General features: G+C 72.6%; 42 protein-coding genes, 1 tRNA gene, 1 rRNA gene, 1 pseudogene and 1 riboswitch. Of the genes and pseudogenes, 18 read left to right on the plus strand and 27 right to left on the minus strand.

The window, feature by feature from the left end; genetic code table 11:
* The 9 genes and pseudogenes from ABT403_RS34965 to ABT403_RS35005 all read right to left on the minus strand — a co-directional run.
* Positions 1-366, minus strand: a pseudogene (locus ABT403_RS34965) (SAM-dependent methyltransferase); the annotation flags it as partial.
* Between the two features lie 241 nt (positions 367-607).
* Entirely contained in the window at positions 608-1,993 is a 1,386-nt protein-coding gene (locus ABT403_RS34970; protein WP_344168600.1) for an NAD(P)/FAD-dependent oxidoreductase, read from the minus strand.
* 558 nt (positions 1,994-2,551) lie between these two features.
* On the minus strand, positions 2,552-3,493 hold the full coding sequence (locus ABT403_RS34975) for a Ppx/GppA phosphatase family protein (protein WP_344168597.1): 942 nt from the start codon (positions 3,491-3,493) through the stop codon (positions 2,552-2,554).
* Positions 3,490-4,035, minus strand: coding sequence for a DUF501 domain-containing protein (locus ABT403_RS34980; protein ID WP_344168594.1), 546 nt, complete (start codon positions 4,033-4,035; stop codon positions 3,490-3,492). Before ABT403_RS34980 ends, ABT403_RS34975 begins: the two co-directional genes overlap by 4 nt.
* 69 nt (positions 4,036-4,104) lie before the next feature.
* The gene (locus tag ABT403_RS34985) at positions 4,105-4,593 is read right to left on the minus strand and encodes an FtsB family cell division protein (protein ID WP_344168591.1); all 489 of its coding nucleotides are present in this window, start codon (positions 4,591-4,593) and stop codon (positions 4,105-4,107) included.
* A 90-nt stretch (positions 4,594-4,683) separates the two neighbouring features.
* On the minus strand, positions 4,684-5,970 hold the full coding sequence (eno, locus tag ABT403_RS34990; protein ID WP_045947571.1) for a phosphopyruvate hydratase: 1,287 nt from the start codon (positions 5,968-5,970) through the stop codon (positions 4,684-4,686).
* 292 nt (positions 5,971-6,262) lie between these two features.
* Positions 6,263-6,997 carry a transglycosylase family protein gene (locus ABT403_RS34995; protein WP_344168585.1) on the minus strand — a complete coding sequence of 245 codons (735 nt, stop codon included), beginning with the start codon at positions 6,995-6,997 and terminating at the stop codon, positions 6,263-6,265.
* Between the two features lie 2 nt (positions 6,998-6,999).
* A riboswitch (cyclic di-AMP (ydaO/yuaA leader) is annotated at positions 7,000-7,168 on the minus strand.
* A 274-nt stretch (positions 7,169-7,442) separates the two neighbouring features.
* On the minus strand, positions 7,443-8,549 hold the full coding sequence (locus tag ABT403_RS35000) for a transglycosylase family protein (protein ID WP_344168582.1): 1,107 nt from the start codon (positions 8,547-8,549) through the stop codon (positions 7,443-7,445).
* 128 nt (positions 8,550-8,677) lie between these two features.
* Positions 8,678-9,970, minus strand: a complete 1,293-nt coding sequence (locus ABT403_RS35005) for a cytochrome P450 family protein (protein ID WP_344168579.1) — start codon at positions 9,968-9,970, stop codon at positions 8,678-8,680.
* A 121-nt stretch (positions 9,971-10,091) separates the two neighbouring features.
* On the opposite strand from ABT403_RS35005, the gene ABT403_RS35010 reads away from it, so the two are divergent.
* Positions 10,092-11,294, plus strand: a complete 1,203-nt coding sequence (locus ABT403_RS35010; protein ID WP_344168576.1) for a globin domain-containing protein — start codon at positions 10,092-10,094, stop codon at positions 11,292-11,294.
* Positions 11,295-11,417: 123 nt separating this feature from the next.
* Here ABT403_RS35010 and ABT403_RS35015 read toward each other — a convergent pair whose 3' ends face one another.
* Together ABT403_RS35015 and ABT403_RS35020 are read right to left on the minus strand one after the other, a co-directional pair.
* Entirely contained in the window at positions 11,418-12,425 is a 1,008-nt protein-coding gene (locus tag ABT403_RS35015) for a nucleoside triphosphate pyrophosphohydrolase (protein WP_344168791.1), read from the minus strand.
* Between the two features lie 58 nt (positions 12,426-12,483).
* Positions 12,484-13,110: a SurA N-terminal domain-containing protein gene (locus tag ABT403_RS35020; protein ID WP_344168573.1), complete on the minus strand. Its 627-nt coding sequence runs from the start codon at positions 13,108-13,110 to the stop codon at positions 12,484-12,486.
* Between the two features lie 176 nt (positions 13,111-13,286).
* On the opposite strand from ABT403_RS35020, the gene ABT403_RS35025 reads away from it, so the two are divergent.
* Complete coding sequence (locus ABT403_RS35025) at positions 13,287-15,713, plus strand: YfhO family protein (protein WP_344168570.1); 2,427 nt, start codon at positions 13,287-13,289, stop codon at positions 15,711-15,713.
* A gap of 69 nt (positions 15,714-15,782) precedes the next feature.
* On the opposite strand, the gene ABT403_RS35030 is transcribed toward ABT403_RS35025, so the two are convergent.
* Both ABT403_RS35030 and ABT403_RS35035 read right to left on the minus strand, forming a co-directional pair.
* Positions 15,783-17,297: a protein kinase domain-containing protein gene (locus tag ABT403_RS35030; RefSeq protein ID WP_344168566.1), complete on the minus strand. Its 1,515-nt coding sequence runs from the start codon at positions 17,295-17,297 to the stop codon at positions 15,783-15,785.
* Positions 17,294-17,968, minus strand: a complete 675-nt coding sequence (locus ABT403_RS35035; RefSeq protein WP_344168563.1) for a hypothetical protein — start codon at positions 17,966-17,968, stop codon at positions 17,294-17,296. The genes ABT403_RS35030 and ABT403_RS35035 overlap by 4 nt, the downstream gene beginning before the upstream one ends.
* A gap of 281 nt (positions 17,969-18,249) precedes the next feature.
* On the opposite strand from ABT403_RS35035, the gene ABT403_RS35040 reads away from it, so the two are divergent.
* Positions 18,250-18,951 carry a hypothetical protein gene (locus ABT403_RS35040; protein ID WP_344168560.1) on the plus strand — a complete coding sequence of 234 codons (702 nt, stop codon included), beginning with the start codon at positions 18,250-18,252 and terminating at the stop codon, positions 18,949-18,951.
* 68 nt (positions 18,952-19,019) lie between these two features.
* Here the strand turns inward: ABT403_RS35040 and mfd are convergent, their stop codons facing one another.
* Entirely contained in the window at positions 19,020-22,565 is a 3,546-nt protein-coding gene (gene mfd / locus ABT403_RS35045; protein WP_344168557.1) for a transcription-repair coupling factor, read from the minus strand.
* Positions 22,566-22,754: 189 nt separating this feature from the next.
* On the opposite strand from mfd, the gene ABT403_RS35050 reads away from it, so the two are divergent.
* Positions 22,755-24,296 (plus strand): DUF2079 domain-containing protein, encoded by a 1,542-nt coding sequence (locus ABT403_RS35050; RefSeq protein WP_344168554.1) that lies wholly within the window; start codon positions 22,755-22,757, stop codon positions 24,294-24,296.
* A 165-nt stretch (positions 24,297-24,461) separates the two neighbouring features.
* On the opposite strand, the gene ABT403_RS35055 is transcribed toward ABT403_RS35050, so the two are convergent.
* Positions 24,462-27,035 carry an ABC transporter permease gene (locus ABT403_RS35055; protein WP_344168551.1) on the minus strand — a complete coding sequence of 858 codons (2,574 nt, stop codon included), beginning with the start codon at positions 27,033-27,035 and terminating at the stop codon, positions 24,462-24,464.
* On the minus strand, positions 27,032-27,808 hold the full coding sequence (locus ABT403_RS35060; RefSeq protein ID WP_425580333.1) for an ABC transporter ATP-binding protein: 777 nt from the start codon (positions 27,806-27,808) through the stop codon (positions 27,032-27,034). The genes ABT403_RS35055 and ABT403_RS35060 overlap by 4 nt, the downstream gene beginning before the upstream one ends.
* Positions 27,809-28,181: 373 nt before the next feature.
* On the opposite strand from ABT403_RS35060, the gene ABT403_RS35065 reads away from it, so the two are divergent.
* Together ABT403_RS35065 and ABT403_RS35070 are read left to right on the plus strand one after the other, a co-directional pair.
* The gene (locus ABT403_RS35065) at positions 28,182-29,771 is read left to right on the plus strand and encodes an MDR family MFS transporter (protein ID WP_344168545.1); all 1,590 of its coding nucleotides are present in this window, start codon (positions 28,182-28,184) and stop codon (positions 29,769-29,771) included.
* A gap of 79 nt (positions 29,772-29,850) precedes the next feature.
* Positions 29,851-30,690, plus strand: coding sequence for a hypothetical protein (locus ABT403_RS35070; protein ID WP_344168542.1), 840 nt, complete (start codon positions 29,851-29,853; stop codon positions 30,688-30,690).
* Here ABT403_RS35070 and ABT403_RS35075 read toward each other — a convergent pair.
* Both ABT403_RS35075 and ABT403_RS35080 read right to left on the minus strand, forming a co-directional pair.
* Positions 30,687-31,025: a hypothetical protein gene (locus ABT403_RS35075; RefSeq protein ID WP_344168539.1), complete on the minus strand. Its 339-nt coding sequence runs from the start codon at positions 31,023-31,025 to the stop codon at positions 30,687-30,689. The genes ABT403_RS35070 and ABT403_RS35075 overlap by 4 nt on opposite strands.
* Entirely contained in the window at positions 31,025-31,582 is a 558-nt protein-coding gene (locus ABT403_RS35080; protein WP_344168536.1) for a CGNR zinc finger domain-containing protein, read from the minus strand. Before ABT403_RS35080 ends, ABT403_RS35075 begins: the two co-directional genes overlap by 1 nt.
* Before the next feature lie 84 nt (positions 31,583-31,666).
* On the opposite strand from ABT403_RS35080, the gene ABT403_RS35085 reads away from it, so the two are divergent.
* Complete coding sequence (locus ABT403_RS35085; protein ID WP_344168533.1) at positions 31,667-32,515, plus strand: alpha/beta fold hydrolase; 849 nt, start codon at positions 31,667-31,669, stop codon at positions 32,513-32,515.
* Between the two features lie 315 nt (positions 32,516-32,830).
* On the opposite strand, the gene ABT403_RS35090 is transcribed toward ABT403_RS35085, so the two are convergent.
* The 3 genes from ABT403_RS35090 to ABT403_RS35100 all read right to left on the minus strand — a co-directional run bounded on the left by ABT403_RS35090 (position 32,831) and on the right by ABT403_RS35100 (position 37,691).
* Positions 32,831-33,718, minus strand: a complete 888-nt coding sequence (locus ABT403_RS35090; protein ID WP_344168530.1) for a cellulose-binding protein — start codon at positions 33,716-33,718, stop codon at positions 32,831-32,833.
* 144 nt (positions 33,719-33,862) lie between these two features.
* Complete coding sequence (locus tag ABT403_RS35095; protein ID WP_344168527.1) at positions 33,863-36,670, minus strand: SUKH-4 family immunity protein; 2,808 nt, start codon at positions 36,668-36,670, stop codon at positions 33,863-33,865.
* Positions 36,671-36,677: 7 nt separating this feature from the next.
* Positions 36,678-37,691: an SMI1/KNR4 family protein gene (locus tag ABT403_RS35100; protein WP_344168524.1), complete on the minus strand. Its 1,014-nt coding sequence runs from the start codon at positions 37,689-37,691 to the stop codon at positions 36,678-36,680.
* A gap of 229 nt (positions 37,692-37,920) precedes the next feature.
* Between ABT403_RS35100 and ABT403_RS35105 the strand changes: the two genes are divergently transcribed.
* Both ABT403_RS35105 and ABT403_RS35110 read left to right on the plus strand, forming a co-directional pair.
* Complete coding sequence (locus ABT403_RS35105; RefSeq protein WP_344168521.1) at positions 37,921-38,469, plus strand: YwqJ-related putative deaminase; 549 nt, start codon at positions 37,921-37,923, stop codon at positions 38,467-38,469.
* 5 nt (positions 38,470-38,474) lie between these two features.
* On the plus strand, positions 38,475-39,029 hold the full coding sequence (locus ABT403_RS35110; protein ID WP_344168518.1) for an SUKH-3 domain-containing protein: 555 nt from the start codon (positions 38,475-38,477) through the stop codon (positions 39,027-39,029).
* A gap of 85 nt (positions 39,030-39,114) precedes the next feature.
* On the opposite strand, the gene ABT403_RS35115 is transcribed toward ABT403_RS35110, so the two are convergent.
* A complete protein-coding gene (locus tag ABT403_RS35115) occupies positions 39,115-40,365 on the minus strand; it encodes a sensor histidine kinase (protein ID WP_344168788.1) in 1,251 nt (416 codons plus the stop codon).
* Positions 40,366-40,496: 131 nt separating this feature from the next.
* Between ABT403_RS35115 and ABT403_RS35120 the strand changes: the two genes are divergently transcribed.
* From ABT403_RS35120 to pth, 6 genes are all read left to right on the plus strand, one after another.
* On the plus strand, positions 40,497-41,201 hold the full coding sequence (locus tag ABT403_RS35120; RefSeq protein WP_344168515.1) for a hypothetical protein: 705 nt from the start codon (positions 40,497-40,499) through the stop codon (positions 41,199-41,201).
* A 9-nt stretch (positions 41,202-41,210) separates the two neighbouring features.
* A tRNA-Gln gene (locus tag ABT403_RS35125) sits at positions 41,211-41,283 on the plus strand.
* A 108-nt stretch (positions 41,284-41,391) separates the two neighbouring features.
* The gene (gene glmU / locus ABT403_RS35130) at positions 41,392-42,840 is read left to right on the plus strand and encodes a bifunctional UDP-N-acetylglucosamine diphosphorylase/glucosamine-1-phosphate N-acetyltransferase GlmU (RefSeq protein WP_344168512.1); all 1,449 of its coding nucleotides are present in this window, start codon (positions 41,392-41,394) and stop codon (positions 42,838-42,840) included.
* A 134-nt stretch (positions 42,841-42,974) separates the two neighbouring features.
* Positions 42,975-43,952 (plus strand): ribose-phosphate diphosphokinase, encoded by a 978-nt coding sequence (locus ABT403_RS35135; protein WP_344168509.1) that lies wholly within the window; start codon positions 42,975-42,977, stop codon positions 43,950-43,952.
* A 188-nt stretch (positions 43,953-44,140) separates the two neighbouring features.
* The gene (locus ABT403_RS35140; RefSeq protein ID WP_344168506.1) at positions 44,141-44,722 is read left to right on the plus strand and encodes a 50S ribosomal protein L25/general stress protein Ctc; all 582 of its coding nucleotides are present in this window, start codon (positions 44,141-44,143) and stop codon (positions 44,720-44,722) included.
* 114 nt (positions 44,723-44,836) lie between these two features.
* Positions 44,837-45,427 carry an aminoacyl-tRNA hydrolase gene (pth, locus tag ABT403_RS35145; RefSeq protein WP_344168503.1) on the plus strand — a complete coding sequence of 197 codons (591 nt, stop codon included), beginning with the start codon at positions 44,837-44,839 and terminating at the stop codon, positions 45,425-45,427.
* A gap of 66 nt (positions 45,428-45,493) precedes the next feature.
* Here the strand turns inward: pth and ppc are convergent, their stop codons facing one another.
* Entirely contained in the window at positions 45,494-48,280 is a 2,787-nt protein-coding gene (gene ppc / locus ABT403_RS35150) for a phosphoenolpyruvate carboxylase (RefSeq protein WP_425580332.1), read from the minus strand.
* Positions 48,281-48,627: 347 nt separating this feature from the next.
* Between ppc and ABT403_RS35155 the strand changes: the two genes are divergently transcribed.
* Positions 48,628-49,611 (plus strand): acyl-CoA desaturase, encoded by a 984-nt coding sequence (locus ABT403_RS35155; protein ID WP_344168500.1) that lies wholly within the window; start codon positions 48,628-48,630, stop codon positions 49,609-49,611.
* Positions 49,608-50,282: a TetR family transcriptional regulator gene (locus tag ABT403_RS35160; RefSeq protein ID WP_344168497.1), complete on the plus strand. Its 675-nt coding sequence runs from the start codon at positions 49,608-49,610 to the stop codon at positions 50,280-50,282. The genes ABT403_RS35155 and ABT403_RS35160 overlap by 4 nt, the downstream gene beginning before the upstream one ends.
* A 96-nt stretch (positions 50,283-50,378) precedes the next feature.
* On the opposite strand, the gene ABT403_RS35165 is transcribed toward ABT403_RS35160, so the two are convergent.
* Complete coding sequence (locus ABT403_RS35165; protein WP_344168782.1) at positions 50,379-50,747, minus strand: VOC family protein; 369 nt, start codon at positions 50,745-50,747, stop codon at positions 50,379-50,381.
* Between the two features lie 2 nt (positions 50,748-50,749).
* Entirely contained in the window at positions 50,750-51,616 is an 867-nt protein-coding gene (locus ABT403_RS35170; protein ID WP_344168494.1) for a trans-aconitate 2-methyltransferase, read from the minus strand.
* A gap of 146 nt (positions 51,617-51,762) precedes the next feature.
* Between ABT403_RS35170 and ABT403_RS35175 the strand changes: the two genes are divergently transcribed.
* Positions 51,763-52,260: a MarR family winged helix-turn-helix transcriptional regulator gene (locus tag ABT403_RS35175; protein ID WP_344168491.1), complete on the plus strand. Its 498-nt coding sequence runs from the start codon at positions 51,763-51,765 to the stop codon at positions 52,258-52,260.
* On the opposite strand, the gene ABT403_RS35180 is transcribed toward ABT403_RS35175, so the two are convergent.
* Together ABT403_RS35180 and ABT403_RS35185 are read right to left on the minus strand one after the other, a co-directional pair.
* Entirely contained in the window at positions 52,219-53,043 is an 825-nt protein-coding gene (locus ABT403_RS35180; protein ID WP_344168488.1) for a LuxR C-terminal-related transcriptional regulator, read from the minus strand. The two genes, ABT403_RS35175 and ABT403_RS35180, sit on opposite strands and share 42 nt — an antisense overlap.
* 380 nt (positions 53,044-53,423) lie before the next feature.
* Positions 53,424-53,534, minus strand: a 16S ribosomal RNA gene (locus ABT403_RS35185); the annotation flags it as partial.

The raw sequence follows: 53,534 nt of genomic DNA on the forward strand, positions 1-53,534 counted from the left end.
GGCGCCGGAGGCGCGCGCGGGCAGGTGCGGGCGCAGGGCGGCGAGTTTGGCGAGGCCGCTGCGGGGGCGGCGGACGGGGACGGGCGCGGCGGCGTGTTCGCGCTCCCAGACCAGGCCGGCCACCTTGTCCAGCAGGTCGAACAGGTCGCCGTCGACGGCCAGGTCCCCGGCCACCCAGGCGCGGGCGAGCCCCAGCTCACCCGGCTTCCACAGCATGTGGCGCAGGGCCCGGCGGTTGTTCAGCACCAGGACGGGGCCGGCGGCGGGGCCGGACTCACTGCCGTCCCAGGCCCGTATGCGGACGGGCAGGGGGCCGCCCAGCAGGGTTTCGGCAAGGGCTGCCAGCCGCGGCGCGGCGTCGGTCATCGAGGCACCTCCAAGGTGTTCCGACAACCGGCTACCCACAACCGTTCGGGGGCATTCTCCGGCGGATCACACCTGGACCGCACCTTGAGCGCACCTTGACCCGGGCGTGCGCCGGGGCCCGTACGCCGGTGCCCGGCGGGCTCCCGGGGCGGTCCCGGGTACGCCGAAGGGGCCGCCCGCACCACGGATGGCGGGCGGCCCCTTCGGGGTCGTGCTCAGTGAACCGGCGCGGAGCTCCGGGTCAGGAGGCCTTGGCCTTCTCGGCCGGGGCAGCGGCGGCGGCGGGGGCCGGCGCCGGCTTGGCGGCCTCGTAGAACTCCTCGCGCGGGGTCTCCAGGGCGCCGAGGGCGACGACCTCACGCTTGAGGAACATGCCGAGGGTCCAGTCCGCGAAGACGCGGATCTTGCGGTTCCAGGTCGGCATGGCCATGCCGTGGTAGCCACGGTGCATGTACCAGGCGAGACGGCCCTTGAGCTTGATCTTCATCTTGCCCATGACGATCATCGCCACGCCCTTGTGGAGGCCGAGGCCGGCCACGGCACCCTTGTTGGAGTGCGCGTACTCCTTCTGCGGGAAGCCCCGCATGCCGGAGACCACGTTGTCGCCGAGGACCTTGGCCTGGCGCAGCGCGTGCTGGGCGTTCGGCGGGCACCAGGCGTTCTCGACGCCGGCCTTGCGGGCGGCGACGTCCGGGACCTGGGCGTTGTCGCCGGCGGCCCAGATGTAGTCGCTGCCCTGGACCTGGAGGGTCGGGGCGGTGTCCACGTGGCCGCGCGGGCCGAGCGGCAGGCCGTAGCGGGCCAGCGCCGGGTTCGGCTTGACGCCCGCGGTCCACACGATGGTGTTGGAGTCGACCTCGAGGCCGTTCTTCAGCACCACGTGGCCGTCCACGCAGGAGTCCATGGAGGTGCTGAGGTAGATCTCGATGCCGCGCGACTCGAGGTGCTCCTTGCCCCAGGTGCCGAGCTTGGGCCCGACCTCGGGAAGGATCTTGTCGGCCGCGTCGACCAGGATGAAGCGCATGTCCTCGCGCTTGATCGTGGAGTAGTACTTCGCGGCGTCGCGGGCCATGTCCTCGACCTCGCCGATCGTCTCGGCACCGGCGAAGCCGCCGCCGACGAAGACGAAGGTGAGGGCCTTGCGGCGGACGTTCTCGTCCGTCGTGGACTCGGCCTTGTCGAGCTGCTCGAGGACGTGGTTGCGCAGGCCGATGCCCTCTTCGACGCCCTTCATACCGATGCCCTGTTCGGCCAGGCCGGGGATCGGGAAGGTGCGCGAGACGGCGCCGAGCGCGATCACCAGGTAGTCGAAGGGCAGCTCGTACGCCTCGCCGACCAGCGGCGTGACGACGGCGACCTTGCGGTCCTGGTCGATGGTGGTGACCCGGCCGGTGAGAACCTCAGCCTTGGGCAGCACGCGTCGCAGCGGGACGACGACGTGCCGAGGCGAGATGCTGCCTGCGGCCACTTCGGGGAGGAAGGGCTGGTAGGTCATGTACGAGCGCGGGTCGACGACCGTGACGGTCGCCTCGCCGTAGCGCATCTTCTTCATGATGCGCTTGGCTGCGTACAGGCCTACGTACCCACCTCCTACAACGAGGATCCTGGGACGCTCCGTGGTGCTCATGAGATGAGTATCCAGCACCCCAAGGGGTGATGCTCGTGAGCCCCTTCACAAGGAGCTGGGAGACCTCTGCTACACTGCGCGCCCCGCGTGACCCAGATCATGGCACGCAACGGGAACCACGGTGTAACGGGATTCGTTGTTCACCCGCCCTGAACTGGCCTCCAAGGCTTCAACCGGACTGGACCACTGGCTTTCGTCCTTACCTCTGATACGAAACCCGAAGCGTCCGCGCATCGCACAAACACGTGCTGAAACGGCCCTGCGACCCCCGAGAACCCCTCGAAGGACCCTCTTGTTGACCCGGAGGGCCCTTTTTCCTTGTGAAGAACTTCACGAACCTGATCCGCAGGAGGGCCTTTTCGGCCTCCCGGGAGCCCCGCACTGCCCTCGCACTGCCCCCGCCCCGGGCGTGCTCCCCCGCCCCACCAGCCACTCATCGGGTGGAACGCGATATTCGGCCACAGCCCCGCACGACGGCCGCCGCAGGAACGCCCTCGAACGGCTCGAGGGGACGTCCGGCCCCGGACGCCCCCTCGTGCACGCGCGCCCGCGGGCCGGTCAGGCCACGGACCAGGCGATGCCGTCCAGGATGTCGTGCTCCGAGACCACGACCTCGGCGGCGCCGGTGCGCTCCATGATCGCGAGGAGGACGAGGGCGCCGGCGCCGATGACGTCGACCCGGCCCGGGTGCATCACCGGGATCGCCGAGCGCTCGGCGTGGGTGGCGGTCAGCATGCGCTCGCTGATCTCGCGGACCTGCTCGTAGGAGACGCGGGAGTGGTGGATGCGCTCGGACTCGTACGCCTCCAGGCCCAGGGCGATCGCGGCGACCGTGGTCACCGAGCCGGCCAGGCCCACCAGGGTGCGGGCCTCGCCCAGCGGGACCGCCCCGGCGGCCAGGTCCAGGGCCGCCTCGATGTCGGCCCGCATGGCGGCGATCTGACCGGCGGTCGGCGGGTCGGTGACCTCGCCGTCCACCACCAGGTGACGCTCGGTCATCCGGACGCAGCCCACGTCCACCGAGCGGGCCGCGCGCACGTGCCGCTCGCCGACGACGAACTCGGTCGAGCCGCCGCCGATGTCCACGACCAGGAAGGGCCGCTCCAGGTCCGTGCGGCCGGTCAGCTCCTTGGTGGCGCCGGTGAAGGAGAACTCGGCCTCCTGCTCCCCGGAGATCACCTCGGGCTCCACGCCCAGGATGTCCAGGACGCCCCGGACGAAGTCCGCCCGGTTCTCGGCGTCCCGCGAGGCCGAGGTGGCCACGAAGCGGACCCGCTCGGCGCCCAGCTCCTTGATCACGGCGGCGTACTCGCGGCAGGCCGCGAAGGTGCGCTCCAGGGCCTCCGGGGCCAGCCGGCCGGTCTTGTCCACGCCCTGGCCGAGCCGGACGATCGTCATCCGGCGGTCGAGCTCGACCAGCTCGCCGGTGTCCGGGTCGCAGTCGGCGACCAGGAGGCGGATGGAGTTCGTACCGCAGTCGATGCCCGCGACCCGGGTCATGCGGACTCCTCTTCCTTCGCCCCGCCGGAGCAGGGGGTCACGCAGGCGCCCTTGGCCCACCACTCGGGCAGCATCGCGAGGGCCTCGTCGCCGAACGGGTTCACCCCGGGGCCGGCGGCCAGCGAGTGCCCGACGAGCACGTGCAGGCACTTCACCCGGTCCGGCATGCCGCCGGCGCTCGGGAAGCCCTGGAGCACCTCGATGGCGTCGCGGCGCTCGATGTAGTCCTCGTGCGCCTTGCGGTACGCGGCCGCGAGCTCCGGGTCCTCGGCGAGGCGGGCCTGCATCTCCTTCATCACGCCGTTGGCCTCCAGCGTGCCGATCGCGGAGGCCGCGCGCGGGCAGGTGAGGTAGTACAGCGTGGGGAAGGGGGTGCCGTCGGGAAGGCGCGGGGCCGTCTCGACGACGTCCGGCTGGCCGCAGGGGCAGCGGTGCGCGATGGCGCGCAGCCCGCGCGGCGGGCGGCCGAGCTGCTGCTGGAACGCCTCGATGTCGGCGTCGGTCGGCTCGGTCCGGTCGGTCTGGGGCGGGGGCGTCTGCATGCCTGGAGGAAGTCTCTTCGTTCGGTCGTACGTGACGGCGTGACGGTCGTGTCGGTCGTGTCGGGTGGTTCAGTCGCCGGGGCGGTCGGCCTTGTCGACCCCGTCCCAGACGTTGGAGTACCAGGGGCGGTCGGACCCGCTCTGACCGCCGCGGCGGTGCTCCGCGGCCGCGGCCCCGGGGTCGGTCATGATGTAGCCGATCTCCCCCGGGCGCAGGAAGTGCAGGTGCCGGCGCGCCTGCTGCTCCGCGTAGGCGGGGTCCTGCCAGCGCGCCTTCTCGTCGCGGAGCTGCTCCAGGCGCTTGCGCGCGGTGGCGGCGGCCCGCTGCTGGTCCGCGATCTCCGAGCGCTGGGACACGTACTGGCGCATCGGATACGCGAGGGCGACGACCAGCGTACAGAGGACGAGCACCAGCAGTGCCGCCCGGCCGGTGAGCCGGCTGCGGCGCACCTGCCGGCGCGACTGCGAGCGGTAGACGTGGGCCGCGGTCCGCTCACCGAGCTGCCGGAGCCTGGTCGCCGTGGAGAAGGTGGAGAACCGATCCCGGTTCCCGGCCATGGGTCCGCCTCCCCTGGTGCGCGCTACGCAATACGTCCCCGCACACGGTACGGGACCGAGTGCGGGGACGTAGGGAGGCTAGGCGAGGACTCAGCCCTTGAAGCGCGGGAAGGCGCTGCGCCCGGCGTACACCGCGGCGTCGTCGAGGATCTCCTCGATGCGCAGCAGCTGGTTGTACTTGGCGACGCGGTCCGAGCGGGCCGGGGCGCCGGTCTTGATCTGACCGCAGTTCACGGCGACGGCGAGGTCGGCGATGGTGACGTCCTCGGTCTCGCCGGAGCGGTGGGACATCATGCACTTGAAGCCGTTGCGCTGGGCCATCTCGACGGCGTCGAGGGTCTCGGTCAGCGAACCGATCTGGTTCACCTTGACGAGCAGGGCGTTCGCGGAGCCCTCCTCGATACCGCGGGCCAGGCGCTCCGGGTTGGTGACGAAGAGGTCGTCGCCGACGATCTGGACCTTGGAGCCCAGGCGGTCGGTGATGGTCTTCCAGCCGGCCCAGTCGTCCTCGAACAGCGGGTCCTCGATGGAGACGAGCGGGTACGCCTCGACGAGCTCGGCGTAGTAGTCGGTCATCTCGGCGGCCGAGCGGGACTGGCCCTCGAACTCGTACTTGCCGTCCTTGTAGAACTCGGACGCGGCGACGTCGAGCGCGAGCGCGATGTCCTTGCCCGGGGTGTAGCCGGCCTGCTTGATGGCCTCGATGATGAGGTCGAGCGCGGCGCGGTTGGACTCCAGGTTCGGGGCGAAGCCGCCCTCGTCGCCCAGGCCGGTGGACAGGCCCTTGGTGTGCAGGACCTTCTTGAGGGTGTGGTAGACCTCGGCACCCCAGCGCAGCGCCTCGGAGAAGGACTCCGCGCCGATCGGGGCGATCATGAACTCCTGGATGTCCACGTTGGAGTCGGCGTGCGACCCGCCGTTGAGGATGTTCATCATCGGAACGGGCAGCAGGTGCGCGTTCGGTCCGCCCAGGTAGCGGAAGAGCGGGAGGTCCGAGGCCTCCGACGCGGCGTGCGCGACGGCGAGGGAGACGCCGAGGATGGCGTTGGCGCCGAGGGAGCCCTTGTTGTCGGTGGCGTCGAGGTCGAACATGGCCTGGTCGATCAGGCGCTGCTCGGTGGCGTCGTAACCGACGAGCTCCGGGCCGATCTGCTCGATGACCGCGAGGACGGCCTTCTCGACGCCCTTGCCCATGTAACGGTTGGGGTCACCGTCACGGAGCTCGATGGCCTCGAAGGCACCGGTGGAGGCGCCGGACGGAACGGCAGCACGGCCGGTGCTGCCGTCGTCGAGGCCCACCTCGACCTCGACCGTGGGGTTGCCTCGGGAGTCCAGGATTTCCCGGGCTACGACGACGTCGATGGACGGCACGAGCATCTCCTTCTGGGATGTGACGCTGGGTGTGCGGTGGCGTGGGGCCTGGGACGGCCTCGCCGACTAGAGCCTAACCGGCTCCGGGCGGTCGGCTGGCCGACCGCCCGGGTCCTGGGACGAAAAAGGGGCCGAATACCCGTCTTCCGGGACATAGGACCCTGGAAATGCGGGGCCCGGTCGCGGAAAACAGGCGGCCCGGCCCCGGACATGACGACGCCCGGCGCGCGGGGGGATGCGCGCCGGGCGTCGATGCCGCGGGCCGTACCGGGGTACTGCTCGGGTGTTACGCGGGAATTCAGCTGAGCTTCAGCTTCTGCCCCGGGAAGATCAGGTCAGCGTCCTTGACGATGTCCTTGTTCAGGTCGAAGAGCTTCTCCCAGCCGCCCTTGACGCCGTTGGCGTCGGCGATGGTGCCGAGGGTGTCACCCTCCTTGACCGTGTACGAGCCGTTGCCGGTGGCCGGGGTCTCGGCCTTCGGGGTCGACGGCTTCGACGGGGCCGGCTTCGAGGGGGTCCAGCCGGAGCCGGAGCCGGTGCTCTTGGTCTCGGTGTCGGCCTTCGGGGTGGAGGGCTTCGCCGGGGCGGGCTTGGCCGGGGCCGGCTTGGTCTCCGGCTTCGGCTTGGCCGGGGTGGTGGTCGAGCCGCCGCCGTTGTAGGCGGAGTTGGACAGGCCGACGCCGCAGGACGGCCAGGCGCCCTTGCCCTGGCCCTTGAGGACCTTCTCGGCGATGGCTATCTGCTGCGACTTGCTGGCCTGGTTGGCCTGCGCGGCGTACGCCTTGCCGCCGTACGCGGCCCACGTGGAGGCGGAGAACTGGAGGCCGCCGTAGTAACCGTTGCCGGTGTTGATGGACCAGTTACCGCCGGACTCGCACGCGGCGACCTTGTCCCACTCCGAGACGGTGGCGGCGCTGGCGGAGCCGGCGGCCATCAGCGGGGCGGCGACGGCCACGCCGGCGACACCGGCGAGCGTGACGATGCGGACGGCCTTGGAGCCGCGACGGTGCTTGCCCTTGCCGGAAAGCAGCATGGAGTTCTCCTCACCGACGCCTTCGAGGTGAGCTGTCGGGTTCGGGCGGATGAGTTGCCCGGCCGCGCTGCTGCGCGTCTTCACCCCTAGCCGGTACGCGGGCCGTCTCTCAACGGCCTTTCCCGGCAACTACCTTGGTTCCCCCGCTCCTGCCAACGGCGCTTGCGCGACGACTGTTCCCTCCGGCCGCCGGCAGGATTCGGCGATGCGGTCGAAGGAGCCCGCGGTGGCGAGCGACTCAGAAGGTAGACAGGTCTCTCCCCGATGTTCAACGTGTGATTTTGGGGAGAAACCGGCCTACTTGCGTTCCTCGGGAGCACGTTTGCGCAGGTCGGAGCGGGGTTTGCGGAAGTTCCGGAATGAGACACGCCAGTTGTCCGGAAGAGATGCATGTCTCACTTGCCGATAACGGACATTCAGCCCGTAACGGCTGCCCGAACTACCCCTATTTCTTGGTTAGATCCAGGTTCTGACCGGGCTTGATGAGATCCGCGTCCGTGCCGATGACCTGCTCGTTGGCCTTGTAGAGGGCGCTCCATCCGCCCTTGAGGCCGTTGGCGTCCGCGATGGCCGCCAGGTTGTCGCCCGGCTTCACCGTGTACGTGGGCTGCGCGGCGGCGGCTGACGCCGCGCCAGGGGCCGCCGGCACCTCCAGGGCGGCCGGGCCGCGGTGCTTGCCGCTGCCGTCGGTGGCTCCTGTGGTGGGAGTGGCCGAAGGGGAGGGCGTGGCGCCCGGGGTGGCCGGGGCCGTCGGGTCGACCGGGGCGGTCGGGGTGCCGGGGGTGGACGGATTGGCCGGGTTGCCCTGGTTGTTGGAGTTGCCCGGGTTGCCCGGATTTCCCTGGCCGTTCTGGTTGCCCAGACCGTTCCCGTTGCCCGGGTCGCCCGGGTTGCCCGGGTTCGCGGGAGTGGTGGGCGGGACGGTGGGGCCGGTCGTCGGGGTGGGCGTCACGCCGTAGTCCGGCTCCGGCATGACGGGCAGTCCGCTGACGGCGCCCAGCGGGTAGTCCGGCAGCACGCTCGGGGACGGGGCGCCGGGCGCCGGGGTGGGCGCCCCGAAGTCCGTGGAGGAGCCGCCCTTGCCGGTGGCGGGCACCGTGAAGTCCGGGCGGACCGGGGCGGCGCCGACCGGCCCGGGGGTCTTGGAGGTGCCGGTGTCCACGTCGGCCTTGGGCCCGCCCTTGGTCAGCCCCGCCGAGGTGGAGCACAGCGACCACGCCTGGGGCCCCTGGGAGTCCAGCACCCGCTCGGCGACGGCTATCTGCTGGGAGCGGCTCGCCAGGTCGGGGCGCTCCGCGAACTCGAGTCCGCCCGCGTTCTTCCACTGCTCCAGGGTGAACTGGAGTCCGCCGTAGGCCCCGCTGCCGGAGTTGGCGCTCCACGTGCCGCCGCTCTCGCAGTCGGCGACCTTGTCCCACGTCGCGGTGTCGGCCGCGCTCGCGCCGGTGGCGGCGAGCAACGGCAGGGCCAGCGCTGAGCCGGTGACACCGGCGGTGACGACGATGGCGGGGACCTGACGGGGTCGTCTGTGGCGGCCGTTCCCGGGAAGCATGAGGCTGCACCTTTCGTATAACGGCGGGGTAACGGCAGAACCTAGCTCCCTTCGAACGGATGTCACAAGTTCGGCCGAGGACTGAATTCCGGTCAGTTCCGCAGCCCCACCGGGGTTCGCGCGCCGCCTCAGGCGTTCGGGACTGTGAAGCGGACGGGGAGGGTGCGCAGCCCCCGCATGATGAGTCCGCCGCGCCAGCGCAGGTCCGTAGGGGGAACGGCAAGTTCCAGATCCGGCAGACGCTTCAGCAAAGTCGCGAGCGCCGTCTGGCCCTCCAGACGGGCGAGCGGGGCGCCGAGGCAGTAGTGGATCCCGTGGCCGTATCCGAGGTGCTGATTGTCACTCCGGGAGAGGTCGAGGGTGTCCGGATCGTCGAAGCGCGCGGGGTCGCGGTCGGCCGCCGCGAGGACCACCAGCACGGGGTCGCCGACGGCGATGTCCTGCCCGCCGAGGGTCAGCGGGCGGGTGGCGAACCGCCAGGTGGCCAGCTCCACCGGGCCGTCGTAGCGCAGCAGCTCCTCGATCCCGGTCTCCAGCAGGGCGGTCTCGCCCGCCGCGAGGGAGTCCTGGAGGCGGGCGCGCTGGCCGGGGTTCATGAAGAGGGAGTGGACGCCGTTGCCGATGAGGTTCACGGTCGTCTCGAAGCCGGCGAAGAGGAGGATGAAGGCCATCGCGGTGGCCTCGGCCTCCGTCAGGTGGTCTCCGTGGTCACTCGCCCGGATCAGGTCGGAGATGAGGTCGTTGCCCAGATCATCCCGCTTGCGGTGGATCAGTTCCCCGAGATAGGTGCGCATCCGCTTCACCGACCGGGCGACCCCGCCGCGCGGTCCGCCGCCGTGGCGGATCATCATCCCGGCCCAGTCGCGGAAGTCGTCCTGGTCCTCGCGCGGTACGCCGAGCATCTCGCAAATGGCGTAGATGGGGAGCGGGAACGCGAACTCGTGGATGAGGTCCGCCTCCCCCGTCCCTGCGGCCCCCGCCTTTTCCACGATGGCGTCGATGAGGTGGTCGGTCAGCTCCTGCACGCGCGGGGTGAACTCCGCGACGCGGCGCGGGGTGAAGGCCTTCGACACCAGCCGGCGCAGCCGGGTGTGGTCCGGCGGGTCGATGTTGAGCAGGTGGGTCATCAGCTCCGCCTTGCGCTCCCCGGGGATCCCGGTCTTGCCCTTGGCGTGCGCCGGCTCCGCGTGGTGCGCCGGGTTCTTGCTCAGCCGCTGGTCGGCGAGGGCCTGGCGGGCGTCCGCGTACCGGGTCACCAGCCAGGCCTCGACCCCGCTGGGCAGCGTGGCGCGGTGCACCGGGGAGTGCTCGCGCATCCAGGCGTAGGCCGGGTAGGGGTCGGTGGCGAACTCCCAGTCGAAGAGGGTCGGCGCCTCGGGGACGGAAGGGGCGGGCGGGGTGGCGGGGGTCTGCTCGTGCACCCGTCGACGGTATCCCGGCTCGCTACCGGCCATCCTTTATATGCGGTTCGTCGCGGCTGTCCGCAGATCGGCCATCACTTGACGGCGGCTTGTCCGGCATTCCTACTTCGGTCCTGTGGACGTGAGGATCTTGAAGAGCAGTTTCGCGGTGGTGGAGAGACGGGCCGAGCACGCGGTCAAGTTCTTCTACTCCCACCTCTTCTGGCACAACCCCGGGATCCGCCGGCTGTTCCCGGACTCCGCCGGGGAGCTGGAGCGCCAGCGCGACCGGCTCTTCGCCGCGCTCACCCACGTCGTCTCCCATCTGGAGAACGACACGCTCCTCCCCTATCTCCGCGACCTCGGCCGCGACCACCGCAAGTTCCTCGTCGGCCCCGAGCACTACGCCGCCGTCGGCTCCAGCCTGCTCGCCGCCCTCGCCACCACCTCCGGTGCCGCCTGGACCCCCGAGGTGGAAAAGGCGTGGAGCGAGGCCTACCAGGTGATGGCCGACGCCATGACGGCCGGCGCCGCCGCGAGCGAGGACCCGCCCTGGTGGGACGCCGAGGTCGTACGCCACCTCCAGTACGGGGAGGACATCGGCGTGCTGACGCTGTCCCCCCGCGCCCCGCTCCCGTACCGGCCCGGCCAGTACGTCAGCGTGAACAGCCCCCGCGTCCCGGCCGTCTGGCGCACCTACTCCCTCGCCAACGCCCCCCGCCCCGACCACACGGTCGACCTGCACGTCAGCCGGATCGAGGGCGGCCTGCTCAGCACCGCCCTGGTCCGCGAGATCCAGCTCGGCGAGACCCTGCGGCTCAGCGCCCCCGCCGGGCGGCTGACCCTGCGCCACGCGGACCGGCCCCTGACCTTCATAGCCGCCGGCACGGGGTGGGCGCCCGTGCGGGCCATGCTGGAGGAGCTCGCGGACCACCCTCCCGACCGGGACGTACGGCTCTTCCTGGCCGCCCGGGACGCCGCGCACCTCTACGACCGGCCGTGGATCGACGCGTACGCCGCCGCCTTCGGCCGGATCGGCGTCACCTACATCACCCCCGCCCCCGGACGGCACCGCAACGAGGCCACGGCCCGGCTGGCGACCGCCCTCGGCAACCGGGCCCTGTGGCCCGAGCAGGACGTCTACCTGAGCGGGCCGGCGGTGTTCATGGAGGAGACCGCCCTCCTGCTGGAGGAGCTGGGGGCCCGCCCCGACCGGCTCTTCCACGACACCGTCCCCGTCTCGGGAGCCGCCCGGGGCGGGCGGCCGCTGGGCTTCGGCGAGTGGTTCCTGCACCGCCCGGCCCCGCACTGGCACAACCCGTCGGACCGCGCCCCGCGCGGCTAATGCCACTGCCCTGCCGGGAGGCATTAGCCGCACAGAAGGCCGCCAGCCCGCCGCGCGGCTAACGCTTTCGCGGGAGCGGAAAGCATTAGCCGCGCACGAGGCGGGCCCCCGGAACCGACGGGGCTACTCGCCCACGCCCTCCGCCGCCCGGATCGCGTCCCGGTAGACGCGGGCCGCCGCGCGCAGCGCCGTCTCGGGGTCCGTGCCCGCCGCCTCGGCGCGCGCCGCCAGCTCCAGCAGCTCGTACCCGATGCCCTCGCCCCGGGGAAGCTCCACCGCCACCCCGCCCGCGCGGGCGCGGCCGGCCAGCTTCGCCGCGAGCGCGAGCCCCGGCTGGCCCAGCGGGATCCCGTCGGTCACCGACTCCCGCCGCTTCTCCACCGCCTTGGTGGCCTGCCAGTGCGCGCTGACGTCCTCCGGCGAGTCCGCCGTCGCGTCCCCGAAGACGTGCGGGTGGCGGCGGATCAGCTTGTCGACCAGGTCGCCGGCGACGTCGTCGACGGAGAAGGCCTCCGCGTCCTCCCCTTCTTCCCCCTCCAGGCCCTCCTCGGCGATCCGCGCGTGGAAGACCACCTGGAGCAGCACGTCGCCGAGCTCCTCGCGCAGGGCGTCCCGGTCACCGTCCTCGATCGCCTCGACCAGCTCGTACGCCTCCTCGATGGCGTACTTCACCAGCCCCTCGTGGGTCTGCCGCGAAGTCCACGGGCATTCGCGGCGCACCCGGTCCATCACCTGCACCAGGTCCAGCAGCCGCGCGCCCGGAAGGTCGTACGAACCCGGCAGCAGCTCCAGGTCCGGCATGGCCACCCGGCCCGACCCGGCCAGCCGGGCCAGCCCGTCGGTCAGCCGCTGGTCACCCTCGCCGCCCGGGATCACCACGATGGTCCGGCCCCCGGCGCAGGCGTCGACGAGAGCGTGCGCGTCGGGGGCCTCCAGCGCCACGTCCACCCCGGCCTCGCGCAGGTACGGGAGCTGCGGGTGGCCGGGGTCCGCGCACAGCACCCGGTCGGCGGCGTGCAGGGCCTGCCAGGCCGGCCAGGACAGCAGCCCGGGGGCGACCCGGTGGCTGGCGGTCAGCAGGACGATCCGCCCCGGGTCGGCGGACCCGGCGGCGGAGTCGGCGGCGGGCACGGGGGCGGGTTCGGCGGTGTGGTCGGTCACCCTCCGAACCTACCTCCGCCCGCCGGCGTCAGGCTCCGGCGGGGGCCGCCTGCTCGGGCATCGTCTTCTGGGTGATCCACGGCGTCTGCTGGTCACCGAGCAGGATCTGCTTCTCGTCCCAGCGGCCGTAGCGCGGGTTGACCTCGATGTGCAGCTCCTTCGCCGCCTCCCCGAGCTTCACCAGCGCCTTGTCCTGGCTGCCGTAGTGCGCGAAGAGCTTGTCGCGCAGCAGCTTGAAGCGGGTGTCGGCGTCGATCTGGTCGGGTGCCAGCTGCGCCTGCTCCAGCGCCGCGGCGGCGAGCGCCTTCTCCCCGCCGACCTGCTGGAGCTGCGCCTTGCGGACGTCCTCGATCTCCTTGGTGCTCACGCTCAGCCCGGCGTCGTCCGCCGCCCGCTCCAGGACCGCGGTCTGGATCATCTTGTTGAGCTTGAGCCGCTCCAGGCCGGCGGTGGCCCCGATCAGCCGCGCCCCCTGCTCGGAGCGGTTCTGCGCGGTGCGCACGTCGTTGACCTGGGCCTGGAGCGCGGAGGTGGTGATGCGCTCGCCGCCGACGACGGCCGCGGTACCGGGACGGGTCCCGCCCGAACAGGCGGCCAGCAGGGGCGCCGCCGCGAGCAGGGCGACGGATACGGAGAGCGCTGTGCGACGGTGCAAAGGAGCCTCCAGGGCCGGGGGATTGTGCGTCGGTGCACAAGGCCGTGCGGTGATCGATGGTATGCAGTCAGAGTGGCCCGAGCCACCGGTTCGACCAACGATTCCAGGGGTGTTGGGGTGCGAATTCACCCCCCGGCTACCGCGGAGCCGGACGTTCCTGCGAAGGTCACCTCACCATGTCGACATCGCAGCTCGCCCCGCACCACACCCCGGAGCGCTCCGCTCCGCCCCCCGTCCGCCGGTCCGGGCGGCGGCCCGGGTTCCTCGGCTCGGCGTTCGCCGCCCTGGTCACGGCGGTGGCCGTGTGTTCCGGGGACGCCGTCGCGCGGGTCTTCCCGTACGGGCACCGCCACCGCAGCGTCAACGACCTCGGCAACCAGTTCGTGCCGTTCCACGCGCACCTGTGGGACCTGCTGCACGGGCGGGCGCGGGGCGGGCTGCTGTTCAACTGGCAGTCCGGGTACGGCACCTCCTTCCTGCCCGACCTCGGCACGTACCTGTCGAGCCCCTTCGCCCTGCTGGTCGGGCTCTTCCCGCGCCATGACATCGACCTCGCCGTGTACGTGGTCACCGTCCTGAAGATGACGGCCGCGGCCGCCGCGATGGCCTGGCTGCTGCGCGCCCAGCGGCCGGGGCCATGGTGGGCGGCGGGGCTGCTGGGCGCCTCGTACGCGCTGTGCGGCTGGTCGGTGATCGAGGCCTCGTACAACCCGATGTGGCTGGACGGGCTGATCGCCTTCCCGATGCTGTGCCTGACCGGGGAGTGGGCGCTGCGCGGACGGCGGCCGCTGCTGGGGGTGCTGGTGGTGGCCGTCTGCTGGACGGCGAACTTCTACACCGCCTACATGGCCACGCTGGGCGCGGCGCTGGTGCTGCTGGTGCGGGTGGTGCTGACCCGGGAGGGGGTGCGCGAGCGGGCCCGGGTGATCGGGCGGGCGGCGGTGACGACCGTGCTGGGCATGGCGCTGACGGCGCCGCTGCTGGTGCCGTTGTTCCTGAGTTCGAAGCAGGCCTACCCGGGGTGGTTCAAGGAGTTCACCCCGGTGCCCTGGTCGGACCTGTTCGCCCGGCTGATGCCGGCGACGTACTCCTTCGGCTCCCCGGCCGTGTTCACCGGGACCGGGACCCTGCTGCTGGCGGCGGCGCTGCCCTTCCACGGGGCGCTGCCGCGGCGCACCCGGCTGTGGTGGGCGGGGCTGGTGGTGGCGGTGCTGGTGTCCCTGCAGTGGGCTCCGACCCATCTGGCCTGGCACGTCTTCGCGACCCCGAACGGCAGCCCGTACCGGCAGACCTTCGTGCTGGCCGGGATCGTGGTCATCGCCGCCTGGACGGGTCTGGCGGCCGGGCTGCCCGGCGTACGGGCACTGGCGGGCGGGGCCGGGGTGCTGGCGGCGGCGGCCGCCTGGGCGGCGGGCAGCGCGCTGGCCACCGGCTGGGGGTACGCCCTGTTCTGCGGCGGGCTGGCGGTGACGGCGGCGGCCTGGTGGGCGCTCGCGCGGCGGCGGTGGCTGCTGCCGGCGGCCGCCGTGCTGGCGGCGGCGCTGGTGGCGCAGGCCGCCGCGACCACGGCGTACGGGCACAAGGCCAAGCTGGCCGGGCTGGACGACTACCCCTCCTGGGGCCGTTCCCACACCTCGCGCGAGCGGGCGCTGACGCGGGCCGACGGCTGGCCGGCGTACCGCACCGACGCGGGCCGGCCCGCGCTGTCGGGCAACGACCCGCTGCTGCTGGGCGGCGAGGGCGGCTCGTACTACAGCAGCCACACCCCCGACGTGCTGACCCGCACGATGGCGGCGCTGGGCGCGGGCTGGACCTCGCGCGGGCGCAGCGTACAGAGCCTGGACAACCCGGTGACGGACGCCCTGTTCTCGGTGGGGGCGCGGCTGAAGGCGGACGGGAAGGTGGTCCGCGCGGAGGCGCTGCCGCTGGTCACCGTCCGGCCGGCGGGGCCGCCGCCGGAGTTCGGCGAGTCCCCGTTCGCCAACCAGGAGCTGCTGCTGGGCGCGAAGGTGTACGAGGAGCCGGTCGCGCCCGGGGTCTGCCGCTCGGGCACCGACCCGTTCCTGTGGGCGCCGGAGTACAGCGGCTCGGCCAGCCTCGCGGACGGCCGGCCCGCCCGGATGAACGGGACCCAGCCGAAGAACCGGGCGGCGCTCCAGCCGCTGGGCCGCTCGCGCGGGGCGTCCTCGCAGCTCGTCTTCGACCGCCGGCCGCCCGACCGGTGGACGCTGGGCTGTCTGGACCGCTCGAAGCTGACGGCAGCGGTGGCCGCCCTGCGCGCCTCGGCGGCCACCTCGGTGCGGGTGTCCGACGCGGGCCTGACCGCCACCCTGCCGGCCGGCAGCACCGGTACGGCGGTCGTCGCGGTCCCGGCCGTCCGGGGCTGGAGCTGCGAGGGCCGTCCGGCCGGGGCGCGGCTGGGGCTGCTGGCCGTGCCCCTGGACGGCCGCACCACCACCCTGCGCTGTGCGTTCACCCCGCCGGGGCTGCTCCCGGGTGCGGCGCTGGCGGGGTTCTCCGCGCTGGTGGTGGCCGCGCTGGCGGTGCACCGGCGCCGCCCGGAGTACCTGGCGGGGCTGAGGCGGCGCGCGCGGCGGGGCTGAGGGCGCGGGGCGGGGCCGGGCCGCCCGGCCGGCGGCCGCCGCGCCGGCGCTCCGGGCGGGCCTTCGGCGTCAGCGCACCTGGCCCAGCCAGTGGAGGGTCCGGCGGATCTCCACCGGGAGGGGGTGCGCCGGGCCGTGCACCCGGTCCGCGTCGTACAGGAGGCGGACCAGGGTGTCGTGGGCGCCCGCGCGGTCGCCGAGGGAGAGCAGCAGGTGCGCTATCCGGCGGCGGACCTCCAGCGGCAGGCCCGGGTCCGGGTTGGCGTAGTGGTTCTCGAACAGCGGCAGCAGCGAGCGGTACTCGGCGAGGGCCGCCGCCGGTTCGCCGAGCTGCTCCAGGCACTGGGCGGCGTCGTAGCGGAAGCGCAGCGCCTGCGGGTCGCCGGCCGGGAACTCGTCGGCGAGGCGGCGCAGTTCGGGCAGGGCGCGGCGGTACTGGCCGTCGTCCATCAAGGTGGCGGCGTACTGCTTGCGCAGGCTGCGCACCACGGGTGAGTGCTCCCCGTGCTCGGCGGCGGCCGCCGGCAGGATCCCGCCGAGGATGTCCACGGCCTGGGTGAGCCGTCCCTGGTCCAGCAGCTTGCGGGCCTCGTCCACCGCGCCGGGGATGTCCGGGCGGGGCGGGGCCGGTGCGGTGGCCGGCATCGGCGGGACGGCGGCGGGCCGGTCCGGCCAGGGGGCCTGGGGGCGCAGGAAGGGCCGGGTCGGGTCGAGCGGGCCGGCGACGGGGCGGCTGCCGGGGGCCGGGAGCAGCGGCGCGAGGGCCTCGTAGACCTCCTGCGCGGAACCGGGCCGGTCCTGGGGGTCCTTGGCGAGGAGGCGCATCAGCACCGCCTCCAGCTCCCGCGGGATCTCCGGGCGCCGGACGCGTACGGGCGCCGGGGGCTCGTACAGGTGCCGGTGCAGGACGCCGAGGGCGGTGGTTCCGGCGAAGGGGACGGTGCCGCTGAGGAGTTCGTACAGCAGCACGCCGAGCGCGTACAGGTCGGTGTACGGGCCGACCGCGCCGCCCATGGCCTGTTCGGGTGCCATGTAGGCGGGGCTGCCGATGGGGGTGCCGGTGCTGGTGAGGCGGGTGGTGTCGGTGTCCATCACGGAGGCGACGCCGAGGTCCAGGACGAGGACGGTCCCGTCCGGCCGGATCATCACGTTGCGGGGCTTGAGGTCCCGGTGGACGATCGGCACGGCGTGCACGGCGGAGAGCACCGCGCACAGCTGCGCCACCACCGCGACCGCCCAGGGCCAGGGGTAGGGGTCGTGCTCGGCGAGGTGGTCGGCGAGGTCGGAGCCCTCGACGTAGCCCATGACGAGGTACAGCTCGTCGCCGTCGCTGCCCGCGTCGTGCACCGTGACGAGGCCGGGGTGGTCGACCTGCGCCGTGACCCGGCACTCGCGCACGAAGCGGCGGCGCAGTTCCTCGGCGACGGTGCCGGGGCCGGCCACCTTGTCGGGGCGCAGCAGTTTGACGGCGACGCGGCGGTCCAGGCGCCGGTCGTAGGCCGTCCACACCTGGCCCATGCCGCCCTGGCCGAGGATGGTGGCGAGCTGATAACGCTCACCGATGAGCCGTTCGCCCTGGGTCACTGCTGCGGGTCCTGGATCGCCGTGCTGTTCGGGTCCTGGTAGGGGCCGCCGGGCTGCGGGGGCCCGGGCGGGGTGTGCGGGGTCTGCTTGCGCAGGAGTTCGCTGAGCTCGTCGAGTTCGGCGCGGACCTGTCCGATGCGCGGGGGCTGGACGGGGGCCGGGTTCTGCTGCGGCGGGACGGGCGGGTAGCCGTAGGAGGGGCGGGTCTGCTGCAACGGCTGGGGCTGGTGCATCGGCTGGGACTGCGGCTGGTGCTGGGCGTACGGGGGCTGCTGCGCCGGGTACCAGGGCGCGGCGCCCGCCGCCGGGGGCAGGGCGGCCTTCGCCTCGTGGTGCCTGATGTCGGAGACGAGGTAGTACACGCAGACGGCGAAGCCGGTGAAGATCGAGCCACCGGCGCCGAGGTTGCCCTGCCAGCCGTTGGTCTCGGCCGTCGGGTCCATCTCGATGAAGACGATCCAGACGACGGAGAGCACCCCGCCGAGGACCAGCAGCACCCAGTCGCGGGTCTTGCGGGTGAGCAGCGCGAGCCGCAGCAGCGAACCCCAGGCGAAGAACCCGCACGTGAGGAGGGGCAGCGCCGTGAACAGCACGCGCAGCGTCATCGCCGCCCCGGACAAGGGGCGGTGGCCGTGGGGGCCTTGCTGCGGCGGGATGCCGGGGCCGTGCATCGCTGCTCCTGACGGGCCGTGCGGAAAGGGTGACGGCTGGAAGCGTATACAGCGTTTCCGGCCGCCCGTGAGGGTATGCGCGCAACCGTTGCAGGGTCGCAGCACGGGCGGGCCGGCGTCAGCCGGGGGTGACGGTGCCGTCCGGCAGCCCGTCGTACGGGCCCTGTCCGGGCTGCTCCCCCAGGCGTCCCGCCAGTCACACCTCCACCGCCACCCTGGGCCCCGGGGCTACCCTCTGATCTCTTGATCGATCCCAGGGGGGAACCGTCATGCGCACCCGCATGCCCAGAACCACGACCACGGCCGCGCTCACCTGCGCGGCCCTGCTGACCGCCGCGGCCACCGCCTGCGGCCCGGACTCCGCCGACGCGGCACCGGAGACGACCGCCTCCGCCACGGCGCACGACCCGCTCGCGGGCCGGGACCCGGCCGCCGTGCTGCGCGCCGCGTACGAGGAGACGGAGCGGGCGGACTCCAAGACCGCGGTCATCTCGCGCCGGATCGGCGCACGCGAGATCACGGCGAAACTGACCTTCGAGGGCGACGGCGGCAGCTGCTACGGGGAGGTCAAGGTCAACCGCCACGGCACGGGGGAGATCCTCGTGGACGACTCCAAAGTGTCCCTGCGGGGCGACTACGACTTCCTCCAGGACCAGTTCAGGGACCTGCCCGCCAAGTCCCCCGACACGGAGGACGGCTGGATCGACCTGAGGCCGGGCGACCCCTCGGTCGCCCACCTCCTGACCCTGTGCAAGGACGGCTCCCCCGCCAGCACCTTCCCGGCGGACCGCACCGGCCTCCACCGGGGCCCGGACACCTACCTGAACGCCCGGCCGGTCGCCGTCCTCCTGTCGAAGGCCCCCGACGGCACGGAGATCACCGACCACGTCTACCTGGACGGCAAGCCGTACCTCCTGGCCCACTGGGAGAACGGCCAGACCCCGAGAAGCGTGGAGTACAAGAACGTCCAGCAGACAGGCTGACCACACCCCGGGCCCGGAGCCCCGCCCGCGCCGGGGGGGCGCGGGCGGGGGCTTCGGGACCGGGGTGGTTACGAGCCGAGGATCGTCGTCAGGAACTCGCCCGTCCAGGCCAGGAGTTCGCGGCCGACCAGCGGCTTGCCGCCGACGCGGGCCGTCTTCGGGCGCGGGACCAGGACCTGGGAGGTCGCCGGCTTGAGGACCGTCCCCGGGTAGAGGCGCTTGAGGCGCAGCTCCTGCGATTCGCGCAGTTCCACCGGGCCGAAGCGGATGTTGGGTCCCTGGAGGGTGATGTCCCCGACCCCGCAGGCCCGGGCCAGCATCCGCAGGCCCGCCACCAGCAGCAGGTTCTCCACCGGCTCCGGCAGTTTGCCGTAGCGGTCGGTGAGTTCCTCCCGCACCGCCTTGACGTCGGCCTCCGAGGTGGCCGAGGCGATGGCCCGGTAGGCCTGCAGGCGCAGCCGCTCGCCGGGCGCGTAGTCGTGCGGGACGTGCGCGTCGACCGGCAGCTCGATCTTCACCTCCAGCGGCGGCTCCTCCTCCACCCCGCCCTCGACGGCGGCCCGGTAGTCCGCGACCGCCTCGCCGACCATGCGGATGTACAGGTCGAAGCCGACGCCCGCGATGTGACCGGACTGCTCGCCGCCGAGCAGGTTGCCCGCGCCGCGGATCTCCAGGTCCTTCATGGCCACGTACATGCCGGCGCCCATCTCGGTGTGCTGGGCGATGGTGGCCAGCCGCTCGTGCGCGGTCTCCGTCAGCGGCTTCTCCGGCGGGTAGAGGAAGTACGCGTACCCGCGCTCGCGGCCGCGTCCGACACGGCCGCGCAGCTGGTGCAGCTGGGAGAGGCCGAAGTTGTCGCCGCGCTCCACGATCAGGGTGTTGGCGTTGGAGATGTCGATGCCGGACTCGACGATCGTCGTGGAGACGAGGACGTCGAACTTCTTCTCCCAGAAGTCGACCACGACCTGTTCCAGGGCCTGTTCGGACATCTGGCCGTGGGCCGTCGCGATCCGCGCCTCGGGGACGATCTCGCGCAGTTTCGCGGCCGCCCGGTCGATGGACTCGACCCGGTTGTGGATGTAGAAGCACTGGCCCTCGCGCAGCAGCTCGCGCCGGATGGCCGCGCCGATCTGCTTCTCCTCGTACGGGCCGACGAAGGTGAGCACCGGGTGGCGCTCCTCCGGCGGGGTGGTGATCGTCGACATCTCGCGGATGCCGGTCACCGCCATCTCCAGGGTGCGCGGGATCGGGGTCGCGGACATGGTCAGCACGTCGACGTTGGCGCGGAGCTTCTTCAGCTGCTCCTTGTGCTCGACGCCGAACCGCTGCTCCTCGTCGACGATGACCAGGCCCAGGTCCTTGAACTTCGTCTCCTGCGAGAACAGGCGGTGGGTGCCGATGACCACGTCCACCGAGCCCTCCTTGAGGCCCTCCAGGGTGGCCTTGGACTCGGTGTCGGACTGGAAGCGCGACAGCGCCTTCACGTTGACGGGGAACTGGCTGTAGCGCTCCGAGAAGGTGCCGAAGTGCTGCTGGACGAGGAGGGTGGTGGGGACGAGGACCGCGACCTGCTTGCCGTCCTGGACCGCCTTGAACGCGGCCCGCACGGCGATCTCCGTCTTGCCGTAGCCGACGTCGCCGCAGATCAGGCGGTCCATGGGGACCGACTTCTCCATGTCCTCCTTGACCTCGGCGATGGTGGTGAGCTGGTCGGGGGTCTCCGCGTACGGGAAGGCGTCCTCCAGTTCGCGCTGCCAGGGGGTGTCGGGGCCGAAGGTGTGGCCGGGGGCCGCCATGCGCGCGCTGTACAGCTTGATCAGGTCGGCGGCGATCTCCTTGACGGCCTTCTTCGCCCGCGCCTTGGTCTTCGTCCAGTCGGCGCCGCCGAGCCGGTGCAGGGTCGGGGCCTCGCCGCCGACGTACTTGGTGACCTGCTCCAGCTGGTCGGTGGGGATGTACAGCCGGTCGCCGGGCTGGCCGCGCTTGGCGGGCGCGTACTCGACGAGGAGGTACTCGCGGGTGGCGCCCTGGACGGTGCGCTGCACCATCTCGATGTAGCGGCCCACGCCGTGCTGCTCGTGCACGATGTAGTCGCCGACCTCCAGCGTGAGGGGGTCGATGGACTTGCGGCGCCGGGTGGGCATCCGGCCCAGGTCCTTGGTGGCGGTGCGCTGGCCGGTCAGGTCGGTCTCGGTGAGGACGGCCAGCTTCAGCGCCGGGTCGACGAAGCCGGTGTCGAGCGAGCCGCAGGAGACGTGGACGATCGAGGGCTCCAGGGCGCCCAGGTCGGCCTCCAGGCGGGCGGCGATGCCCTCGCCGCCGAGGACCTCGACGGTACGGGCGGCCGGGCCGTGGCCCTCGGTGAGGTAGACGGTGTGCCAGCCGTCGGCGATCCAGCCCTTGGTGTCGGCGAGCGCGCGGGCGGTGTCGCCCCGGTAGGCCTCGGCGGCGTGCATGCCGAGCTTGAGGACGTCGCCGCCCGCCAGATCGGAGTCGTCGGCGGCGAACGGGGACACCGACCACCACATCATGCCCAGCTCGCGGGCGTGGTCGCGGACGTCCGCGATCCCGCGCAGCGAGGCGGCGCCGACGTCGATGGGGGCCTGGCCGCCGCCGGCGGTGGCCGCCCAGGAGGCCATCAGGAACTCCTGCGAGGTCGCCACCAGGTCGGCGGCCCGGGTGCGGACCCGCTCGGGGTCGCAGACCACGGCCATCGACCCGGCGGGCAGGACGTCGAGCAGCAGCTCCATGTCGTCGACGAGGACCGGCGCGAGGGACTCCATGCCCTCGACCGCGATCCCCTCCGCGATCTTGTTCAGCAGCTCGCCGAGCTCGGGGTGGGCCTCGGCGAGGGCCGCGGCGCGCTCGCGCACCTCGTCGGTCAGCAGCAGCTCCCGGCAGGGCGGGGCCCACAGGCCGTGCTCGGCGATCTCCAGGGAGCGCTGGTCGGCGACCTTGAAGTAGCGGATCTCCTCGACGTCGTCGCCCCAGAACTCCACGCGCAGCGGGTGCTCCTCGGTGGGCGGGAACACGTCGAGGATGCCACCGCGCACGGCGAACTCGCCGCGCTTCTCCACCAGCTCGACGCGCGCGTACGCGGCCGCCGCCAGGGCCTCGGTGACGCTGCCCAGGTCGGCCGTCTGCCCCTGGCGCAGGCTCACCGGCACCAGGTCCCCCAGCCCCTTGACCTGCGGCTGGAGCACGGAGCGGATGGGGGCCACGACCACGGAGACGGGGCCGGCGGCCGGGTCGTCCTCGCTCGGGTGGGCGAGCCGGCGCAGGACGGCGATGCGGCGGCCGACGGTGTCGCTGCGCGGGCTGAGGCGCTCGTGCGGCAGGGTCTCCCAGGACGGGTAGTCCACCACCGTGTCCTGGCGGCCCGGCGGCATCATGGAGCGCAGCGCGGCGGCGAGGTCCTCCGCCTCGCGGCCGGTGGCGGTCACCGCGAGGACGGTCCGCCCGGTGCGGCGGGCCAGGGCAGCGATCGCGAAGGGGCGGGCGGCGGGCGGGCCGACGAGGTCCACGTGCATGCGGTTGCCGTCCCCGGCCGCGGTGACCGCCTCGGCCAGGGCGGGGTCCCGGGTGACGGCGTCGAGGAGTCCGGTCAGGCTCATGAAAGCGGCTTTCCATCCGGTGGAGGGGCGGGCGGGGCAACGCGAAGCACCCGACACGTGAACGGGCCGGGGGTTCCCACCCTATGCCGCGGGTGTGTCACCCGCGCGCGGGATTCGGGCCGCGTACGGGTCCTGTACGGGCCCGGGGGCGGAAGCAGCGGTTCCGCACCGGGATGACAATCTGTCCGGATGCCCCCCTCCGGAAGCCCGCCCGACGGTACGACCGCGCCCACCCCCGCGCCGGCCGCGCCCGCTCCCGTACCGGCTGTGCCCGCCGCCGTGCCGGCCGTGCCCGCCGCCGTGCCGACCGCGCCTGCCCCCGTACCGGCCGTGCCCGCCGCCGGCGGGGCGCGCGCCGGCCGGCGGGACCGGGCCGCCGTGTGGGCCCGGGCCCGGGCGCCGTACGCGCTGACCGCCGTGCTGTTCGCCGCGTACGCCACGCTCTCCGTGACCCGCCACCGGCGGATGGAGGACGGCTCCTACGACCTGGGCATCTTCGAGCAGGCCGTCCGGGCCTACGCCCACTTCCAGGCACCCGTCGTGGACCTGAAGGGCCCGGGCTTCCTCGTCCTCGGCGACCACTTCAGCCCCGTCATCGCCCTGATCGCCCCGCTCTACCGGGTCTTCCCGGGGCCGGTCACCCTCCTGGTGGTGCAGGCGGCGCTGTTCGCGCTGTCCGCCCTGCCCGTCACCCGGGCCTCGGTACGGCTGCTCGGCCCGGCGCGGGGGCTCGCGCTCGGGGCGGCGTACGGGCTGTCCTGGGGGATCCAGCGAGCCGTCGAGTTCGACTTCCACGAGATCTGCTTCGCGGTACCGCTGATCGCCTTCGCCCTGGAGGCACTGCTGGCGCGCCGCTGGCGGGCGGCGCTGGCCTGGGGGCTGCCGCTGCTGCTGGTGAAGGAGGACCAGGGGCTCACCCTGGCGGCGCTGGCGCTCGTCGTCGCCTGGCGGGCGCGGCGCACCGACCGGCGGGCGGCGCGGCTGGCCCTGGGCGTGGCCGTGGCCGGGGCGGCGGCGGCCGCGCTCGTGTTCACGGTGGTGATCCCCGCCTTCGCCGCCGACGGCTACACCTACTGGCAGAAGGCCGGCGGCCCGGGCACCGCGCTGCACGGCCTCGGCACGAAGCTCACCACCCTGGCCTGGGTGCTCGTCCCCACCAGCGGGCTGCTGGCCCTGCGCTCCCCGCTGCTGTGGGTGGCCCTGCCGACCCTGGGCTGGCGGTTCACGGCCTCCGACCCGAACTACTGGTCCACCGACTGGCACTACAGCGCCGTCCTGATGCCGGTCGTCGCGCTCGCGCTGGCCGACTCCCTCGACGCCGTCCGGCGCGGCCCCCGGCCGTGGCTGCGCTCCTACGCCCACCAGCTGCCCGGCGCCCTGCTCGCCGCCGCGCTCGCGCTGAGCGCGACCGTCCTGCCGCTGGCGCGGCTCGGGGACCGGTCCGCGTACGCGGTGCCCGCGCGGGCCGCCGCCGTGGAGCGGCTGCTGGCGCGGATCCCGGACGGGGTCTCGGTGGAGGCCGACTACCCGGCGCTGACCCGGCTGACCTCGCGCTGCCGGGTGTTCTGGATCGGCGGCGCGCGGGGGGAGCGCCCGGCGTACCTGGTCTTCGACAACGCCTCCGGCTGGGCGGGGGACCCGCTCGGGTACGCGGGGCGGCTGCATCCGGGGTCGCGGTTCGCCCTGGTGGGCGAGGCGTACGGGGTGGTCCTGCTGGAGCGGCGGCTGTAACCGGCCGTCCGTGGGACGGTCCGCCCGCGGGCCCGTACAGCGGCACGCCGGCCCCGGGCCGTCCTCGCGGACGGCCCGGGGCCGGCGTGTTCCCCCGTATCCCCCGTGGGGTCCCCGTACCTCCCCCGTGGGGACCCCCGTGCTCCCCCGTACGACCGCCGGAGGCTACTCGCTGGCGATCGCGTTCAGAACGTTCATCCGCCCCGCCCGGAACGCCGGGACCAGTGCGGCGAACAGGCCCACCAGGGCCGAGCCGGCGAACACCGCGATGATCGTCGGCCACGGGATCTCCAGCACCTTCAGGCCCTGGAGGGCGAGGAGCCGCTGCGCGGTGGCGCCCCAGCCCATGCCCAGCCCCAGGCCCAGCAGGGCGCCGAAGAGGGCGATGACCACGGACTCCAGGCGGATCATCCGGCGCAGCTGGCGGCGGGAGAGGCCGATGGCGCGCATCAGGCCGATCTCGCGGGTCCGCTCGACCACCGAGAGGGCCAGGGTGTTCACGACGCCCAGCACCGCGACGATGATCGCCAGGGCGAGGAGCCCGTAGACCATGTTGAGCAGCTGCCCGACCTGGTCCTTGAGGTCCTGCTTGTAGTCGGTCTGGTTGAGCACCTTGTACTGCGGGTACTCGGCCATGGCCGCCTTGAGCGCCGTGTACGCGGCGTCGGCCTGCCCCTTCTGGGCCTTGGCCAGCAGCATGAAGGGGCGCGGCAGCAGGTCGGCCGGCAGGTTGGCCTCGGCGGTGGCGGTGCTGACGTACTTGACGCCCTTGTCGAGGTTGCCCTCGTCCGAGGTGATCGCGGCGACCTTCAGCCGGACGGTCTTGCCGCCGTTGAAGGCCACGCCCAGCTCGTCACCCACCTTCACGTGGTGCTTGGCGGCGTACTCCGAGCCCACCGCCATCGACCCGGCCGCGTACGCGTCCTCGTGCTTGCCCGCGACCGTCTTGCGGCGCACGTCCTGGGCGTAGGAGGGGTCGGTGACGCTGAGGGAGTCCTGGGCGGAGGTGCCGTCGGGGGCGGTGATCCGCGCCTGGACCTCGCGGTAGGCGGTGGTGTGGTCGAGGCCCTTGACCCCGCGCATGGCCTGCTCGGCCTGCGGCATCAGCGGCTGGCCGCCCTGGGAGGAGACGATGTAGTCCGCGCCGACCGTGCGGTCGAGCTCGTCGGTGGCGGAGGCCACCATCGAGGAGCCGACGACCGACAGGCAGGCGACGAGCGCCAGTCCGATCATCAGCGCGGCGGCCGTGGCCCCCGTACGGCGCGGGTTGCGCAGGGCGTTGCGCTCGGCGAGGCGGCCCACGGAGCCGAAGGGGCGCAGGACCGGCGCGGCGAGCAGCCGGACCACGACGCCCGCGAGCAGCGGGCCGATCACGATGAAGCCGATCAGGCTGAACAGGACGCCGGCGGCCAGCCACAGCGAGCCGGCGGAGGCCTGGTCGGCGGCCGCGGCGAGGAACAGGGCGGCGGCGCCGGTGCCGGTGAGGACCAGGCCGAGGACGGCGCGGACCACGCCGGCCTTGCGGTCGCCGGGGGTGCCGGCGTCGCGCAGGGCGGCCATCGGGGAGACCTTGCCGGCCCGGCGGGCCGGGATGTAGGCGGCGACGACGGTGACGACGGTGCCCAGGACCAGGCCGGTGACCGGGGTCGTCCAGCGGACGGTCAGGTCACCCGTGGACAGGTGCATGCCCATCGAGCCCATGAGCTTCATCAGGCCGACGGCCAGGCCCACGCCCGCCGCGACACCGGCGGCCGAGCCGACGACGCCGAGCAGGAGGGCCTCCAGCAGCACCGAGCGGTTGATCTGGCCCCGGTCGGAGCCGATGGCGCGCATCAGGCCGATCTCGCGGGTGCGCTGGGCGACCAGCATCGAGAAGGTGTTGAAGATGAGGAAGATGCCGACGAGGAAGGCGATGCCGGCGAACCCGAGCATCACGTACTTCATGACGTCGAGGAAGCCCATGTCCTTCTTGTTGGCGGCCGTGGACTCCTTGGCGGTCTGCAGCTTGTAGGTGTCCGCGCCGACGGCGGCGGCCACGTTCTTCTTCAGCTGCTCGTCGCTGACGCCGTCCTTGGCGGTGACGCTGATGTGGGTGAAGGTCCCCGGCTCGCCGAGCAGCTTCTCCTGGGCGGTGGCGGTGTCGAAGTAGACGATGGCCGCGCCCGGGTTGGTGACGGTGAAGGAGGCGATGCCGCTGATCTTCGCCCGGACGTCACCGGTGACGGCGATGGTGCGCAGTTCGTCACCGAGTCCCAGGTGGTGCTTGGCGGCGGTGTCGGCGTCGATCATGATCTCGGTCGGCCCGCGCGGGGCACGGCCGGAGGTGATCTTCATGGACTTGAGCTCGCCGTCGTTCCAGTTGCCGGCGATGGTCGGGGCGCCGGTGGTCGACCCCATGTTCTCGTTCTTGGAGTTGACGACGGTGACGGCCGTCGAGAAGACGCCGCCCTCGGCGGACTTGACCCCTGCGGCGCCGCGCACCTTCTCCACGGCCGCGCCGGGCAGCACCTGCGGGCGGCCGCGGTTCGGGTTCTCCTCGCCGTCGGCGGGCTCCTTCGGGCTGACGGTGACGTCGGAGCTGGTGACGGCGAACAGCTTGTCGAAGGTGGTGTTCATGGTGTCCGTGAACACCAGGGTCCCGCAGACGAAGGCGACCGAGAGGAGCACGGCGATGGCGGAGAGCGCCATCCGGCCCTTGTGCGCGACGAAGTTGCGCCGCGCGGTCTTCATGACGGTCACGAGGTCCGCCCGCGCGCGTCGAAGTCCTTCATCCGGTCCAGGACCTGGTCGGCGGTGGGCGCGTACATCTCGTCGACGATGCGGCCGTCGGCCAGGAAGATGACGCGGTCGGCGTAGGAGGCGGCGACCGGGTCGTGGGTGACCATCACGATGGTCTGGGCGAGCTCGTCCACCGACTGGCGCAGGAAGCCGAGGACCTCGGCGCCGGCCCGCGAGTCCAGGTTTCCGGTGGGCTCGTCGCCGAAGATGATCGCCGGGCGGGCGGCGAGGGCGCGGGCGACGGCCACGCGCTGCTGCTGGCCGCCGGAGAGTTCGGTCGGGCGGTGCTTGAGGCGGCCCGCGAGGCCGACGGTCCGCACGACCCGGTCCAGCCACTGCGGGTCGGGCTTGCGGCCCGCTATGTCCATCGGGAGGGTGATGTTCTCCAGGGCGTTCAGGGTCGGCAGGAGGTTGAACGCCTGGAAGATGAAGCCGATCCTGTCGCGGCGCAGCTGGGTGAGCTTCTTGTCCTTGAGGCCGGTGATCTCGGTGTCCTCGAGGTGGATCTGCCCGCCGGTGACGGTGTCCAGGCCGGCCAGGCAGTGCATCAGCGTGGACTTGCCGGAGCCGGAGGGGCCCATGATCGCGGTGAACTGGCCGCGGTGGATGTCCACGTCCACGTGGTCGAGGGCGACGACGCGGGTCTCGCCGGAGCCGTACGCCTTGACGACCTGGCGCGCCCGTGCGGCCACGGAGCCGTGCCCCCCGCCGCTTCCGTGCCTGGTCTCGGTCATCGCCGTTGTCACGGTGTTCTCTCCCCTGTCGGTGTGCGTACTGCGGACGTGCGGATGTGCGTCGCCGTGGTGAAGTCTGCTGAACGGGGGGTGGCCGGCGCCCTGGTGCCCGTCGCCGTATCCGCCGGGGGTTAACCCCACCCCGTCCCGGCGGCCCCGCCCATGTGAATCAGTTAAAGACAGCCCGGGCCCTTCGGCCTCCTCCGCCGGGACGAAAGCCCCCTGGGCCCAAATGTGGAGGGACCCCTAGGGGTCGTCCGCCCTGCGGCGGACCGGACGTAGGGGACACCGCCCGGCGGACCCCGCGTGAGATGGGGATTCCGCCCGGCACACCCCCGGTGAGAGGGTGTGTGCGCGGACGAAGGGGAGCGTGATGGAGACGGAGAGAAGCGGGGGCACGGCCTCCGGAGGGGAGCCGGCCGGCACCCCCGGCAGAAAGGTTTCCGCCAAGGAGGCGGGGGCCGCGATACCCGTCCAGGGCCGCCCCCCGGCGCGCGTCGTCGCGTCGCTGATGCTGAGCATGGCCCTGGTCGCCCTCGACACCACCATCGTCTCCACCGCCGTCCCCCAGATCGTCGGGGACATCGGCGGCTTCTCCGTCTTCTCCTGGCTCTTCTCCGGCTACCTCCTCGCCGTCACCGTCACCCTCCCCGTCTACGGCAAACTCAGCGACACCTTCGGCCGCAAGCCCGTCCTCCTCTTCGGCACCGCCCTCTTCCTCGCCGGCTCCCTGCTGTGCGCCTCCGCCTGGGACATGGCCGCGCTGATCGCCTTCCGGATCGTCCAGGGGCTCGGCGGCGGCGCCCTGCAGAGCACCGTGCAGACCCTGGCCGCCGACCTCTACCCGCTGCGCGACCGGCCGCGCATCCAGGCCCGGATGACCACCGTGTGGGCGAGCTGCGCGCTCATCGGCCCTGCGCTCGGCGGCCTGATCGCCGGATACGCGGGCTGGCGCTGGACCTTCCTGATCAACGTGCCGATGGCCGGGCTGGCCCTCTGGCTGACCGCCCGCCACCTCGTCGAACCCCGCCGCTCGCCCGCCGACCGCGGGCCGGTGGACTGGGCGGGGGCCCTCGGGGTGTTCGTCTGCGGCGGGCTGCTGCTCTTCGCGCTGGTCCAGGGCGGGGTCGCCTGGCCCTGGCTGTCGGCGCCCTCGCTGGGGCTGCTGGGCGCGAGCGCGGTGCTGGCGGCGGTGGTGGTCCGGGTGGAGCGCCGGGCCGCGGACCCGATCCTGCCCGGGTGGGTGTGGCGCCGGCGGACCATCGCCGCCGTCAACCTGGCGATGGGGGCGCTGGGGCTGCTGATGGTCGCCCCGATGGTGTTCATGCCGACCTACGCCCAGTCCGTACTCGGCCTCGGGCCGGTCGGGGCGGGGCTGGTGACGGCCCTGATGACGCTGAGCTGGCCGCTGACGGCCGCCGTCTGCCAGCACGTCTACCGGCGCATCGGCTTCCGCGACACCGCGGCCCTGGGGATGGGGCTGGCCTCGCTGATCCTGTTCGCCTTCGCCCTGCTCCCGCACCCCGCGCCGGCCTGGCAGCCGGCGCTGATCATGTTCCTGCTGGGCGGCGCGCTGGGCCTGTTCCAGCTGCCGCTGGTGGTCGGGGTGCAGTCCACGGTGGACTGGGCCGAACGCGGCACCACGACGGCCTCGGTGCTGTTCTGCCGCACCGTCGGGCAGGCCGTGGGCGCCGCGCTGATGGGGGCCGTGGCCAACGCGGCGGTCGCCGCCCGGCTGGCGCGGGAGCCGCTGCCGGGGCTGCCCCACCGGCTGGACGACGTCTCGCGGGCCCTGGCGGAGCCGGGCGGCCTCTCGCGGGCCGCGTCCCGGCACCTGCGGGAGGCGGTCGCGGCCGCGGTGGACCACATCTTCCTCGGCGCGGCGTTCGCCGGGGTGGCGGCGCTGCTGGTGCTGCTGCTCGTGGCGCCGAGGCGGTTCCCGGTGCTGCCGGAACACGAATGACGGCCGCTTGACAACTTGTCATGCCCCACCTGTCGGGGTGAGGCTCTCCCCAACGACCGCATCACGGGGGGACGACGACATGACATCCGCACTCTTCGCACTCGCGTTACTGGCCGCCCTCGCCGGGCCCGTCGCGCTGCGCCTGTACCGCAGCCCCGGCTTCGTCACCGGACGCGACGGCCGCCTCTCCACCTCGACCACCCTGGCGCTGGCCTGGACCGTGATCCTGGTCTGGCTGCTGCTCACGATCCTCGGCTACGGAATCACGGCGGGCGGCGGCACCGGCTACTTCCGCGGCGAGCACGGCCCGCTGGCCTCCCTGACGTCGGTCTACCTCCCGCTGCTCGGCGGCCCCTACGTCGCCCTCATCGCGGCGAAGACGGTCGTGGGGATCAGGGTGGAGCACGGCACCCTGGCCAAGCCGGCCCCCAAGCCCACCGCCACGGGACGCAGGCCGCTGCGGGAGCTGATCGCCAACGACAGCGGCCGCACCGACCTGATGGACCTCCAGTACGTGGCGCTGAGCGCGGTCACCATGCTCTACGTCGTCCTCTTCTTCCTCTCCGACGTGGGCGGCGGCCTCCCCGAACTCCCCGGCGAGATCTGGGCGCTGACCGGCGCGCCGGCGGTGGCGTACCTGGTGAACAAGATCGCCACCCGCGGCAACCCGGTGATCACCCACGCGGCCGCCAACGCGGACGGGGTGCTCACGGTCGAGGGCGGCGGCTTCACCGACCCCCGCCTCACGGTGGACGACACGCCGCTCCCGGCCGTTCAGGACCCCGCGACCGGCACCCTCACGGCCACCCTCCCGCCGGAACTGAAACCCCCGTTCACGGTGGTGGTCACCGCCCGCGGCCTGCGCAGCGACCCCTACCGCTGCGAGGCCGCGCCCCTCACCGCACAGCCGGCCGGCTAGACGTCCGTCCGGGTCAGGGTCAGCTTGCCGATCCAGTCGAACTCCTCCGGGTACTCCCACTCCTCGGGGTCCGCGAGGACCGCCGGCAGGTCCGCGCGGCCGACCACGGGGCCCGGCCGGAAGCCGGGGGTGCCGTCGGGGGAGGTCCAGGGCACCACCCGGTGCACCGCGACCCACCCCCGGTCGACCAGCCCCAGCAGGATCGGGACGAGGAAGGAGACCGGCTTCTCCTTGTCCTCCTCCACCAGGTCCCCCCAGACCCCGGGCAGGATGTCGATCTCCGTCGCGTTGAGCACGAACGCGTACTCGTTCTCGGTCAGCGCGTCCATGTCCATCAGGCCCGCCCCTCCTTGTGCCGGGCGTAGTAACGGGCCACCCGCGCCCGGTTCCCGCAGGCCGACGCCACGCACCAGCGCCGCCTGGGGTGCGCCGGGAGGAACAGCAGCACGCAGTCCTCCGCCTCGCACGAGCGCACCGACGCCACCCGCTCGTCCGTCAGCAGGTCCACCACCGCGTCCGCCAGCTCGGCGGCCAGCCGCGCCGCCGGGGCGGCCTCCCGGTACGGGGCGGCCATCAGCCCGGTCAGCGCCGACCAGTACAGCTCGCGGTGCGCGGGGGCCGCGGCGAGGATCCCGTTCAGCGCCTCCAGCGCCCCGGCCGGCGGGCGCTCACCGCGCCGGGCGGCTTCGAGCGCCGGCCCGGCGGCCTCCCGCACGGCGTGCACGGCGGCCACCTCGGCCTCCCCCACCTCCGCGACCCGGCTCAGCCGGTCGCCCTCCACCGCCAGCCAGGCGGCGAGACCGGCCCGGTCGGCGATCAGGTCGCCGGCGTCGGCGGGCCGGGTGTTCAGCAGATCGAGCGCGAGGGGCTCGCCGGTCAACGGAAAGAACATCACCGGCTAATGCTAACAAGGCCAGTTGACACATTAGCGATCTCCAGTCGAGACTAATGCCACTTGACCCACTGGAGGCATGTGATGATCGCGCACCGCACCGTCGACGTCGACGGCGTGACCGTGGCCTACCGCGAAAGCGGCCCCGCCGACGGCCCCGTCCTGCTGCTCCTGCACGGCTTCCCCACCGCCTCGCACCAGTTCACCCGCCTCATGGACGCCCTCGCCGGCACCCCGTACCGGCTGATCGCCCCCGACTACCCCGGCTTCGGCCGCACCGACACCCCGCCCGGCTTCACGTACACCTTCGACCGGCTCGCGGACATCGTGGAGGGGTTCACCGACGCCCTCGCCCTGGACCGCTTCGCCCTGTACGTCTTCGACTTCGGCGCCCCCGTCGGCCTGCGGCTCGCCTCCCGGCACCCCGAACGGATCACCGGCCTCATCGTCCAGAACGGCAACACCTACGACGAAGGCCTCTCCGACGAAGCCCGCGGCTTCGCGGCGCTGCGGCGGGAGGTGCCGGGCAACGAGGAACGGGTCCGCCGCCTGTTCACCCTGGAGGGCACCCGCTTCCAGTACGAGACCGGGGTCGCGGACCCCGCCCTGATCTCCCCCGACAACTGGACCCTCGACGTCCACTACCTCGGCCTGCCGGGGCGCGAGGACGCCCAGGCCGACCTCGCCTTCGACTACGCCTCGAACTTCGCCCACTACCCGGCCTGGCAGGCCTGGATCCGCGACTCGGGCGTCCCGGTGCTGGTCGTCTGGGGCGCCGGGGACCCCTTCTTCACCCCTGCCGGGGCGAAGGCGTACCTGCGGGACGCGCCGGGGGCGCAGGTCCACGTCTTCGAGGGGGCCGGGCACTTCGCCCTCGAAACCCACCTCGACGAAATCGCCCCGCTGATCGCGGACTTCCTGACCCGCCTCTGACCCGTCCCCCGGACCGGAGCCGCGACGGTCCCGCCGGCGGGGCTGCAAGGCTCTGGGCCTGCCCGGCCGGGGGCGGGGACGGGGTGGGGTGTCGTCCGGGGCTAAAACGAGATGACTTCGGCGCCCCGGGGAGTCCGACATCCCCGACCCGGCACAGAGCGCCGAACATCGAAGCCCGCCCCGGACGGCACCCCACCCCGGCACCGACCCCGGCCACCCCCGACCCCGCCAACCCGGCCCCCCGACCCCGCCCGGCAGCCCCGCCCGGCCGACGCGGCCACCGCCACCCCCGTAACCGCCCGGCCAGGGCAGGGGCTATCCCTCCGCCGGCGCGCGCCCCGTCAGGGCCGCCAGGCTGGAGCGGACGTGGTTCATGTGGGCCCGCATCTCCTCCTGCGCCTCCGCGTGCTCCCGCAGGATCCGGTCCGTCTCCCGCCCCACCCGCTCCTCCCGCACCCGCGCCTGCGCCAGCAGCTCCGCCGCCCGCGCCTCCGCGTCCTCCTGCCCGTGCCGAGCCGACTCCTCCGCCTCCGCGAACCCCCGCCGCGCCTCCGCCAGCCGCCCCTGCGCGTACCGCTCCATCTCCGCGAGCCGCGCCTCCAGCTCCGCCTCGCGCGCCGCCGCCTCCCGCTCGGCCGCGTCCCGCCGCTCCACCTGCTCCTGCTCCCGCTCCGCGAGCAGCGCCTGCGCACGCCGCCGCGTCTCCGCCAGCCCGGCCTGCGCCTCGGCCCGCCAGCCCGCGGCCTCCTCACGCGCCGCCGCCCGCACCTCGTCCGCCTCCCGCTGCGCCCGCAGCAGCCCCTGCCGCGCCCGCACCTCGGTCTGCTCGCGCACCGCCTCCGCGTCATGCCGGGCCAGCTCCGCGACCCGGTCGGCGTGCGCCTCGGCCGCCCCCGCCGCCTCCGCCGCGTCCGCCCGCGCGTCCGCCCGCAGGACCTCCGCCTCCTCCTGGGCCAGCGACAGGATCCGCCGGGCGCGCTCGCTCAGCTCGTCGTACGTCTGCGGGGCCAGCGCCGCGACCGCCGCCCGCAGGCGCTCCGCCTCCTCCTCCATCCGCCGCGCCAGGACGGTCAGCCGCGCCACCCGTTCCCAGGCCTCGTCCCGGCTGCCGGCCAGCCGGGCGACGTACCGGTCGACGTCCTCCGGCCGGTAGCCGCGGCCGCCGCGCACGGTGGAGAAACCCTGGGGACCGTGAGGTGACATGGGTGCACTCATCCTGGAAGCGCCTCTCTCGCGGGGATTCCCGTCAAGGATGCGTCATTTGAGGCCAGAAGCCTGAATGGCCGGGCCGGGACCCCCGTCGAGGGTCCCAGCCCGGCCATTCATCCGATCAACACACCGGTCCGATCAGAGCAGCCCGTCCCACATCTGCTCCAGCAGCACCGACCACCAGCTCTCCGGCGACGCCAGCGCCGCACTGTCGAGCCCCGCCAGATTCGCCTGGAAATCGACGGTCCAATGCCCGGCCTGCTCCGGCGTCAGATGCTGCCGCAGCCGCCACATGTGACCCAGCATCGCCAGCGAACGCGCGAACTGCGGCAGGCTCGAGTTCACGAACTGCGGCGGCACGGGCGCCCCTCCGGGACCCCCCTCCACCGGCACCGCCACGATGTGCGCCGTCCCGTACTGCACGCACAGCGCCTTGCCGAAGTCGCTGCCGATGACCAGGTACGAGCCCGCGTCCGACGCCGGCTGCACCTGCCGCTGCGCGGCCAGCTCGGCCAGCGTCGGCACCGGCTGCCCCGGCACCGCCTGCGCCCAGAAGAACGGCCCGAAATCGACCGGCAGGCCCGCCCACATCAGGGTCTGCGCCACGATCTCCGGCACACCCTGACGCGACACCGCCCGCTGGTCGAAACGGAACACGCCCTGCGGCCCGAACGCCCCCGCCAGCTCCTGCGCGATCGCGTCCATCGGGATCGCCGGCTGGAGCGGAACCTGCGTCAGCGGCGCCCGGACCGGCGCCGGACGCGCCGGACCGTCCGCCACCTGGTGCAGCTCACCCTGATGGGTGAGCAGGTGCCGCATGCCCTGCTGACGCCCGGCGTGGTCGGTCCCGTACGGGGCCACGCTCGTGATCCGCACCTGCGGCCACGTCTCCCGGATCATCCGGGCGCAGTAACCGCCGGGCAGCTCACAGGAGGCCAGCTCGGTGTGCAGCTCCAGCACCTGCTGCGGCGGCACGTTCATCGCGCGGAGCTCGTAGAGGATCTGCCACTCGGGGTGCGGGGTGCCGGGCGCCGAGCGGCGGATGAGCTGCTGCTCGGAGCCGTCGGGCGCACGGTAGCGCAGCACGGCCTGGTAGCCGGGGCCGACCGTGGGCACGCCGGACGGGGCCGGCTGCTGCCCCGCCGGACCGCCGGGCGGCGCGGAGGGCGGACCGGGCGGCGGCACGGCACCGGGACCGGCCAGCATCGTCGCGGCGTGCTGCATCCCGCCCCCGGGCGCACCGGGAGCCCCGGGAGCACCAGGCGCACCGGGCGCACCGGGCGGCTGCGGCGGCTGGACGACGGCCGGACCCGCCAGCATCGTCGCGGCATGGTCCAGCCCACCCCCGAGCGAACCACCGGGAGCACCGGGCGGCGCGGGCGGACCCACCGGCGCACCGGGAGCACCCGGAGCCCCGGGAGCCCCAGGAGCACCTGGCGGACCGGGCGGCTGCGGCGGCTGCACGACGGCCGGACCCGCCAGCATCGTCGCGGCATGGTCCAGCCCACCCCCGAGCGAACCACCGGGAGGACCGGGCGGCGCGGGGGGCGCGGGCGCGGCGGGCGCACCGGGAGGCGTGGGCGGACCCACCGGCGCACCGGGAGCACCCGGAGCCCCGGGAGCACCCGGCGGACCGGGCGGCTGCGGCGGCTGCACGACGGCCGGACCGGCCAGCATCGTCGCGGCGTAGTCGAGCCCGCCGCCGAGCGAACCGGAACCGGGCGCGGCCGGAGCCCCGGGCGGGCCCGGGGGTACGGAAGGCGGCGTCGGCGCACCGGGCGGTGCCGGCGGTGCCGGAACGGTCCCGGGGGCGGCCAGCATCGTCGCGGCGTAGGCCGCACCCCCGGGCGCGCCGGGAGCCGAAGGCGCCCCGACGGGCGCAGGCGGCACGGGAGCACCCGGCCCCCCAGCCACACCGGGACCACCAGGCGCACCGGGCGCACCGGGCGCACCGGGCGCAGCCGGAACCCCAGGCGCACCAGGCGCACCGGGCATCCCCGGCGCACCAGGAACCCCGGGCCCCCCGACCGGCCCTGCCGGCCCCGGAGGCACCGGCGGTACCGGTCCGGCGCCCTGCGGCGCCCCGCCCGGAGCCCCCGCTGCGCCCGCGGCCTCCGCCTGGAGCGCCAGCGCCGGAGCGATCGCGGTCCTCGGCAGCTGGCTGCCACCCGACATCAGCTGGGTCTTGGCCTCCGCGCCCGACCCGGGGGAAGCCGGGGCGTCGTCGAAGTCGGAGCCCGACAGCGGCGGCGCGAACACCGTCGCGGGCAGCGGTACGGAGCCGTCGTCGGCCCCCGGGTTCACATCCGTCCCGGCCCACGGCGTGGACCCGGACGGAACCCCGCCGGAGACGGCCCCACCGGCGGAACCACCGGCAGCGGAACCCGAACCGGAGCCCGAACCCGAACCGGAGCCCGAACCCGAACCGGAGCCCGAGCCGGAACCTGACACGGCACCGGCCGCGAAACCGGACCCGGAACCAGCCCCGGCCCCGGACGCAGAACCAGCCCCGGACCCGGACCCGGAACCGGACCCGGAACCACCCGACCCCGACCCCACCACCGGCGGAATCCCCGCCCGGTCCGCGGCCTCCTGCAACCACTCCGGCGGGCTCAGCATGAACGACGTCTGCTCCGCGTCGATCCGCGGCGGCGGAACCGAAGCCTCCGAAGCCGCCGCCGTCGCAGCCGCCCCGTACTCCTCCTCGTACCGCCGGATCACCTCACCCACCGGCAGCCCCGGCCACAGCGTCACCTCACCGCTGTCCCGAGCGATGACCAGCCGCTGCCGGCCACCACCCGACACCGGACCACCGGCCCGGTCCTCGGCCCACACCACGAAGCCCAGCCCGAACTCCCGCACCCGCACCTCACGGTGCTGGTACCCGGGCACGTCCCCGTTGATCCACTCCTCGGCGCGCTCCTGCGCCTGCGCGAACGTCACCACGACGCGCTCACCCCTCACCCATGCCGGCGTCAGCCACCGGAACCGACCCCGACACTGCAACCGAGCGCGCGAATCCGCCGTCCACCATCAGACCGGCCACCGTCTCCAGCTCCGGCGGGTTCCCCGCCAACCGCTCCAGGAAGGCATCGAAATCGGCACCGCACGGCAGCAACAGCCGCTCCACACGCTCCTGCACCGACCAGCCGTCCCGGTCGCGCGCGTCGTCGTACGGGGAGAACCAGACGGAACCGACCTGATCCCCCCGCACCTTCACCGCCAGCAGCCCGCCCTGCACGAAGGCCACACACAGGTAGTCCTTCGTCAGATGGTCCCGCAGACACTTGTTGATGTAGACGAGGTCGTTGACCGCCGCCTCCTCACGCACCGTGAAGAACGGCTGGTCCACCAGCATCCCCAGCTCCACGAACAGCCCCGCACCCACCGGCGCGCACCCGCCCGCCGCCTTCAGGAACGAGCGGTACGCCTCCGGAAGCCGGTAGCCGAGATCCTCCTCGACCCCCTGCACCTGCGCCTCCGACACCGACACCAGCGACTTCGGCAGCCCCAGGTGCACCGGACGCGCCTCCTGGAGCGGCCGCCCGCCACGCTTCTCGTGGTCCACCGGAGCCGTCGCCAGACCCGCGTGATGCCGCAACAGCGCCTTCACCTCGACCGGAACCAGCTCCATCCGCCGCGAACCCGCGACGTGGTGCCAGGTCCAGCCGTGCGGCGTCGCCACCGGCCCCACCGTGTCCCACAGCGGATGACCCGCCGCACGCATCGCCGCGTTCGCCGACACGCAGTCCGTCAGCCGCAGCTCATCCGCGCCGAAACCCTCCGGCGGCTCGGCGATCTCCACGGCCGCCCGCGCGTACCGCGAGAAATCGGGATGACCGTCCCCGTCCATCCGCACACCGTGGGGATGCCGAGCGGCCCGGACCGGGTCCGGGAAATGCACGACCTGCCCCGAGTACGCGGCGTTGGGTGGCACGGCCTGCTGCCCGAGCCGACCTGTCGTCATGGTGGTGGCCCCCTGCTGGATCTGGCTGGTTCACCACAGCCTATGTGCTCCGGCAAGACCCTCACCCGCCCCCGGCCCCCGCAGGCGCACACGGGGCGGGAACATCCGAATTGATACGAATATTCGACCCCGCTTCCACGCGACAGCGGACATTTGACAGGCTGTCCCCGCGACACGGGGGCGTGCGCGACCGCGGCCACCACCGCCGCCACGGGAGGGAAGAGGCACCATGCAGACAGCGACCACGCACAATGCGGCACCCCGCGCGGACCGCGGGCAGAACACCGACACCGGCCCCGCCGGCGACCCCCGCCTGCGCTGGAGCACCGCGGCCGGACCCCACACCCCGCCCGTACTCCGCTTCCGCCGCGACGGCATCCTGCCCACCGTCGCCGCCGCCCTCTCCGTACGCGGCGAAACCCTCACCGGCACCGCCGGCAAGGGCGACCGGCCCCCCGTACTCCACCCACTCGTCCAGGACTTCCTCGACACCCTCACCAGCGGCCAGCGGGAACGCTTCACCGGCCGCTGCCCCGAAGCGATACTCCTCTCCCGCCACCTCACCACCGTCGAAGGCGCCCGCAGCAGACGAGCCTCCCGCAAACCCCTCACCGCGAGCGAAGCCCGCCGCGCCCTGAAGCACTCCAAAATCACCGCCCGCCGCATCCGCGAAGACGGCGACCCCCTCCACGGCAGCTACGCACCCCCCTGCCGCTCCTGCGACGCGCTCCTCAACCACTTCGGCGTACGACCCGTCGACCTCACCCAGCCCGAGTAGCCACCATGACCGCCTCCTCAGCCTCCCCGGCCTCCCCGGCCGCATCGGCCTCCGCCGCATCCGCCTCCTACGGCCGCTCCTCCGCCAACCGCTTCCCCGTCGGCGTCGACGCCGCCCTGCGCACCGCAGGCTGGGAACCCGGCCGCTGGGACATCAAACAGGCCGAATACTGGGCCGACGCCCTCCGCGACCACACCACCCCCGCCGGCCACCGCCACACCGTCTTCCCGGCCGCCGTCGAAGCCTGGGCCGAATTCGGCGGCCTCACCGTCACCGCCCCCGGACCCGGCCGCCAGATAGCCCCCACCCCGGTCCGCCTCGACCCCCTCACCGGCCTCCACCTCGCCCGCACCTTCGCCGACCTCGGCCGCGCCCTCTCCACCCAGCTCTGCCCCCTCGGCTCCGACACCGCCGGCGGCGCCCACCTCGCCATCGACCGCGAAGGCCGCACCTACCTCGTCGACCACACCGGCGACTGGTACCTCGGCGCCACCCTCGACGAGGCCCTCACCCTCCTCCTCACCGGCCTCCAGCCCGCCCGCCTCACCACCGAACCCTGAACCACCCCCGGGGGCCGGACCCGCCAGGCCCCCCAGCAGGCCCCACCAGCCCCACCGCCACCCCCCGACCCACCCGGGGGCGGGACTACCGCGACGGCAACACCGCCGACACCTTGAACCCGCCCCCGTCCGTAGGCCCCGACACGAACACCCCGCCCAGCCCCAGAACCCGCTCCCGCATCCCGACGAGCCCGTTCCCCCCACTGGGCAGATCCGCAGACCGCGCCTCCCCCTCACACGGCCCGTTCTCCACCTGCATCGCCACCTCCCCCTCCCGGTGCGCCAGCCGGACCACCACCCGCGCACCCGGAGCGTGCTTGTGGCAGTTCGTCAACGCCTCCTGCACCACCCGGTACGCCGTCTGCTCCACCTCCGCCGCATACGCGCACCGCTCCCCCTGCACCACCATCTCCACACTCATCCCCGCCGCCCGCGACTGCCCCACCAGCACCTCCAGCTCCGCCAGCGAAGGCCCCTCCTCCCCCACCACCGCCACGGCCGCCACCGGAGCCACCGCCGCCACCGGCTTCTGCGGAGCCCGCAAAACCCCCAGCATCTCCCGCAACTCCGTCAACGCCTGCCGCCCCATGTCACCCACCAGCGCCGCGTTGCGCACCGCCTTCTCCGGATCCTTCCCGGCCACCGCCTGCAACGCCGCCGCATGCACCACCATCAACGACACCCGGTGCGCCACCACGTCGTGCATCTCCCGCGCGATCCGCGTCCGCTCCTCCTGACGCGCCCACTCCGCCCGCTCCTCCGCCCGGTCGGCCAGCAACGACAGCTCCCGCTCCAGCGAATCCGCCCGCTCCTGCAGGCTCTCCATCAACCGCCGCCGCGCCCCCACGTACAGCCCCAGCAGCACCGGCGGCACCGTCAGCGCCACCGCCATGAACGCGGACAGCACGAAGACCAGCGCGCCCTCCCCGTCCACGTCCCCCCGCGTCCGCAGATACGTGACGACGAACGTCCCCACCAGCGACATCGAGGCCAGCGTGGCCGTGATCCGCCGGGGCACCTCACAGGCCGCCAGCGTGTACAGCCCCACCACCCCGAGCAGGAACCCCACCGCCGCCGGCGTGACGGCGATCCCCACCAGCACCACGGCGATCGGCCACCGCCGCCGCAGCACCAGCACGGCCCCCACCACGACCCCGAACACCACCCCGAGCACCACGGGCAGCCCGGCCTCGTGCGCGAACGGAATCCCCTCCAGGGCACACTCCGCCGCCGACGCCACCCCCAGCCCCACATCGAGCACGGCCCCCCGCCGCCGCTCCCACCACCAGGGCCCGTCCCGCCCGGCCCCGTCCCGCTCATCCCCCGTAAAGGTCATACCGACCAGCGTACGCAGCGGCCGCAGCACGTCACGGACCGAAAATCCAGCAAACGCGGGGTAATCGCACATACGACTGAACCATCCGGAATCCGAGACCTGAATCCCACATTCCGGACGAACCTGGGGGCATGAGCAAATACGCCGACTTCGAGGGCCTCCGCGACCGCGCCCGCGAGCTGCGCCTCCAGGGCATGACGTACGACCAGATCCAGGTCGAGCTCGGCTGCTCGAAGAGCTCCATCTCCCTGTGGGTCCGGGACCTCCCCAAGCCGGAGCGCCATACACGCCGCGTCACCACCGACATGACCCAGGCACAGGCCGGCAGGCGAGAGGCCCACGAGCGTCGCCTCGTCGAACACGAAGCCACGCGCCAGGCGGCGGCGACCGAGATCGGCACCCTCAGCGAGAGAGAGCTGTTCCTGCTGGGCGTCGCCCTCTACTGGGCGGAGGGGGCGAAGGCCAAGCCGCATCCCCAGATCAAATTCGTGAACAGCGACCCGAACATGATCAGAACATTCCTTGCCTGGCTACGCCTCATGAGCGTGGAGAACGAGCGGCTCCGCTTCACCCTCCAGATCCACGAAACCGCCGACATCACGGCAGCCGAGGATTACTGGCAAGGAATCGTCGGACTCGGCGCCGCACACTTCTACAAGACCGCCGTCAAGCGCCACAACCCCAGAACCAACCGCAAGAACACCGGTACCGGCTACCGCGGATGCCTCACGGTGAGCGTCTTGCGGGGCGCGGAACTTCACCGTCGCATCGAAGGCGCCTGGTGCGGCATAGTAGGGGGCATCGACTCGATCACTAAGACTCAGTGTCCGATTTAGTCGAAATGGTCCCCTGTAGTGTAATTGGCAGCACAATGGCTTTTGGTGCCATTAGGTCCGGGTTCGAATCCTGGCGGGGGAGCCTCACAAGTTCGGGTCCTGACCTCAAGGTCGGGACCCGGCCTCGTTTCCGACCCGTGACCCCCCGCTATCCTTCACGGGTCCACCCCCGAAGCCGAAGGGCACACCCGTGAGCGCAACCCGCCCGGCAGCCGTCGTCGTACTCGCAGCGGGTGAGGGCACCCGCATGAAGTCCGCGACCCCCAAGGTCCTGCACGAGATCTGCGGGCGCTCGCTCGTCGGTCACGTGGTCGCCGCCTCCCGCGAGCTCGACCCGACCCACCTCGTCGTCGTCGTGGGCCACGCCCGCGAGCAGGTGACCGCGCACCTCACCGGCATCGACGCCGGCGTCCGCACCGCCGTCCAGTACGAGCAGAACGGCACCGGCCACGCCGTCCGGATGGCCCTCGAGGAACTCGGCGGCACCGTCGAGGGGACCGTCATCGTCGTCTGCGGCGACACCCCCCTCCTCACCGGGGAGACCCTGCGCGCCCTCGCGGCCACCCACGCGGCCGACGGCAACGCCGTCACCGTCCTGACCGCCGAGGTCCCCGACTCCACCGGCTACGGCCGCATCGTCCGCGACCCCTCGACCGGCGCCGTCACCGCGATCGTCGAGCACAAGGACGCCACCGAGGGCCAGCGCGCGATCCGCGAGATCAACTCCGGGGTCTTCGCCTTCGACGGCGCCCTCCTCGCCGACGCCCTCGGCAAGGTCCGCACCGACAACAGCCAGGGCGAGGAGTACCTCACCGACGTGCTCGGGATCCTGCGCGAGGCGGGTCACCGCGTCGGCGCGGCGGTCGGCGCCGATCACCGGCAGATCCTCGGGATCAACAACCGCGTGCAGCTCGCCGAGGCCCGCGCCCTGCTGAACGCGCGCCTGCTGGAGCAGGCGATGCTCGCGGGCGTCACCGTCGTGGACCCGGCCGGGACCTTCGTCGACGTCACCGTCACCTTCGGGCAGGACGCGCTGATCCACCCCGGCACCCAGCTGCTGGGCTCCACGCACATCGGCGAGGGGGCCGAGGTCGGCCCGAACACCCGGCTGAAGGACACCCGCGTGGGTGCGGGCGCCCGGGTGGACAACACCGTGGCGGACGGCGCCGTGATCGGCGACCACGCGACCGTCGGCCCGTTCGCGTACCTGCGTCCGGGGACGGACCTGGGCGCGAAGGCGAAGGCCGGCACGTACGTCGAGATGAAGAACGCGACGATCGGCGAGGGCACGAAGGTCCCGCACCTCTCCTACGTCGGTGACGCGACCATCGGCGAGTACACGAACATCGGCGCGGCCAGCGTCTTCGTGAACTACGACGGTGAGCACAAGCACCACACGACCGTCGGCTCACATTGCAAGACGGGTTCGGACAACATGTTTGTGGCACCGGTCACGATCGGGGACGGGGCCTACACGGCCGCCGGATCGGTGATCACGAAGGACGTTCCGGCGGGCGCGCTGGCCGTGGCACGCGGCCAGCAGCGGAATATCGAGGGCTGGGTGGCGCGCAAGCGGCCCGGCAGCGCGGCCGCGACGGCCGCGCAGTCCTCGTCCGAGAAGGACTCCGGCCACCGCTGAGGTGAACTGACCGGAAACGAGTACGCCCGGGACGGCGTACCGTGATAGGTGCACGCAATTCGGCTGGCTCACCGTGTGCGGGACGGACGTACACGGGGGCGAGCAGCTTTTCACACGTCTGAGGAGACAGTGCTGTGACCGGGATCAAGACGACCGGCGAGAAGAAGCTGATGCTCTTCTCCGGCCGCGCCCACCCCGAGCTGGCCGAGGAGGTGGCGCACCAGCTGGGGGTCAGCCTGGTGCCGACCAAGGCTTTCGACTTCGCGAACGGTGAGATCTACGTCCGCTTCCAGGAGTCGGCGCGTGGCGCGGACTGCTTCCTGATCCAGAGCCACACGGCTCCGATCAACAAGTGGATCATGGAGCAGCTCATCATGATCGACGCGCTGAAGCGCGCGTCGGCTCGTTCCATCACGGTGATCATCCCGTCGTACGGGTATGCCCGTCAGGACAAGAAGCACAAGGGCCGTGAGCCGATCTCGGCGCGTCTGGTGGCGGACCTGCTGAAGACCTCGGGTGCGGACCGGATCCTGACGGTCGACCTGCACACGGACCAGATCCAGGGCTTCTTCGACGGTCCGGTGGACCACCTGTCGGCGCTGAACGTGCTGGCGGACTACGTGGGTGCCAAGGTGGACCGCAGCAAGCTGACGGTGGTGTCCCCGGACGCCGGCCGTGTGCGGGTGGCGGACCGCTGGTGTGACCGTCTGGACGCGCCGCTGGCGATCGTGCACAAGCGCCGTGACAAGGACGTCGCCAACCAGGTGACGGTCCACGAGGTCGTGGGTGAGGTCAAGGGCCGGGTCTGTGTCCTGGTGGACGACATGATCGACACGGGTGGCACGATCTGCGCCGCGGCCGACGCGCTGTTCGCGCACGGTGCGGAGGACGTCATCGTGACGGCGACGCACGGCATCCTGTCGGGTCCGGCGGCCGACCGTCTGAAGAACTCGAAGGTCAGCGAGTTCGTCTTCACGAACACGCTGCCCGACCCGTCCGACCTGGAGCTCGACAAGATCACGGTCCTGTCGATCGCGCCGATGATCGCCCGTGCGGTGCGCGAGGTGTTCGAGGACGGTTCGGTGACGAGCCTGTTCGAGGAGCAGCAGTAAGGGCCTGAGGGGCCTGCGCTAGATCCTTTTGGGTACGGTCTCCCCGCCGGGTACACTCGATGAGTTGCTCGGCGAGGGAGGCCGTACCTGTTTTCCGGTACGGGTGCTCCGTTATCGACGCGCTCTTCGTAGCAGGCCGTTTCGGCCGGGTGACTTCTGTCCGTTTCGTCACCCCACGAGGAGTGAACATGTCCGAGATCAAGCTTTCCGCGAAGCTCCGCGACACCTTCGGCAAGGGCTCTGCCCGCCAGTCCCGTCGTGACGCCCTGACCCCGGGTGTCATCTACGGTCACGGCACCACCCCGAAGCACGTCGGCGTCGAGGCCCACGCGCTGATGATGGCCCTGAAGACCCCGAACGCGCTGCTGTCCCTGGACATCGAGGGCGACGGCACCGAGCTGGTCATCCCGAAGGCCGTTCAGCGTCACCCGCTGAAGCGCAACATCCTGCACGTCGACTTCCTGATCGTCCAGAAGGGCGAGAAGGTCACGGTCGAGGTTCCGGTCGTGACCGAGGGCGACCTGGCCCCCGGTGGCAACCTGCTGGAGACCCTCCTGGCCACCGTTTCCGTCGAGGCCGAGGCCACCCACATCCCGACCGAGATCACCGTCTCGATCGCGGGCCTGGAGGCCGGTGCCACGGTGCACGCCTCCGACCTGGTCCTGCCGGCCGGCACCTCGCTGGCCGTCGACGGTGAGACCGCCGTCCTGCAGGTCGTCGCCCCGCAGGCCGAGGAGCCGGCCGCCGAGGCCGAGGGCACCGAGGCCTGAGCCTCGCCCTTCCTCCTCAGCAGTTGCTGACCGACCGCCGTCCGGCTCCACTGGAGCGGGACGGCGGTCGTTTTCGTTCATGGCGTGGCAAGGCATTGCCGTAAGGAGCTTTTGATGTCGGACGACGCGGCACCCTGGCTGATCGTCGGTCTCGGGAATCCCGGGGCGGAGTACGCCGGGAACCGGCACAACATCGGCTTCATGGTGGCCGATCTGCTGGCCGAGCGGATCGGCGGGAAGTTCAAGGCGCACAAGGCGCGGGCGCAGGTGCTGGAGGGCCGGATGGGTGCTCCGGGGCCGGCGAACCGGCGGGTGGTGATCGCGAAGCCGATGTCGTTCATGAACCTGTCGGGCGGTCCGGTGACGGCGTTGCGTGATTTCTACAAGGTGCCGCTGGAGCGGGTGGTGGCGGTCCATGACGAGCTGGACATCGATTACGCGACGCTGCGGCTGAAGCTGGGTGGTGGGGACAACGGCCACAACGGGCTGAAGTCGATGACGAAGGCGATGGGTGCGGACTACCACCGGGTGCGGTGCGGGATCGGCCGGCCGCCGGGGCGGATGCAGGTGGCGGATTTCGTGCTGAAGGACTTCTCCTCGACGGAGCGCAAGGAGCTGGACTGGTTCGTGGACCGGTCGGCGGACGCGGTGGAGTGTCTGGTCCAGGAGGGTCTGGAGCGGGCGCAGTCGGCGTACAACTCCTGATCGCACGGGTGCATGAGGAAGCCCCCGCCGGTTTTCGGCGGGGGCTTCCTCGTGTACGGGGCCGGGTCAGCCGGTGTTGCGCAGGCCGGCGGCGACGCCGTTGACGGTGAGCAGGAGGGCGCGGGCGAGCAGGGGGTCGGGGGTTTCGCCGCGGGCGGCGGCGGCGCGCTGGCGGGCGAGGAGGGAGACCTGGAGGTAGGAGATGGGGTCCAGGTAGGCGTCGCGGACGGCGAAGGTCTGCTGGAGGACGGGCTGGGAGTCGAGGAGCTTCTCGCCGCCGGTGATGCGCAGGACTTCGCGGACGGTCAGTTCGTGTTCGGCCTCGATGCGGGTGAAGACGTGCTTGAGGTGTTCGGGGACGAGGGTGTCGACGTAGTGGCGGGCGATGCGCAGGTCGGTCTTGGCGAGGGTCATCTCGACGTTGGAGAGGAAGTTGCGGAAGAAGTGCCACTTCTGGCCCATCTCGCCGAGTGCGTCGTCCTGGCCGGATTCGCGCAGGGCCTTGAGGCCGGAGCCGACGCCGTACCAGCCGGGGACGATCTGGCGGGACTGGGTCCAGCCGAAGACCCAGGGGATGGCGCGCAGTCCGTCGAGGCCGGCGCCGGAGTCGGGGCGGCGGGAGGGGCGGGAGCCGAGGTGGAGGTCGGCGAGCTGGTCGACGGGGGTGGCGGCGAAGAAGTAGGCGGGCAGGTCGGGGTCTTCGACGAGTTCGCGGTAGGCGGCGTGGGCGGCGTCGGAGACGATGTCCATGGCCGCGTCCCAGCGGGTGAGGGCGTCGGGGGACTGGCGGGGCGCGGTGTGCAGGGCGGAGGCCTGGAGGGTGGCCGCGACGGTCAGCTCCAGGTTCTCGCGGGCCAGGGAGGGGACGAGGTACTTGTCGGAGATGACCTCGCCCTGTTCGGTGACCTTGATCTCGCCTTCGAGGGTGCCCCAGGGCTGGGCGAGGATGGCGTCGTGGGAGGGGCCGCCGCCGCGGCCGACGGTGCCGCCGCGGCCGTGGAAGAGGCGCAGGCGTACGCCGTGGCGGTGGGCGACGTCGCGCAGGCGGCGCTGGGCGCGGTGGATCTCCCACTGGCTGGTGGTGATGCCGCCGAACTTGCTGGAGTCGGAGTAGCCGAGCATGACCTCCTGGACGTCGCCGCGCAGGGAGACGAGGCGTCGGTAGGAGGGGTCGGCGAGCATCTCGTCGAGGATGACGTCGGCGGCGCGGAGCTCGTCGGTGGTCTCCAGGAGGGGGACGATGCCGATCTTGGCCCAGCCGGCGTGGAGGTCGAGGAGGCCGGCTTCGCGGGCGAGGACGGCGGCGGCGAAGACGTCGTCGGCGCCCTGGCACATGGAGATGATGTAGGACTCGATGACCTCGGGGCCGAACTTCTCGAAGGCGTCCTTGATGGCGGAGAAGACGCCGAGGGTCTTCTGGCCGGCCGGGTCGAGGGGTGCGGGGGTGGGTGCGAGGGGGCGGCGGGAGCGGAGTTCCTTGGCGAGGAGCTTCTGCCGGTAGTCGCGGGGCATGTCGGCGTAGCGCCAGGATTCCTCGCCGAGGCGGTCGAAGAGCTGGCCGAGGGCGTGGTGGTGGGCGTCGGCGTGTTCGCGGACGTCCATGGTGGCGAGCTGGAGGCCGAAGGCGGCGAGGGTGCGGATGGTGCGGTCCATGCGGCCGTCGGCGAAGAGGGCGCCGCGGTGTTCGCGCAGGGAGGTCTGGATGAGGGTGAGGTCGGTGAGGAGCTCGGCGGTGCCGAGGTAGTCGCGGCCTTCCTCGTGGGGGGTGCCCTTGGCGAGGCGTTCGCGGGTGTTGAGGAGCTTCTGGCGGATGCAGGTGGCCTTGAGCCGGTAGGGCTCTTCGGCGTTGAGGCGCTTGTAGCGGGGGCTGATCTCGGGGAGGCGTTCGAGGTCGGCCTGGAGTGAGGTGAGGAGTTCCTCGGTGGCGCCGGTGTAGCGGATGGAGTTGGAGAGCAGTCCGCGCAGGAAGTCGATGAGTTCGAGGGCGTCGGTGATGCCGTGTTCGTGCTGGAGGATCAGGACGTCGCGGGTGACGTCGGGGGTGACGTTGGGGTTGCCGTCGCGGTCGCCGCCGATCCAGGTGCCGAAGGTGAGGGGGCGGGTGCCGGCGGGGAGTTCGACGCCGACGCGCTGGAGTTCGGCGGCGAGGTCCTCGAGGACGTCGCCGACGGCGTCGGCGTGGAGTTCGTCGAGGTAGTAGATGGCGTTGCGGGCCTCGTCGGTGGGTTCGGGGCGGACGACGCGCAGTTCGTCGGTCTGCCAGACGAGGTCGATGTTCTCGGCGAGGCGCAGGTCGTGGCGGCGGCGGTCGCCGGCTCCGGTGACGGGCTCTTCGAGGAGGGCCGCGATGCGGCGGAGCTTGTTGAGGACGCTGCGGCGGGCGGCCTCGGTGGGGTGTGCGGTGAAGACGGGGCGGACGTTGAGGTTCTTGACCGTCTCGCGCAGGTGTTCGGGGTCGGCGTCCTTGAGCATGTCGGCGGTGCGGGCGAGGAGCCCGCCTTCGGCGGCGCGGTGGGCGCGCAGTTCCTTGCCGCGGTGGACCTGCTCGGTGATGTTGGCGAGGTGGAAGTAGGTGGAGAAGGCGCGTACGAGCTTGGCGGCGGTCTCCAGGTCGGTGTCGCCGAGCAGGGCGGCGGCGGCTTCGCCGTCGGTGCGGGTCAGTGCGCGGACGCGTTCGACGAGGTCGAGGAGGTCCTGGCCCTCCTGGCGTACGAGGGTTTCGCCGAGGAGGTCGCCGAGGCGGCGGATGTCGGCGCGCAGTTCCGCGTTGGCGCTCTGCGCGGCGCGCGTGCGGTCGGACGGGTCGGCGGGCTGGGTGACGGGGGCCTGGGGGGCCTGGTCAGCACTGCTCACAGGTGCGGCTCCTTGCAGTGTTCGAGCGCTACTGGGCTGTGGGCTCCCTGGGTGCGCGTCCGGCGGTGCCGATGGTGGTGCGCAGCCCGGGCTGCCCGTGCGGACCGCGCTGTCCGACGACACCAGGATAGGCGGCGGGTCCCTGTGCCTCGGCAGAGTGGGCCCGTGTTCCGGCGGGGCGGCGTGGTGCGGGGGCCGTGGGGGCGGGTCGGGGGTGTGGTGCGGGCGCGCTCCTCTTGCCGGGCGGGGCGGGTTTGCCATACTTACGTTGCCGTAGGTTACGGGTCCGTAGGTCTGGGGCCGTGGCCGTGGCACCTGCCGGCTTCTCACCCCCCAGGGGATCTCCGATGACCCTCAGTCCCGATCTGATGGAGGACGCCGGCGCGGCGTCTTCCGGTACTCCAGTGCCGTCCGCGACGCGTGGCGGTGAGCAGAAGCGCTCCGTGGAGCAGGTGGCGCTGCTGCTGTTCATCACGGTGCCGTTCCTGGCGTTGCTGGCGGCGGTGCCGCTGGCGTGGGGCTGGGGGGTGAGCTGGCTGGATCTGGGTCTGATGGTGTTCATGTATTTCGTGGCGTGCCACGGGATCACCATCGGCTTCCACCGGTATTTCACGCACGGTTCCTTCAAGGCGAAGCGGCCGCTGCGGATCGTGCTCGCGGTGATGGGTTCGCTGGCGGTGGAGGGGCCGCTGGTGCGCTGGGTGGCGGACCACCGCAAGCACCACAAGTTCTCGGATCACGAGGGTGACCCGCATTCGCCGTGGCGGTTCGGGGAGACGGTGCCGGCGTTGATGAAGGGCCTGTGGTGGGCGCACATCGGCTGGCTGTTCGACGAGGAGCAGACGGACCAGCAGAAGTACGCGCCGGACCTGGTCAAGGATCCGGCGATCCGGCGGATCAGCCGTGACTTCATCTACTGGACGGTGGTGTCGCTGGCGATCCCGCCGCTGGTGGGGGGCCTGGTGACGATGTCGTGGTGGGGGGCGTTCACGGCGTTCTTCTGGGGTTCGCTGGTGCGGGTGGCGCTGCTGCACCACGTGACGTGGTCGATCAATTCGATCTGTCACGCGGTGGGCAAGCGGCCGTTCCGGTCGCGGGACCGCAGCGGGAACGTGTGGTGGCTGGCGGTGCTGTCGTGCGGGGAGTCCTGGCACAACCTGCACCACGCGGATCCGACGTCGGCGCGTCACGGTGTGCTGCGCGGTCAGGTGGATTCGAGTGCGCGGCTGATCCGCTGGTTCGAGCTGGCGGGGTGGGCGTCGGACGTGCGGTGGCCGTCGGGGGCGAGGATCGACGCCCGGCGCAAGGACGGGACGCCGAACGCGGCATGATGGGGGACGTGGCGATCGACGGCAGCAGTACCAGCAGCGACAAGCCCAGGCGAGGCCGCCGGGTCCGGATGACGGGCGCCGAGCGGCGCCAGCAACTGCTCGACATCGGCCGCACCCTGTTCGCCGAGAAGGGGTTCGAGGGCACGTCGGTGGAGGAGATCGCGGCCAAGGCCGGGGTGTCCAAGCCGGTGGTGTACGAGCACTTCGGCGGCAAGGAGGGCTTGTACGCGGTGGTGGTGGACCGTGAGATGCGCCAGTTGCTGGACGGGGTGACGGGCGCGCTGACGGCCGGGCATCCGCGGGAGCTGCTGGAGCAGGCGGCGTTCGCGCTGCTGGATTACATCGAGAGCTATACGGACGGGTTCCGGATCCTGGTGCGGGATTCTCCGGTGGCGCAGTCGACGGGCACGTTCGCGTCGCTGATCAGTGACATCGCCACGCAGGTGGAGGACATCCTGGGTCTGGAGTTCAAGGCGCGGGGGTTCGATCCGAAGCTGGCGCCGCTGTACGCGCAGGCGCTGGTGGGGATGGTGGCGCTGACGGGTCAGTGGTGGCTGGAGACGCGGCGGCCGAAGAAGGCGGAGGTGGCGGCGCATCTGGTGAACCTGGCCTGGCACGGGCTGGAGCACCTGGAGGCGCGGCCGCGGCTGGTGGGCCACCGCAAGAGCTGAGGTCCCTCGCGGGGTGTGGCGGCGCCCCGTCACCGGGTTTCCGGTGGCGGGGCGCCGCCGTGCGTGGGGGTCCGCCGGGTCAGGCGGGGGTGGTGCTCAGTGTCCGGTGAGGGGTTCGAGGAACTCCAGCCGGTTGCCGACGGGGTCGTGCGAGTAGAAGCGCCGGTGGCCCGGCAGGTTGTCGTCCCAGACGACGTCCGCTCCGCGGTCGCGGAGTCTGCCGGCGTACTCCTCGATGCCGGTCACCCGCAGTCCGGGGTGGGCCTTGCGGGCGGGCCTGAAGTCCTCTTCCACTCCCAGGTGCAGCTGTACCGCGCCCGCGGCGAACCAGCAGCCCCCGCGCGCGGCGAGGACGGGGGGTTTGGAGATCTCGGTCATGCCCAGGACGCCTTGGTAGTAGGCGCGGAGCTTGTCCTCGGAGCCGGGGGGTGCGGCGAGCTGGACGTGGTCGACGGCGGTCAGCACGGTCATGCCTCCTTGCGGGCGATGGCGAAGATGCGGCGGAAGGGGAAGACGGTGCCCCTCGGTCCGCCGGGGTAGGCGAGGCGCAGTGCCTCGCGGTATTCGGCGAGGAACCGGTCGGCGGAGTCGCGGTCGTCGCCGAGGACGGTGAGGACGGGGCGCAGGGCGGTGCCCTTGACCCAGTCGAGGACGGGGTCGGGGCCCTGGAGCATCTGGTAGTAGGTGGTCTCCCAGACGTCGACGGCGCAGCCGAGTTCGGTGAACCGGGCGAGGTATTCGGCGGGTTCGAGGATGTGGATGTAGCGGGCGCCGTGTCCGCCGAGGCGTTCGCGCCAGCGCGGGGTGTCGCAGAGTTCGGCGAGGAGCCGGTGGCTGGGGGCGGTGAAGTTGCCGGGGATCTGGAAGGCGAAGGTTCCGCCGGGCCGCAGGCCGTTGATCCAGGAGGCGAAGGAGCCGGGGTGGCTGGGCACCCACTGGAGGGCGGCGTTGGAGACGATCAGGTCGTAGGTCTCCTCGGGCATCCACTCGGCGATGTCGCCGTGGCGGAAGTCGAGGTGGCCGCCGCCGGGGGTGGGTCCGGCGTGTTCGGCGTCGGCGAGGCGGAGCATCTCGGGGGAGAGGTCGAAGCCGGTGATGTGGGCCTCGGGCCAGCGGTCGGCGAGGAGGGCGGTGACGTTGCCGGGGCCGCAGCCGAGGTCGGCGATGCGCGCGGGTCGGGTGGGGAGCTCGGATATGCGGGTCAGCAGGTCGAGGAAGGGCCGGGTCCGGTGTCCGGCGTGGCGCAGGTACTGGTGGGGGTCCCAGACGGGTGCGGACGGGCTGGAGCCGTCCATGGAGTGGGGGCGCACGGCCCGCGCGATATCGGAATGCATGTTCGAGCCTCCCTACTGGTGGGGCGGTCGGAAGCGGAAGCTGTTCCGGCCCCCTCCATGCCCCATGCTCGGCCAGAATATATCTCGATGTCAAGATTCTCGATTTGAAGAGACTTCATGTCGACAGACCCCGTACACTGATCCGCATGGAGGACGAGGTCGACCGACTGGTCGCGGCATGGCGGCGAGAGCGCCCTGACCTCGACGTGGAACCGCTCGAAGTGCTCAGCCGCGTGAGCCGGCTCGCACGCCATCTCGACCGCGCACGCAGGCTGGCCTTCTCCGAGCACGGCCTCGAACCGTGGGAGTTCGACGTCCTGACCTCGCTGCGGCGCGCCGGAGCCCCGTACCAGCTCTCCCCCGGGCAGTTGCTGACGCAGACCCTCGTCACCTCCGGCACCATGACCAACCGCATCGACCGGCTGGCCAAGAAGGGCCTCGTCGAACGGCTCCCGGACCCCAGCGACCGGCGCGGGGTACTGGTACGGCTGACCCCCGAGGGGCGCGACCGCGCCGACCAGTCCCTGGCGGGGCTGCTGGCCCAGGAACGGGCGATCCTGGCCCAGCTCTCCGCGGCCGAGCGCGTCGACCTGGCGGGCCTGCTACGCCAGTTGACCGCTCCGTTCGACAACATCCCCGGATAGCTCCGCCGGCCGCACGCCGGCCCGCCGGGCCAGGGCCACGGCCGCCAGGGTGGAGTGCACCCCGAGCTTGCCCAGCACGTTCTGCATATGGGTGCGGACGGTGTGCGGGGACAGGAACAGCCGCGCCGCCACGTCCTTGCGGCCCAGCCCCGCCACCATGCAGCGCAGTACCTCGTGCTCGCGCGGGGTGAGGGACTCCACGAGCCGTTCGCTGTCGGTGCGGTGCTTGCGGGCGGCCGTCAGCTCCCGCAGCACGCCGGTCAGCAGCGCGGGTGCCAGATGGGTCTCCTCGCGCAGCACCCCCCGGATCACGGAGAGCAGCCTCGACAGCGAGCAGTCCTTCGCCACCCACCCCGAGGCCCCGGCCTGGAGGGCGAGGGCGGCCCGGCGGGGGTCGTCCCGCTCGGCGAGGACGACGGTGCGCACGCCCGGGTGGGCGGTGCGCACCCCGGCGACCAGTGCGATGCCGTCCGCCGGCGGCGGGGACGGGACGCCGTGCGCGCGCTGGCCCGGTACGGGCAGGGCACCGCCCGTACCGGCGGCGGCGCCGGGCGGCGGCGGTACGGGCGGCGCGCCCGGCGGGCCGGCTGCGCCGAGGTCGGCGTCGACGAGCAGCACGTCGAAGCGGCGGCCTTCCGCCGCCGCGCGTTCGAGGCAGCGCTGGGCCGCTGGACCGCTGCCGGCCGCGGACACGTCCACGTCCGGCTCGGCCGCGAGCGCGGCTGCGAGAGATTCGGCGAAGATGCGGTGGTCGTCGACCACCAGGACCCGGATACGAACCACAAAACCCCCAAGGGTCGGGGAACGGACGACTACGGGTACGGCGCCGGGACCGGGTGGCCCACAGGCCGCCGCGGCCGCCGCCGCGACATCTGTGCACCTACCCGGGACCGGACGCCGTACCCGGCGTGTCTCGACCCCTGAATCAACACCGGCCCCCACCGGCGTCACGCATCAGCGTAGAACGGGCGACGTCCCGTGGTTGGCCGAATAGCAGAAGTTTTCCGAGCGATTTTCGGGTCCCACGGTCCGCAACGGCCTTCCGCGTGGCCGGATTTCGACTGTCCGGAAGCCCGGAGGGCCGATTTTCCGACCGGCGCGTGCCCCGGGCAGTTGCACGGGGTGCCTTTCACCCGGCGTACGCACGCTGGGCGCCCGCGCAGGGCGCCCGTCCACCGCGCCCACCGGACAACGCTTGCGCCCTACGTATTACCGCGGCTGCTGGCACGTAGTTAGCCGGCGCTTCTTCTGCAGGTACCGTCACTTTCGCTTCT

This window comes from Streptomyces sp. NPDC000075 (assembly GCF_040301925.1).
GTDB lineage: Bacteria > Actinomycetota > Actinomycetes > Streptomycetales > Streptomycetaceae > Streptomyces > Streptomyces polychromogenes.

What these genes read in the sequence shown, in the direction of transcription:
- eno (WP_045947571.1), bottom strand. Translation starts at nt 5,970, where the DNA reads ATGCTCGTGCCGTCCATCGACGTCGTCGTAGCCCGGGAAATCCTGGAC.
- ABT403_RS35090 (WP_344168530.1), bottom strand. Translation starts at nt 33,718, where the DNA reads ATGTCACCTCACGGTCCCCAGGGTTTCTCCACCGTGCGCGGCGGCCGC.
- ABT403_RS34975 (WP_344168597.1), bottom strand. Translation starts at nt 3,493, where the DNA reads ATGACCCGGGTCGCGGGCATCGACTGCGGTACGAACTCCATCCGCCTC.
- ABT403_RS34980 (WP_344168594.1), bottom strand. Translation starts at nt 4,035, where the DNA reads ATGCAGACGCCCCCGCCCCAGACCGACCGGACCGAGCCGACCGACGCC.
- ABT403_RS35075 (WP_344168539.1), bottom strand. Translation starts at nt 31,025, where the DNA reads ATGGACATGGACGCGCTGACCGAGAACGAGTACGCGTTCGTGCTCAAC.
- ABT403_RS35105 (WP_344168521.1), top strand. Translation starts at nt 37,921, where the DNA reads ATGCAGACAGCGACCACGCACAATGCGGCACCCCGCGCGGACCGCGGG.
- ABT403_RS35060 (WP_425580333.1), bottom strand. Translation starts at nt 27,808, where the DNA reads ATGACCGAGACCAGGCACGGAAGCGGCGGGGGGCACGGCTCCGTGGCC.
- ABT403_RS35040 (WP_344168560.1), top strand. Translation starts at nt 18,250, where the DNA reads ATGCCCAGAACCACGACCACGGCCGCGCTCACCTGCGCGGCCCTGCTG.
- mfd (WP_344168557.1), bottom strand. Translation starts at nt 22,565, where the DNA reads ATGAGCCTGACCGGACTCCTCGACGCCGTCACCCGGGACCCCGCCCTG.
- ABT403_RS34995 (WP_344168585.1), bottom strand. Translation starts at nt 6,997, where the DNA reads ATGCTGCTTTCCGGCAAGGGCAAGCACCGTCGCGGCTCCAAGGCCGTC.
- ABT403_RS35070 (WP_344168542.1), top strand. Translation starts at nt 29,851, where the DNA reads ATGACATCCGCACTCTTCGCACTCGCGTTACTGGCCGCCCTCGCCGGG.
- ABT403_RS35155 (WP_344168500.1), top strand. Translation starts at nt 48,628, where the DNA reads ATGACCCTCAGTCCCGATCTGATGGAGGACGCCGGCGCGGCGTCTTCC.
- ABT403_RS35080 (WP_344168536.1), bottom strand. Translation starts at nt 31,582, where the DNA reads ATGTTCTTTCCGTTGACCGGCGAGCCCCTCGCGCTCGATCTGCTGAAC.
- ABT403_RS35115 (WP_344168788.1), bottom strand. Translation starts at nt 40,365, where the DNA reads ATGACCTTTACGGGGGATGAGCGGGACGGGGCCGGGCGGGACGGGCCC.
- ABT403_RS34985 (WP_344168591.1), bottom strand. Translation starts at nt 4,593, where the DNA reads ATGGCCGGGAACCGGGATCGGTTCTCCACCTTCTCCACGGCGACCAGG.
- ABT403_RS35110 (WP_344168518.1), top strand. Translation starts at nt 38,475, where the DNA reads ATGACCGCCTCCTCAGCCTCCCCGGCCTCCCCGGCCGCATCGGCCTCC.
- pth (WP_344168503.1), top strand. Translation starts at nt 44,837, where the DNA reads ATGTCGGACGACGCGGCACCCTGGCTGATCGTCGGTCTCGGGAATCCC.
- ABT403_RS35170 (WP_344168494.1), bottom strand. Translation starts at nt 51,616, where the DNA reads ATGCATTCCGATATCGCGCGGGCCGTGCGCCCCCACTCCATGGACGGC.
- ABT403_RS35065 (WP_344168545.1), top strand. Translation starts at nt 28,182, where the DNA reads ATGGAGACGGAGAGAAGCGGGGGCACGGCCTCCGGAGGGGAGCCGGCC.
- ABT403_RS35035 (WP_344168563.1), bottom strand. Translation starts at nt 17,968, where the DNA reads ATGCACGGCCCCGGCATCCCGCCGCAGCAAGGCCCCCACGGCCACCGC.
- ABT403_RS34970 (WP_344168600.1), bottom strand. Translation starts at nt 1,993, where the DNA reads ATGAGCACCACGGAGCGTCCCAGGATCCTCGTTGTAGGAGGTGGGTAC.
- ABT403_RS35050 (WP_344168554.1), top strand. Translation starts at nt 22,755, where the DNA reads ATGCCCCCCTCCGGAAGCCCGCCCGACGGTACGACCGCGCCCACCCCC.
- ABT403_RS35120 (WP_344168515.1), top strand. Translation starts at nt 40,497, where the DNA reads ATGAGCAAATACGCCGACTTCGAGGGCCTCCGCGACCGCGCCCGCGAG.
- ABT403_RS35100 (WP_344168524.1), bottom strand. Translation starts at nt 37,691, where the DNA reads ATGACGACAGGTCGGCTCGGGCAGCAGGCCGTGCCACCCAACGCCGCG.
- ABT403_RS35000 (WP_344168582.1), bottom strand. Translation starts at nt 8,549, where the DNA reads ATGCTTCCCGGGAACGGCCGCCACAGACGACCCCGTCAGGTCCCCGCC.
- ABT403_RS35175 (WP_344168491.1), top strand. Translation starts at nt 51,763, where the DNA reads ATGGAGGACGAGGTCGACCGACTGGTCGCGGCATGGCGGCGAGAGCGC.
- ABT403_RS35160 (WP_344168497.1), top strand. Translation starts at nt 49,608, where the DNA reads ATGATGGGGGACGTGGCGATCGACGGCAGCAGTACCAGCAGCGACAAG.
- ABT403_RS35085 (WP_344168533.1), top strand. Translation starts at nt 31,667, where the DNA reads ATGATCGCGCACCGCACCGTCGACGTCGACGGCGTGACCGTGGCCTAC.
- ABT403_RS35025 (WP_344168570.1), top strand. Translation starts at nt 13,287, where the DNA reads ATGTCGACATCGCAGCTCGCCCCGCACCACACCCCGGAGCGCTCCGCT.
- ABT403_RS35140 (WP_344168506.1), top strand. Translation starts at nt 44,141, where the DNA reads ATGTCCGAGATCAAGCTTTCCGCGAAGCTCCGCGACACCTTCGGCAAG.